We start from the raw sequence: 57,078 nt of genomic DNA, 5'->3' as shown, positions 1-57,078 counted from the left end.
GTTGTGAGCGAAGCGGCCGGGGCCGTCGTAATCGCGTTGCGAGGCGCTCTGGCACTCCTGGCCGGGCCAGCAGCGGCCGCAGCAGTCGTGACGGAAGATGGTCGGATCTACCTTCTTCGCACATCCCATGTGACTGCACACGAAGTAGCCGCCTGCATGGTTGGTCCACCGGCGGGTGATAAGTAGGTCGGTGTCCTCCTCCGCTTCCTCATCCGACGCGGAGGGCGCAGTCGCGCGGGGGGTAGAAAGGGCGATGAGGATGATTCCGGCCACTGCAACGGCCACGCCTCCGATCACAACACCTGCTTGGCGCACGTGCCCGAGGCTGTTCCATCTGCCGGCGATGCGCTGGCGCAGGGTCCGTTGGTCGTCGCTGCCGTCTGGCTGCGGGTCGGAGGGCCGAGGATCACCACTCTGGGATGTCGAATCGTCCGGCGCAGCCATCTGACGGGCCGTCCTCTCTGCTCTGGGAATCGGAAGTTTAGAGGCGTCCCAGGGACAGCGGCAGCCGATAGTTTCCGTTCGGATGTGCCCCGAGGGAAGGTGCCTTCCACGCCTCCGGGGCGCAGGGGGCTTCCCGGGCCATGCCAAGCAGCACTTGACTCATATGCCTGACACCAGGGCGTAGCGCCTGACCTGCGTAAAGTGCTTCCGCACCCTAGATAACCACGACCGCGGCCCAATCTGCGACGTCCGTTCTCGCAAGTGGACGTCGACTCTCATGAGAGTTCCGAACGGTGGAGAATGCCTCCACGCCGACCACGTGGCCGGGCTGCCCGGCGTGCTGCGGGGACGGGCCGTGGGAGCGATCCAGACGACCGGCTTGGAAGAGCCGGTGGGCCAGGCGGAGTTCGTCCACCGACAGGCGGCGGCGCGGGCGATCCCGGTCACCCATGCCCGGGCCGGTGAGCAACGGCGCACCGGGGACCTTTCCTGGCAGGTCCTGTGGCCGCCGGGACCGCTGTCGCCGGAGGAGGACCCGAACGACGCCAGCGTCGCGATGCTCGTACGGTCGGCGGGAGTGCGGATGCTGCTGCTCGGGGACCTCGAACCCCCGGCACAGCAGGCTCTCCTGCGGACCCCGGCGGCCGCGCTGGTCGGCGGCGTGGACGTGCTGAAGGTCGCTCATCACGGCTCCGCCCACCAGGACCCGGAGCTGATACGCCGGGCCGCGCCACGGGTGGCGCTGATCTCCTCGGGCGCGGACAACACGTACGGTCACCCGGCTCCCAGTACGGTCGCGGCACTGCGCGCCGGGGGCGCGACGGTGCTGCGGACGGATGTGGACGGGGCCATGGCGGTCGTGGGTGCGGGCGCCGGGTTGCGCGTGGCGCGAGACTGAGGGCATGAATTCCGCACAGGTCGACGCGTATCTCAGCCGCCTCGGGGTCCGGCAACCGGCATGGCCCACCATCGACGTCCTGCGTGAACTGCAGCTGCGCCATCTTCAGGTGGTTCCCTTCGAGAACCTGTCGGTCCACCTCGGCGAGGAGATCGTGCTGGAGGAGAAGCGGCTGCTGGACAAAGTGGTGGGGGCGCGCCGGGGCGGGTTCTGCTACGAACTGAACGGGGCCTTCGGGGCACTGCTCGCCGCGCTGGGCTACGACGTCTCGCTGCTGGCGGGGCGGGTCCACGGGGCGGGAGGGCGGCTCGGGATCCCCTACGACCACCTCGCGCTGCGGGTGCGGACGGTGGACGCGGGGGAGTGGCTCACCGACGTCGGGTTCGGCGCGCTCAGCCACTACCCGCTGGTCTTCGAGGAGGGGCGGGAACAGGAGGACCCCGGCGGCGCGTTCCGGATCGCCGGGGCGGGGCCGGACGCGGCGGGCGGGCGGGGCGCCGTCCCGGCCGCCGGCGGGACGGGGCCCTTCGACGTGGATCTGGTGAGGGACGGCAGGCCCGTGTACCGGCTGGAGACGCGGCAGCGGGTGCTGCGGGACTTCGTCGCCGGGGCCTGGTGGCACAGCACCTCTCCGGAGTCGCATTTCGTGCAGTCGCTGGTGTGCTCGCGCATGACCGAGGACGGTGGCCGGATCACGCTCAGCGGGCGGCAGCTGAAGGTGACGGCGCCGGACGGGACGAGGGACACCCGGGAGCTGGCGACGGACGAGGAGGTGCTGACGGTGTACCGGGAGCGGTTCGGGATCGCCCTGGACCGGGTGCCGGTGGTGAGGGGAAGTGAGGGTGGGGGAGGGGGAGGGGGGAGGTGACCTGGGCGCTCGTGGGGCGGGAAGGGCGACCTGTGTGGTCGCGTGTCCGGGCGGTGCCGGAGGATGGCCGGCGTGAGTGATGTGAGACATGTGCTGGTGCTGCCCGACCGTGATGCCGCGGAGGAGGCGGCGGAGGCGCTCGCGGAGCGGTTCGGGCTCAGGGAGGAGCCGCTGCTGGTGCGGGACGCGTTGGCCGGGGAGGACGACGCGGAGGACGCCCAGTGGCTGCTGGTGCTGCGGGACGAGGACGGGCGGCTGGACGCGGGCGAACTGGACGAGTTCGCGGCGGAGTGGGAGGGGTGGCGGGAGGAGCCGTAGGTCCTGGGTGCCGGTGGCGGGGCGAGTCGTGGGCTTGAGGGCTGGTGGCGGGGCGAGTCGTGGGCTTGAGGGCTGGTGGCGGGGCGAGTCGTGGGCTTGAGGGCTGGTGGCGGGAGGAGTCGTGCGTCACCGGTGCCGGCGTCGGGGGAGTCGTCGGTCCGAGGGGGGTGCGGGGTGCTCGCACCCGTGGTGGGGCCTGGTCCCGCCGCTGGTCCTGGCGGCTGACGGGGTCGTTGTCGGTGGCGCGTGGGATGCTGTGCGCGATGGCCAGGAAGACTGCTCAAGACGACCCTCTCGCCCCCGTGACGCTGGCCGTGGGCCAGGAGGACCTCCTGCTCGACCGTGCCGTGCAGGAGGTGGTGGCCGCCGCCAGGGCCGCCGACGCCGACACCGACGTGCGTGACCTGGCGCCGGACCAGCTCCAGCCGGGCACGCTCGCGGAGTTGACCAGCCCGTCGCTGTTCGCGGAGCGCAAGGTCGTCGTCGTGCGCAACGCGCAGGATCTGTCGGCCGACACGATCAAGGACGTGAAGGCGTATCTGGGAGCGCCCGCCGAGGAGATCACGCTCGTGCTGCTGCACGCCGGCGGAGCCAAGGGCAAGGGGCTGCTGGACGCCGCGCGCAAGGCGGGGGCGCGGGAGGTGGCCTGCCCGAAGATGACCAAGCCGGCGGACCGGCTGGCGTTCGTCCGGGGCGAGTTCCGCGCACTCGGGCGCTCTGCGACGCCGGAGGCGTGCCAGGCGCTCTGCGACTCCATCGGCAGCGATCTGCGGGAGCTGGCCTCGGCCGTGTCCCAGCTGTGCGCGGACGTGGAGGGCACGATCGACGAGGCGGTGGTCGGGCGGTACTACACGGGGCGGGCCGAGGCGTCGAGCTTCACGGTCGCCGACCGGGCGGTCGAGGGGCGGGCGGCGGAGGCGCTGGAGGCGCTGCGGTGGTCGCTGTCCACCGGCGTGGCGCCGTTGCTGATCACCAGCGCGCTCGCGCAGGGCGTGCGGGCGATCGGGAAGCTGTCGGCGGCCCGGGGCGGCCGTCCGGCCGATCTGGCGCGGGAGCTGGGGATGCCGCCCTGGAAGATCGACCGGGTGCGGCAGCAGATGCGGGGATGGACGCCCGACGGGGTGTCGGTGGCGCTGCGGGCGGTCGCCGAGGCCGACGCGGGCGTGAAGGGGGGCGGCGGTGATCCGGAGTACGTCCTGGAGAAGGCGGTCGTGACGATCGCACGGGCGGCGCGGTCGCGGGGGCGTGCCTAGTGCCGCGTCAGCCGAGGTCCGCCCCGTCGCGACGCCCGGCACGCCCTCTCGCCGCACCGGCCGAAAGCCCGAGTACGTCCAGTACGAGGGCTTCCGGCCGGCACGCCGAGAGAGCGCACCGGACGCCGCTCCTCACGGGCAAACCTTGACTGACGCGGCACTAGCTCGGTGTTCCCTCGTGCGGCGGGCCGAGGGCGGCTCGGTCCTCGACCCGCGCGGTGGAGTGCGGCCCGGCCCCTGTCCTGCGGGCCGTGCCGCGACGCGGGGCCGACGTGACGGCGTCCGTACGGCGTGGATGCAGGGCTGACGGCGTCCCGACGGAGGGGATGTGGGGCCGACGTCAGGGCGGCCTTCCCACGGCGAGGACGTGGTGCCGACGGTGAGCCCCGTGGTGGCGGGTGCATGACACCCGCGGTGGCGGGTGGCATGACGAAGACCCCGGTGGGTGCTCTGGGGAAGAGTCGGCGCCGGGGCCTTCGGTTCAAGCTGCTGGATCCGCGCCCGCGTGGCGAACGCAGGCCGCGCGCGGATCCGGGGGTGCCGGTCGGGGGCGGATGAGAGAGGGCCCGCCCTGGGTCCTTCCGGCGATCAGATCAGTGCAGGGTTCAGCCCTTGAGCGCGGTGACCTTGGAAGCAAGCGCCGACTTCTTGTTGGCGGCCTGGTTCTTGTGGATGACGCCCTTGGAGACGGCCTTGTCGAGCTGACGCGCGGCAGCGCGCTGGTACTCGGTGGCCTTCTCGACGTCACCCGCGGCAGCGGCCTCGCGGGCCTTGCGGACCGCGGTCTTCAGGGAGGACTTGACGGCCTTGTTGCGCAGCCGGGCCTTCTCGTTGGTCTTGATCCGCTTGATCTGGGACTTGATGTTCGCCACGAATGAGCCTTTTCAGGTTCAGGCGCGGGCCGGAAGGACTCCGGGACCCTCGCCAGGTGATTTCTTGGGATGCGCCTCGCGCTGAGAGGGCATGAGGCACAGCGACCCACGGTACCAGCGGCGCCCCCGGTGGCCCAAACCGGACCCCGGTCGCCGCCCATGGGACCATGGAGGCTACGTGACGATCCGACCCGAGGCACAAGGCGCCTCAAGAGACAGGACCCTGCGTGCCCGCGACCCCTAACAATGTGCCCGAGCCGAGCCGTACCGCCCCGGCTCTGATCCGCAATTTCTGCATCATCGCGCACATCGACCACGGCAAGTCCACGCTCGCCGACCGGATGCTCCAGCTGACCGGTGTGGTCGAGCAGCGGCAGATGCGTGCTCAGTACCTCGACCGGATGGACATCGAGCGTGAGCGCGGCATCACGATCAAGTCCCAGGCCGTGCGACTGCCCTGGGCGCCTTCCCAGGACCCGGGCAACACGCACATCCTCAACATGATCGACACCCCGGGGCACGTCGACTTCACCTACGAGGTCTCGCGCTCGCTCGCCGCCTGTGAGGGCACCGTCCTCCTCGTCGACGCCGCCCAGGGCATCGAGGCACAGACCCTCGCCAACCTGTACCTGGCGATGGAGAACGACCTCACCATCATCCCCGTGCTGAACAAGATCGACCTGCCGGCCGCGCAGCCGGAGAAGTTCGCCGAGGAGCTGGCGAACCTGGTCGGCTGTCAGCCGGACGACGTGCTGCGGGTCTCCGCCAAGACCGGTGTGGGCGTCGACGCGCTGCTCGACAGGGTGGTCCGGGAGGTCCCCGCGCCGGTCGGCGTCAAGGACGCCCCCGCGCGCGCCATGATCTTCGACTCGGTCTACGACTCCTACCGGGGCGTGGTCACCTATGTCAGGGTCATCGACGGCCAGCTCAACAAGCGCGAGCGCATCCGGATGATGTCCACGGGCGCCACGCACGAACTGCTGGAGATCGGCACCAACTCGCCCGAGATGCTGGGGGCCGACGGCCTCGGCGTCGGCGAGGTGGGCTATCTGATCACCGGTGTGAAGGACGTCCGTCAGTCCAAGGTCGGTGACACCGTCACCAGCCAGGCGAAGGGCGCGACCGAGGCCCTCGGCGGGTACAAGGACCCCAAGCCGATGGTCTTCTCCGGCCTGTATCCGCTGGACGGCTCCGACTACCCCGAGCTGCGCGAGGCCCTCGACAAGCTCCAGCTCAACGATGCCGCGCTGGTGTACGAGCCGGAGACCTCCGCGGCCCTCGGCTTCGGTTTCCGTGTCGGCTTCCTCGGGCTGCTCCACCTCGACGTGATCCGGGAGCGGCTGGAGCGCGAGTTCGGCCTGGACCTCATCGCCACCGCGCCGAACGTGGTCTACCGCGTGGTGATGGAGGACGGTACCGAGCACGTCGTCACCAACCCGAGCGAGTTCCCCGAAGGCAAGATCGGCGAGGTCTACGAGCCGATGGTCCGGGCGACCGTCCTGGCGCCGACCGAGTTCATCGGCTCGATCATGGAGCTGTGCCAGACCCGGCGCGGCACCCTGCTCGGCATGGACTACCTCTCCGAGGACCGCGTCGAGATCCGCTACACGCTGCCGCTCGCGGAGATCGTCTTCGACTTCTTCGACCAGCTGAAGTCCAAGACCCGCGGCTACGCCTCCCTCGACTACGAGCCCACCGGCGAGCAGACGTCCAGCCTGGTCAAGGTCGACATCCTGCTGCACGGCGACAAGGTCGACGCCTTCTCGGCGATCACCCACAAGGACGCCGCGTACGCCTACGGGGTGCGGCTCGTCGCCAAGCTGCGCGAGCTGATCCCGCGCCAGGCGTTCGAGGTGCCCATCCAGGCGGCCATCGGCTCCCGGGTGATCGCCCGCGAGACCATCCGCGCCATCCGCAAGGACGTCCTCGCCAAGTGCTACGGCGGTGACATCTCCCGTAAGCGGAAGCTGCTGGAGAAGCAGAAGGAGGGCAAGAAGCGGATGAAGATGGTCGGCTCCGTGGAGGTTCCGCAGGAAGCCTTCATCGCGGTGCTGTCCAGCGACGACAGCGCGGCCTCGGGCAAGGGCAAGAAGTGACCGGCGCCGACGAGGGGTGACCTCGCACAGCGCGCGAACAGGGGCCTGCCGTACGTGACGGCGGGCCCCTGTGGCGTGCGTACGACCGTCCTTCTGGAGGAAGTGACAAAGCGCGGGCTCTTACGTACCGGCCGGTGGGCATCTACCCTGATCCCTGCTCGATGGTTACTCGCGAGTTAAACAAGGGCTCGCGTGTGAAAACTGCCGTATCGAAGGCGCAAGACGCCCTGAGCCAGCCGCACTGTCGCGGGCCCCGGAGGATGTCGTGAGCGACTCACAGACTTTGATCGAGAACCGTCCCCCTTCCGTCGCGGGCCTCTTCCTGGAGCGCGTTTCGGCCACCCCGGAGGCCGAGGCATACCGCTACCCGGTCCCGAATGCCTCGGGTCAGGGACCGGACGAATGGAAGTCGCTCAATTGGGGGCAGTCCGCCGAGCGGGTGTACGCGATCGCGGCCGGACTGATCGAGCTGGGCGTCGAGCCCGAGCAGCGGGTCGCGCTCGCCTCCGCGACCCGGATCGAGTGGATCCTCGCCGACTTCGGCATCATGTGCGCGGGCGCCGCCACCACCACGATCTATCCGCAGACCAACGCCGAGGAGTCGGCGTACATCCTCGCCGACTCCGGCAGCCGGGTGCTGATCGCGGAGAACGCCGAGCAGGTGGCCAAGGCGCGGGAGAAGCGCGCCGAGCTGCCCGACCTCACGCATGTCGTCGTCATCGACGCGCAGGGCGTGGAGACCGGGGACTGGGTGCTCAGCCTCGCCGACCTGGAGGCGCGCGGCGCGGCCCGGCTGCAGAAGGAGCCCAGCCTGGTCAAGGAGCGGGTCGGCGCGATCACCAAGGACCAGCTGGCCACCCTGATCTACACGTCCGGCACCACCGGCCGGCCCAAGGGCGTCCGGCTCCCGCACGACAACTGGTCGTACATGGCGAAGGCGATCGCCGCGACCGGGCTGCTCGGGCCGGACGACGTGCAGTACCTGTGGCTGCCGCTCGCGCACGTCTTCGGCAAGGTGCTGACCTCCGGGCACATCGAGATCGGGCACATCACCGTCGTCGACGGGCGCGTGGACAAGATCATCGAGAATCTGCCGGTGGTGCGGCCGACGTACATGGCGGGCGTGCCGCGCATCTTCGAGAAGGTCTACAACGGCGTCGCCGCCAAGGCCCGTGCCGGCGGCCCGGCCAAGTACAAGATCTTCCAGTGGGCGGCGGGTGTCGCGCGCGAGTACGCGAAGGCGACGCAGGACAACTTCCGGCGCACCGGCACTGCCTCCGCGCCGTTCGCGCTGTCGGCGAAGCACAAGGTGGCCGACGCGCTCGTCTACTCCAAGCTGCGGGACGCGTTCGGCGGGCAGCTGCGGGCGTGCGTGTCGGGCTCGGTGGCGCTGGCCCCCGAGATCGGCTACTTCTTCTCCGGCGCCGGCATCCACATCCTGGAGGGGTACGGCCTGACCGAGTCGTCGGCGGCGTCCTTCGTGAACCCGGGAGAGGCGTACCGGATCGGCACGGTCGGCAAGCCGCTGCCCGGGACCGAGGTGCGGATCGCCGAGGACGGCGAGATCCTGCTGCGCGGCCCCGGGATCATGGAGGGCTACCACGGGCTCCCCGAGAAGACCGCGGAGGTGCTGGAGCCGGACGGCTGGTTCCACACCGGGGACATCGGTGAGCTGTCGCCCGACGGGTACCTGCGGATCACCGACCGGAAGAAGGACCTGTTCAAGACGTCGGGCGGCAAGTACATCGCGCCCACCGAGATCGAGGGCGCGTTCAAGTCGGTGTGCCCGTTCGTGTCCAACATCCTGGTGCACGGCGCCGACCGGAACTTCTGCACCGCGCTCATCGCGCTCGACGAGGCGTCGCTCATGCAGTGGGCCACGGAGAACGGCCTCGGGGGCAAGCCCTACGCCGAGGTCGTGGCCGCGCCGGCGACCGTGGCGATGGTCGAGGGGTACGTCCAGCAGCTGAACGCGGGGCTGCAGCGCTGGCAGACGGTCAAGAAGTTCCGGCTGCTGCCGCGGGACCTGGACGTCGAGCACGGGGAGATCACGCCGAGCCTGAAGCTCAAGCGGCCCGTGGTGGAGCGCGAGTACCAGCATCTGCTGGAGGAGATGTACGAGGGGACGCGCGAGGCGTAGGGGGCGCTGAGGGGCGCACGCGCGGTCGGCCGTTCCCGGGCCGGTCGCGCGTACGTCGCGTGGCGCGGGGCGGGTTGCATATGGACACAGCCCCGCGCCCCATCGGCTGGTTTACGCCTCCGCGGTAAGCACGACTGGCGTTTTCTGGTCGAGATTGGCCACTTCGGTGACTCCGTGCTGATGTGCGGAACCTGTCTGTCACCCTGTCGGACGTGATCGAGGCGTACTGGCCCGAGCCGCTCGGGCAGCCGTAGATGGGGGCCGTTCCGGCGCAGAGGGAGTCCGGGTCCCTCGCCGCCGTGCGCCCCGGCGCACAGGTGCGCGCCGCCCTGGGCGGAAGCCCGCTCGCGCCGGGGACCGCCCGTGGACTGCTCCGCGCCGCCTTCCAGGAGTGGACCGCCCTCGCGCTGCCCGGCGCGGAGCGGCTCACCGACCGGCTCGCCCATGACGCCATGGTCGTCCTCAGCGAGCTGGTCACCAACGCCGTCGTGCACGCCGGAACCGATGTCGAGCTGGTCTGCCGGCTGGAGCCGGACACCGGCGCCGTCGTCGTCGAGGTCTGCGACCACCACCCCTCCCGGCCGCCCCGTGACGGGGACGTCGGGGCGGCGTACGACACGCCGGAGTACGGACGCGGCCTGCGGCTGGTCGCCGCGCTCTGCGAGTCCTGGGGCGTGACGTACCGGCGGGGCGCCAAGTCGGTGTGGGCGCGGATGTCCGCCGAGATGTGCCCGGACGCCGAGGCGTACGACCCCGAGGACCCGGGTTTCCTCGGCGCCGAGCTGCTCGCGCCCCCGCCGCAGCGCGCCGAGCGCGACCGGGACTGGCTCGGGCGGGGCGCGCTGTCCTTCCTCGCCGAGGCGTCCGACCTGCTCGCCGGGCAGCTCGACGAGGACCTCGTCGCCGCGCTCACCGGCCAGCTGATCGTGCCCCGGCTCGCCGACTGGTGCGCGGTCTGGCTGGAGGACGAGGCGCTGGGCGGCGGCGCGGGCGGACCGCGCCTGGCCCGGGTGTGGCACGCGAGCGAGGAGCGGATCGAGGAACTCCGCAGGTGCCTGGAGAAGGAGCCACCGCGTGGCGGGGAGGGCCTGACGCCGTCGGGACCGGTGCCGTATCCCTGGCCGTCGGACGCGTGGGGCACGGACCACGGCACCGGCGCCGCTGCGTTCGGCACGGACCATGGCACCGGCGGCGCGTTCGGCGCGGACCACAGCACCGGCGCCGCTGCGTTCGGCGTCGGAGCAGTCGGAGCAGTCGGAGCAGTCGGAGCAGTCGGAGCAGTCGGAGCAGTCGGACCCCGGCCGCTCGCCCCCACCACCCACAAGGCTCCCGTCGGCGACCCCGCCCCGACCCCCACCGCACCCGGCGGCAGCGCCCTCTCCTACCGGCTCGTCGCCGGGGCGCGGCCACTCGGGACGCTGGTGATCGGGCGGGCCGGTGTCACCGCGTTCCCGGACGAGATCACCGGGCTCGTGGAGGACCTGAGCCGGCGGGTGGCGCTGGCCATCGGGGCGGCCCGGCAGTACGCCCGGCAGGCCACCATCAGCGCCGTGCTCCAGCGCGGGCTGCTGCCCGGCGCCGTCGCGCAGATCCCCGGCGTGCGCAGCGCCCTGGTGTACGAGCCCTGCGACAAGGGAGGCCCCAGCGGCGACTTCTACGACCTCTTCCCGGCCGGCGACGGGCGCTGGTGCTTCGCCATCGGGGACGTCCAGGGCAAGGGCCCCGAAGCGGCCGTCGTGATCGGGCTGGCCCGCCCCTGGCTGAGGCTGCTCGCCCGTGAGGGCTACCGCGTCGCCGACGTCCTCGACCGCCTCAACCAGCTCCTCCTCGACGACGCCACGGAGGCCGCCGACGCCGCCGCCCGCGCCCTGGTGGGCCCCGCAGGCCCGGGAGAGGGCCCGCAGACCCGCTTCCTCTCGCTTCTCTACGGCGAACTCGCCCCCTTCGACGGAGGCGTCCGCTGCACGGTCGCCTCCGCCGGGCATCCGCTGCCGCTGGTCCTCGGGCCGGGCGGTGACGTCCGTACGGCCGCACGGCCCCAGACCCTGCTCGGGGTCGTGGAGGACGAGACGTACATCAGCGAGAGCTTCGAGCTGCGGCCCGGAGACACCCTGCTGTGCGTCACCGACGGGGTGACCGAGCGGCGCAGCGGCTCGCGCCAGTTCGACGACGGGGACGGGCTGGCGGTGGCGCTCGCGGGGTGCGCGGGGATGGACGCCGAGCTGATCGCCGAGCGGATCAGGCACCTCGTGCACGAGTTCGGCGGACGGCCGCCGGAGGACGATCTGGCCCTGCTGGTGCTGCAGGCGGAGTGACGCCCGGCGTACGGGACAATGGAGGACATGCCTTCCGCACTTCCCGACGGCGAGCCCGTCCCGCACGACGGCGCGCTTCCCCCGGCCGCGCTCGCCGGGGCGGCGGACCGACCCCTCGGGTTCTATCTGCACGTCCCTTACTGCGCCACCCGCTGCGGCTACTGCGACTTCAACACCTACACCGCCACCGAGCTGCGCGGCACGGGCGGTGTGCTGGCCTCGCGCGACAACTACGCCGACACCCTGATCGACGAGGTCCGGCTGGCCCGCAAGGTGCTCGGCGACGACCCCCGTGAGGTCCGGACGGTCTTCGTCGGGGGCGGTACCCCGACGCTGCTGGCCGCGGACGACCTCGTCCGGATGCTGGGCGCGATCCGGGACGAGTTCGGGCTGGCGGCGGACGCCGAGATCACCACCGAGGCGAACCCGGAGTCGGTGGACCCGGCGTATCTCACGGCCCTGCGCGAGGGCGGCTTCAACCGGGTCTCCTTCGGCATGCAGAGCGCCAGGCAGCACGTGCTGAAGGTCCTGGACCGCACCCACACGCCCGGCCGCCCCGAGGCGTGCGTCGCGGAGGCCAGGGCCGCCGGGTTCGACCATGTGAACCTGGACCTGATCTACGGCACTCCGGGGGAGTCCGACGACGACTGGCGGGCCTCGCTGGACGCGGCGCTCGGCGCCGGCCCGGACCACATCAGCGCGTACGCGCTGATCGTCGAGGAGGGCACCCGGCTGGCCCGCCGCATCCGGCGGGGCGAGGTGCCGATGACGGACGACGACGTGCACGCCGACCGGTACCTGATCGCGGAGGAGCGGCTGTCGGCCGCCGGATTCGCGTGGTACGAGGTGTCCAACTGGGCCACGTCCGACGCCGCCCGCTGTCTGCACAACGAGCTGTACTGGCGGGGCGCCGACTGGTGGGGCGCGGGTCCCGGCGCGCACAGCCACGCCGGGGGCGTGCGCTGGTGGAACGTGAAGCACCCCGGCGCCTACGCCGCCGCGCTGGCGGAGGGCCGCTCCCCGGGCGCCGGGCGTGAGCTGCTCTCCGACGAGGACCGCCGTGTGGAGCGCGTCCTGCTGGAGCTGCGGTTGCGCGAGGGCGTGCCGCTGTCGCTGCTCCGGGAGCAGGGCCTCGCGGCCGCCGGGCGGGCCCTCGCGGACGGTCTCCTCCAGGAGGAGCCGTACGCCCGGGGGCGGGCCGTGCTGACGCTGCGGGGGCGCCTGCTGGCGGACGCGGTGGTGCGCGACCTCGTGGACTGACCCGAGGGCCGGTGGGCGCCTCGGGGAGGGACTGCGAGGGGGCCGGGGGCCTGAAGCGGGGACCCCGGGGGTTACGCGGGGCGCCGGGGGCCTACGCGGGGGCCGTGATGAAGTCGATCAGCTCTTCCACGCGGCCCAGCAGCTCCGGTTCCAGGTCCTTGTAGGACCCCACCTGCCGCAGGATCGCCTGCCACACCGCCCCGGTGTTCTCCGACGGCCAGCCCAGGGCCCGGCACACCCCCGTCTTCCAGTCCTGCCCCCGCGGCACCGCCGGCCACGCCGCGATCCCCAGCGCCGACGGCTTCACCGCCTCCCAGACGTCGATGTACGGGTGCCCCACCACCAGGGCGTGTTCGCTCGTCACCGACTGCGTGATCCGCCATTCCTTGGTGCCCGGCACCAGATGGTCCACCAGCACGCCCAGCCGGGCGTCCGGGCCCGGCGCGAAGGAGCGCACGATCGCCGGCAGGTCGTCCACGCCCTCCAGGTACTCCACGACGACGCCCTCGACGCGCAGGTCGTCGCCCCAGACCTTCTCCACGAGCTCGGCGTCGTGCCGGCCCTCGACGTAGATGCGGCCGGCGCGGGCCACGCGCGCGCGTGCGCCGGGGACGGCGACGGAGCCCGAGGCGGTGCGGGTGGGCCGTTCCGGCCCCGTCGCGGGCCTCACGAGGGTCACCACGCGGCCCTCCAGCAGAAAGCCCCGGGGCTCCAGGGGGAACACCCGGTGCTTGCCGAAGCGGTCCTCCAGGGTCACGGTGCCCGCCTCGCAGCGGATCACCGCGCCGCAGAAACCGGTGGCGGGTTCCTCGACGACCAGTCCGGGCTCCGCGGGGACCTCCGGCACGGGGCGGGGCTTCTTCCACGGCGGTGTCAGGTCCGGAGAGTACGGGCGCATTCGCATGACGATATGGACGGCCCGGAGCGTCACCCGAGCGACACGCCGAACCGCGCCGCCAGGTCGTCGCGCTGGCGCCGCACGAACGCGGCGTCCACCACCGCACCGTGACCGGGCACGTACAGCGCGTCCTCGCCGCCGAGGGCGAGCAGCCGGTCGAGGGCGGCGGGCCAGTGGGACGGCAGGGCGTCGGGACCCGCCTGCGGCTCGCCGGACTCCTCGACGAGATCGCCGCAGAAGACCACCGCGGGGTCGCCCGCGCGCTCCCCGGGGACCAGCACCGCCAGGTCGTACGCCGTGTGACCCGGGCCCACGTCGGCCAGCAGGACCCGGCGCCCGGCGCCCAGGTCGAGGGTCCGCTCACCGCTGACCGGGTGGCGGGGCGCGACCAGGGTGTCCGCCGCCTCCCGGGCGGACGCGGCGTCGAGGCCGTGGCGGACGGCGTCCGCGCGCAGTTCCTCCCGGCCCGGCCCGCCGCCGAGCACGGTCTCCGCGCCGGCCGCGCCGAAGGCCTCGGCCCCCGCGAACGCCGCCGCGCCGAGGACGTGGTCGAAGTGGGGGTGCGTGAGCGCGAGATGGGTCACACGGTGCCCGGCGAGCGCCTCCGCCCGAGCCCGCAGCGCCGCCCCCTCGGCGAGGCTCGACCCCGCGTCGATCAGCAGCGCCGCGCCCTCGCCGGCCACCAGCCCCACGGTGCAGTCCCACCGGGGCAGCCGGCATCGCCCGACTCCTGTCGTGAGCCTCTCCCAGCCCACCTCTTCCCAAGTCACGCCCATACGGCGACGCTAGGCCCTGTCGGGGCGTTCGCGCCTGCCCGCAGGGCGAAGCGTCCCGATTCGCGAGCATGAGGACAGGGCGGACCGGGCACGCCGCCCGCCCCGTCCGGCACGACGTGGCAGGACCGGCCTTGCCCGGGGTGTACCCGACGGCCGTACACTGGGCCGGTAAGGCTGGCACTCGCGTGCGAAGAGTGCCAGGGGGAGCGCCCAGGGACGACGTACTGGAGGTGCGCGCGGATGCTCAGTGAACGGCGGCTGCAGGTACTGCGCGCGATCGTCCAGGACTACGTCGGTACGGAGGAGCCGGTCGGCTCCAAGGCGCTCACCGAACGGCACAGCCTCGGCGTCTCCCCGGCGACGGTCCGCAACGACATGGCGGCGCTGGAGGACGAGGGGTTCATCGCCCAGCCGCACACCAGCGCCGGGCGCATCCCCACCGACAAGGGCTACCGGCTCTTCGTGGACAAGCTGGCCGAGGTCAAGCCGCTGACCGCGCCCGAGCGGCGCGCGATCCAGAACTTCCTCGACGGCGCCGTCGACCTGGACGACGTGGTGACCCGCACGGTGCGGCTGCTCGCGCAGCTCACACGGCAGGTCGCGGTCGTGCAGTACCCGTCGCTGACCCGCTCCACCGTGCGGCACGTGGAGCTGCTGTCGCTGGCACCCGCGCGCGTGATGCTGGTACTGATCACGGACACCGGGCGGGTCGAGCAGCGGATGGTCGACTGCCCGGCGCCGTTCGGCGAGGCATCGCTGGCGGATCTGCGGGCGCGGCTGAACAGCCGGGTCGCGGGCCGCCGTTTCACGGATGTGCCGCAACTGGTGCAGGATCTGCCCGAGGCGTTCGAGGCGGAGGACCGCGGCACGGTCCAGACGGTGCTCGCCACCCTGCTGGAGACGCTGGTCGAGGAGACGGAGGAGCGGCTGGTGATCGGCGGTACGGCCAATCTCACCCGCTTCGGACATGACTTCACCCTCACCATCCGGCCCGTGCTGGAGGCGCTCGAGGAGCAGGTGGTACTCCTCAAGTTGCTTGGCGAGGCGAAGGATTCGGGCATGACCGTGCGCATCGGGCACGAGAATGCCCATGAGGGACTCAACTCCACCTCGGTGGTGTCGGTGGGCTACGGTTCGGGCGGCGAGGCGGTTGCCAAGCTCGGCGTGGTCGGACCGACCCGCATGGATTACCCGGGAACGATGGGAGCGGTACGCGCAGTGGCACGGTACGTCGGACAGATCCTGGCGGAGTCCTGAGTGGCCACGGACTACTACGCCGTCCTCGGCGTACGCCGCGACGCGTCGCAGGAAGAGATCAAGAAGGCCTTCCGGCGACTCGCACGCGAGCTGCATCCGGACGTCAATCCGGATCCGAAGACCCAGGAGCGGTTCAAGGAGATCAACGCCGCCTACGAGGTGCTCTCGGACCCGCAGAAGAAGCAGGTCTACGACCTCGGCGGCGACCCCCTGTCCCAGGCGGGCGCGGCCGGCGCGGGCGGCTTCGGCGCGGGCGGCTTCGGCAACTTCTCGGACATCATGGACGCGTTCTTCGGCACGGCGTCGCAGCGCGGGCCGCGCTCGCGCACCCGCCGCGGCCAGGACGCGATGATCCGTATCGAGATCGAGCTGGACGAGGCGGCCTTCGGCACGACGAAGGACATCCAGGTCGACACGGCCGTCGTCTGCTCCACGTGCAGCGGCGAGGGCGCGGCGCCGGGTACGGCGGCGCAGACGTGCGACATGTGCCGCGGCCGCGGTGAGGTGTCGCAGGTCACGCGGTCCTTCCTGGGCCAGGTCATGACCTCGCGCCCCTGCCCGCAGTGTCAGGGCTTCGGCACGGTCGTGCCGAACCCGTGCCCGGAGTGCGCGGGCGACGGCCGTGTGCGCTCGCGCCGCACCCTGACGGTGAAGATCCCGGCCGGCGTCGACAACGGCACCCGTATCCAGCTTGCCGGCGAGGGCGAGGTCGGGCCCGGTGGCGGTCCCGCCGGTGACCTCTACGTCGAGATCCACGAGCTGCCGCACTCGACCTTCCAGCGCCGCGGCGACGATCTGCACTGCACGGTCACGATCCCGATGACGGCGGCGTCCCTCGGCACGAAGGTGCCGCTGGAGACGCTGGACGGCATGGAGGAGGTCGACATCCGCCCGGGCACCCAGTCCGGCCAGTCGATCCCGCTGCACGGCCGGGGCATCACGCACCTGCGCGGCGGCGGTCGCGGCGACCTCATCGTGCACGTCGAGGTCCAGACCCCGACCAAGCTGGACGTCGAGCAGGAGCGCCTCCTGCGCGAGCTGGCCAAGCTGCGCGGCGAGGAACGGCCCACCGGCCAGTTCCAGCCGGGGCAGCAGGGGCTGTTCTCGCGGTTGAAGGATGCGTTCAACGGGCGTTGACGGGTCGGGCGGCGCGGGTGTCGAGGCGGGCCGGGGGTCCGGGGGGGGTGTCCCCCGGGCCGGCACGGTCAGCCGGGGCAGCAGGGGCTGTTCTCGCGGTTGAAGGACGCGTTCAACGGGCGCTGACAGGCCGGGCGGCGCAGGCGCCGAGGCCCGGGGGTGTCCCCGGGGCCGGGCACGGTCAGCGCGGGCGGCAGGGGCTCTTTTCGCTGCCGAAGGACGCGTTCGACGGGCAGTAGAGGGCCTTGGCCCCGGGCCCGCCGTCGGCCGCTGCCGGGCGGCAGGCCCGATTCGGACTTGTTCGGAGGACGTGACAACATGCCGTCATGTCCTCCGCGCTGACCGATCTCGCCCCGCTTCCGATCGTGCAGGCCCCGATGGCGGGCGGTGTCTCCGTCCCGCAGCTCGCCGCGGCCGTGTCCGAGGCCGGCGGGCTGGGCTTCCTCGCGGCCGGCTACAAGACGGCCGACGGCATGTACCAGGAGATCAAGCAGTTGCGGGGGCTGACGGGGCGCCCCTTCGGCGTGAACCTGTTCATGCCGCAGTCCGAGTTCTCCGAGCCCGCCGCCGTGGACGTCTACGCCCACCAGCTGGCCGGCGAGGCCGCCTGGTACGAGACCGAGCTCGGCGACCCCGACAGCGGCCGGGACGACGGCTACGAGGCCAAGCTCGCGGTGCTGCTGGACAACCCGGTGCCGGTGGTCTCCTTCCACTTCGGCGTCCCCACCCGCGAGGTCCTCGACGCCCTGCGCCGGGCCGGAACGTTCACCCTGGTCACTGCCACCACCCCCGATGAGGCCCGGGCCGTCGAGCAGGCCGGCGCGGACGGCGTGATCGTGCAGGGCGCGGAGGCCGGCGGCCACCAGGGCACCCACCGGGACATCCCGGAGAACGACGGCTCGGCGATCGGTCTGCTGTCCCTGCTGGGACAGATCCGCGAGACGGTCGGCCTGCCGCTGATCGCCGCCGGCGGCATCATGCGCGGCAGCCAGATCGCCGCCGTGCTGGCGGCCGGTGCGAGCGCGGCACAGCTCGGTACGGCGTTCCTCGCCACCGCCGAGTCCGGGGCCAACGACGTGCACAAGCAGGCACTGACCAACCCGCTCTTCGTGCGGACGGCGCTCACCCGCGCCTTCACCGGCCGCCCCGCCCGCGGCCTGGTCAACCGCTTCCTGCGCGAGCACGGCCCGTACGCCCCCGCCGCCTACCCCGAGATCCACCACCTCACCTCCCCGCTGCGCAAGGCCGCCGCGAAGGCGGGCGACGCGCAGGGCATGGCGCTGTGGGCGGGCCAGGGGCACCGGATGGCGCGTGAGCTGCCCGCCGGGGAGCTGGTGGAGGTACTGGCGGCCGAGCTGGCCGAGGCCGGGACGGCCCCGTCGGACCGGGGCGGTGCCTGATGACCGCGCCGGTGTTCGTCGTCGACCACTTCGCCGCGGGCGGCGGCGGGCGGTACGTCCTGGACGGGCCCGAGGGCCGGCACGCGGTCTCCGTGAAGCGGCTGCGGGCCGGTGAGGACGTGGTCCTCACCGACGGGGCCGGGCGCTGGGCGGACTGCGTGGTCGTGGACACCGAGGGCAAGGACCGGCTGATCGTCCACATGGACTCGGTGAGCGAGGAGTCGGCGGCGCAGCCGCGCCTCACGGTCGTCCAGGCCCTGCCCAAGGGAGACCGGGGCGAGCTGGCCGTGGAGACCATGACCGAGGTCGGGGTCGACGCGATCGTGCCGTGGGCCGCGTCCCGCTGCGTCACGCAGTGGAAGGGCGACCGCGGCGCCAAGGCCCTGGCCAAGTGGCGGGCCACCGCGCGCGAGGCCGGCAAGCAGTCCCGGCGCGTGCGCTTTCCCGAGGTCGCGGACGCGGCGACGGGCAAGCAGGTCGCCGCGCTGCTGGCGAAGGCCGACTTCGCCGCCGTACTGCACGAGAGCGGCGAGGAGCCGCTGGCCGCGGCCGAACTGCCCGCCGAGGGCGAGATCGTGCTGGTCGTCGGCCCCGAAGGGGGCGTGTCCCCCGAGGAGTTGTCCCTGTTCGCCGAGGCCGGGGCACCCGCCTACCGCCTCGGCCCGTCCGTGTTGCGCACCTCGACGGCCGGTACCGCGGCGGCGGCCCTGCTGCTCGGCCGCACCGGTCGCTGGTCCTGATCCCCCGCGGGAGGACGTCATGGAACTGGCCCAGGTCAGGCTTCTGGTCAGCGACTTCGCCGGCTGCTACCGCTTCTATGCCGAGGTCCTCGGCCTCAAACCGCAGTCGGGCGCGGCCGAGGGTCCCTACGAGAAGTTCAGCCCCACGACCGGCTCGGCGGGCATCGCGCTGCAGGACCGCGCGACCATGGCCGATCTGCTCGGCGAGGTGAACGACACCGTCACGGGCCACCGCTCCCTCGTCGTCCTGCGCGTGGACGACCTCGACGCCTACTGCGACCGCGTCACGTCCCGCGGCGCCACCCTCCTCCACGGCCCGGCCCCCATGACCCCGCGTCTGCGCGTGGCCCACCTCAAGGACCCGGAGGGCAACCTGGTGGAACTCCAGGAGTGGCAACTCCTGCAGCTCTGACGACGCCCTGAGGGCACCGCTTCGGTGCCCGGTCACCGGTCGGCAGCAGCTGGACGTCCTCGCGGTGGACCGCGAAGGACTCCGGCGCGCGGCCGCCGTCGCGTTCCCGGACCACGCCTAAAGGCGAAGAGACCGGACGCGACAGGAACGCGGTGAACCAGAACGCCCCGGACCGCGCGAAGTGTTCGGCCGAGCACGCGCACCTCGTACTCGGTCTTCAGCGGCGGTACCGAGTGGCCGTATGCGCCCTTCCGTGGACGGCGAGACAGTGGGAGGCTGCCGTCCATGGGGGTGTTGCGGTGGATTTGTGGCCGTCCTCGTGCGTGGCGGGCGGCCGGTGCGGTGGTGGTGGTCGTGGCCGGCGCGGGTGGACTGGTGGCCTGCGAGCCGGGGGCGCTGAGTTCGGCGACCGTGGCCTGGACGACCGACGAACTGATGACGCGTGAGCTGGAGCGGCGCGAGGCCGAGGTGCAGTGGCTGACGTGCACCGCTCACTTCGGTGAGCGCGGCGGGGCGACGCCCTCGGCGAGCGTGCGCAACGTCGCCGACGTCGACTGCGAGGGGCGGACCACCGACGGCAGGGACATCACCGTCACCGGTGAGGTCACCCGGGCGGTCGGCGGCGCCTGTGTGCGCGGTGACCTCACCGCGAGGATCGACGGCAAGGAGTGGTTCCGGGTCACCGGACTCGGTGACTGCGACGCCACCTCCGCCCCGCCGGTGGGCGGCGACCCGCCGGGCGCCGGCCCGACCACCACGGTGACGGTCACCAAGACCGTCTACTGCCGCAGCGCACCCACATGCTGGCCCGAGGGCAAGTAGCGGGTGACGCAAGTGATCCAAACCCCTGTCCGTGGACCCGGTGCCTGCGTAGGGTGACCTGGTGACCCAGTCCGCAGTGCCCGCGTATCTCCGGTTTCCGCATGTCCAGGGCGAGTTGGTGACCTTCACCGCCGAGGACGACGTCTGGCTCGCGCCGCTCGACGGAGGGCGCGCCTGGCGGGTCAGCGCCGACAACATGCCGGTGACCCAGCCGCGCATCTCCCCCGACAGCACCACCGTCGCCTGGACCTCCACCCGCGACGGCGCCCCCGAGGTGCATGTCGCGCCCGTCGACGGCGGCCCCGCCAAGAGGCTCACCCACTGGGGCAGTGGGACGACCCGGGTGCGCGGCTGGACCCCCGACGGGCAGGTCCTCGCCCTCACCGCCCACGGTCAGGCCAGCCTCCGCCGCACCTGGGCGCACGCCGTCCCGCTCGACGGCGGACCGGCGCGGCGGCTGCCGTACGGCCCCGTCGGGCAGGTCGCCCACGGCCCGCACACCGTGCTGCTGTCCGCGACGATGGGCCGCGAGGCCGCCGCCTGGAAGCGCTACCGGGGCGGCACGGCGGGAAAGTTGTGGATCGACGCGGAGGACGACGGGGAGTTCGTGCGGCTGCACGCGGACCTCGACGGGAACATCGAGTACCCGGTCTGGGCCGGTGACCGGATCGCCTTCCTCTGCGACCACGAGGGCACCGGCGCGCTGTACTCCTCCCTGGCCGACGGCTCCGACCTGCGCCGGCACACTCCTCTCGCCGGCTTCTACGCCCGGCACGCGGCGGGCGACGGCACCCGCGTCGTGTACGCCTCGGCCGGCGAGCTGTGGCTGCTGGACGACCTCGACGGGGCCGAGCCGCGCCGCCTGGACATCCGCATCGGCGGGCAGCGCACCGACCGCCGGCCCTACCCGGTGAACGCCTCCCGCTGGTTCGGTTCGGCCTCCCCCGACCACACCGCGCGCGGCAGCGCGGTCGCCGTGCGCGGCGGCGTGCACTGGGTGACCCACCGCTCCGGGCCCGCCCGCGCCCTCGCCGCCGAACCCGGCGTCCGGGCCCGCCTGCCCCGCACCTTCCGCGCCGAGGGCGAGGAGTGGGTGGTGTGGGTGACGGACGCCGAGGGCGCGGACGCCCTGGAGTTCGCGCCGGCCACCGGAACGGCGCCGGGCGCGATCCCGCGCCGGCTCGCCGCGGGCCGGCTCGGCCGGGTCCTCGGGCTGGCCATGGCCCCCGACGGCAGCCGGGCCGCCGTCGCCTCGCACGACGGACGGCTGCTGCTCGTCGAACGCGAGTCCGGCGAGGTCCGCGAGGTCGACCGCAGCGACAACGGCGACGTGCGCGGCCTGGTCTTCTCGCCCGACTCGGCGTGGCTCGCCTGGTCCCACCCCGGCCCGCGCCCGCTGTGCCAGCTGAAGCTCGCCCACACCACCGATCTGTCGGTCACCGAGGCGACCCCGCTGCGCTTCCAGGACTACGCCCCGGCCTTCACCGCCGACGGCAAGCACCTCGCGTTCCTGTCCAACCGCGCCTTCGACCCGGTCTACGACGAGCACGTCTTCGACCTGGCGTTCGTCGTCGGCGACCGGCCGCACCTGATCACGCTGTCCGCGACCACGCCCTCGCCGTTCGGCCCGCAGCGGCACGGCCGGCCCTTCGAGACGCCGGACAAGGAGGAGACGCCCGACAGCGAGGGCACTCCGGCCACCCGGATCGACCTCGAAGGACTCGCCGACCGGATCGTGCCGTTCCCCGTCGAGGCGGGGCGCTACTCCGGCCTGCGCGCCGCGAAGGACGGCGTGCTGTGGCTGCGCCACCCCGTGCAGGGCGTCCTCGGCTCCGCCCGCGCCACCCCGGACGACCCCGATCCGAAGACCGAGCTGGAGCGCTACGACCTGGTCCAGCAGCGGCTGGAGCATCTCGCGGCCGACGCCGACCACTTCGCCGTCAGCGGCGACGGCAAGCGGGTGCTGTTGTGGACCGACGGCCGGCTGAAGGTCGTACCCAGCGACCGGCGCGCCTCGGGGGACGAAGACAGCGACACCAACATCACCGTCGACCTCACCCGGGTCCGCCAGACCGTCGAACCGGCGGCCGAGTGGCGGCAGATGTACGAAGAGACCGGCCGGGTCATGCGTGACCACTTCTGGCGGCCGGACATGAGCGGCGTCGACTGGGACGGCGTCCTGGACCGCTACCGGCCCGTGCTGGACCGGGTCTGCACCCACGACGACCTGGTGGACCTCCTGTGGGAGGTGCAGGGCGAACTGGGCACCTCGCACGCCTACGTCGTCCCGCCCGGCGGACACGGCGGCGACGCCCGGCAGGGCCTGCTCGGCGCGGACGTCTCCCGGCATCCGGACGGCAGTTGGCGCATCGACCGCGTCCTGCCCTCGGAGACCTCCGACCCGGAGGCCCGCTCCCCGCTGGCCGCCCCCGGCGTCGCGGTGCGCGCCGGGGACGCGATCGTGGCGGTGGCCGGACACACGGTCGATCCGGTGACCGGCCCGGGGCCGCTGCTCGTCGGAACGGCGGACAAGGCGGTCGAGCTGACCGTCTCGCCGTCCGGCGGGGGCGAGGTGCGGCACGTGGTCGTCGTGCCGGTCGCCGACGAGGAACCGCTGCGCTACCACGCCTGGGTCGAGGACCGGCGGGCGTACGTGCACGAGCGGTCCGGCGGGCGGCTGGGCTATCTCCACGTGCCGGACATGCAGGCGCCGGGCTGGGCGCAGATCCACCGGGACCTGCGGGTGGAGGTGGGCCGCGAGGGGCTCGTCGTGGACATCCGGGAGAACCGGGGCGGGCACACCTCCCAGCTGGTGGTGGAGAAGCTGGCCCGGCGGATCGTCGGCTGGGCGGTGCCGCGCGGCATGCGGCCCTACAGCTACCCGCAGGACGCGCCGCGCGGACCCGTCGTCGCCGTCGCCGACGAGTTCTCCGGTTCGGACGGAGACATCGTCAACGCCGCGATCAAGGCGCTCGGGCTCGGGCCGGTGGTCGGGGTGCGGACGTGGGGCGGCGTCATCGGCATCGACAGCCGCTACCGGCTGGTGGACGGCACGCTGATCACCCAGCCGAAGTACGCCTTCTGGCTGGAGGGTTACGAGTGGGGCGTCGAGAACCACGGAGTGGATCCCGACGTGGAGGTCGTGCAGCGCCCGCAGGACCACGCGGCGGGGCGGGACGTCCAACTCGACGAGGCCATGAGGCTGGCCCTGGAGGCGCTGGCGGACAGCCCCGCGAAGACCCCGCCGGACCTGCCCGCCTGACCTCTTCCCCTGCTTCCTTCCCCGCCCCGCGACATGGACGCAGGACGGGGAGGGAGCCGGGGCGGGCGTACGATGCCCCCACCCGATCAGCTCGCACAACCCCCGGAGGGACCATGGCAGGGGAGCCGCAGGACGACTGCCTGTTCTGCAAGATCGTCGAGGGGCGGATCCCGGCGACGATCGTCCGGGAGACCCCGACGACGGTCGCGTTCCGGGACATAAACCCCCAGGCGCCCACCCACGTCCTGGTGATCCCGAAGGTGCACCACCGGGACGCGGCGGCCCTCGCCGCCGCCGAACCGGAGATCGCCGCCGACGTCCTGCGCGAGACGCAGGCCGTCGCCGACGAGGAAAAGCTGGAGAGCTACCGCATCGTCTTCAACACCGGCACCGGCGCCGGCCAGACCGTCTGGCACGCGCACGCCCATGTCCTGGGCGGTCGCGGCATGGAATGGCCTCCGGGATAAGTCGTCGTGTCCGTCCGTGAAGTGGTCGTCCTCGGCACCGCCAGCCAGGTCCCGACCCGGCATCGCAACCACAACGGCTACCTGCTGCGCTGGGACGGCGAGGGCATCCTCTTCGACCCCGGCGAGGGCACCCAGCGCCAGATGCTGCGCGCCGGGGTCGCCGCCCACGACCTGAACCGGATCTGCGTCACGCACTTCCACGGGGACCACTCGCTGGGCCTCGCGGGCGTCGTCCAGCGCATCAACCTCGACCAGGTGCCGCACCCGGTCACCGCCCACTACCCCCGTTCCGGGCAGCGCTTCTTCGAACGGCTGCGGTACGCCACCGCCTACCGCGAGACCGTCGGGATCACCGAGGAACCGGTGGACGGCGACGGGGTGCTCGCCTCCTCGGCCTCCTACCGCCTGGAAGCCCGCAGGCTCTCCCACCCGGTCGAGGCGTACGGCTACCGGCTGGTCGAGCCCGACGGGCGCCGCATGCTGCCCGAGCGGCTCGCCGCGCACGGCATCACGGGTCCCGACGTGGGCCGCATCCAGCGCGAGGGGGCGCTCGACGGGGTGGCCCTCGACGAGGTCAGCGAGGTGCGGCGCGGTCAGCGGTTCGCGTTCGTCATGGACACCCGGCTGTGCGACGGCGTGTACGCCCTCGCCGAGGACTGCGACCTGCTGGTCATCGAGTCGACGTTCCTCGACGAGGACGAGCGACTGGCCGTGGAGCACGGCCATCTGACCGCCGGCCAGGCGGCGCGGGTGGCCGTGGAGAGCGGCGTACGCCATCTCGTGCTCACCCACTTCAGCCAGCGCTACACCGAGCCGGACCTGTTCGAGCGGCAGGCGCGCGCCGCCGGCTTCCAGGGGGAGCTGAGCGTGGCACACGATCTACTGCGAGTGCCGATGCCGAAGCGCAGGTGAATCGGTCGTACGATGAACTGATGCCCCTCCCCAAAGCCGAACTGCACCTTCATATCGAAGGCACTCTGGAGTCGGAGCTCGCTTTCGAGCTCGCGGCACGCAACGGCGTGCGGCTGCCTTACGCCGACACCGGCGAGCTGCGCGAGGCGTACCGGTTCGAGGATCTCCAGTCCTTCCTGAACCTGTACTACGAGCTCATGGCCGTGCTGCGCACCGAGCAGGACTTCGCGGACCTCGCGAACGCCTACCTCGCGCGGGCGGCGGCGCAGGGCGTGCGGCACGCGGAGATCTTCTTCGACCCGCAGGCGCACCTCGCCCGGGGGGTCGGCATGGGCACGGTCGTCGACGGCCTGTGGCGGGCGCTGGAGCACAGCGAGTCCGAGCACGGCGTCTCCACCCAGCTGATCATGTGCTTCCTGCGCGACGAGTCCGCCGGGTCGGCGATGGCCACGCTGGAGGCGGCGAAGCCGTATCTGCACCGCATCACCGGCGTCGGGCTGGACTCCGCCGAGGTCGGTCATCCGCCGGTGAAGTTCCGCGAGGTGTACGAGGCCGCCGCCGCGCTCGGGCTGCGCCGGGTCGCGCACGCCGGCGAGGAGGGACCGCCGCAGTACATCACCGAGGCCCTCGACGTGCTCGGCGTCGAGCGCGTCGACCACGGGCTGCGCTGCCTGGAGGATCCGGCGCTGGTGGAACGGCTGGTGCGGGAGCGGGTGCCGCTGACGCTGTGCCCGCTGTCCAACGTCCGGCTGCGCGCGGTCGGCGCCCTCGCCGACCACCCGCTGCCCGCCATGCTCGACGCGGGGCTGCTGTGCACCGTCAACTCCGACGACCCCGCCTACTTCGGCGGGTACGCGGGCGACAACTTCGACGCCGTGCGCGCGGCCCTCGGTCTGGGCGAGGAACGGCTGCGCGAGCTGGCCCGCAACTCGTTCCTCGCGTCCTTCCTGGAGCACGACGAGGAGCGGCGGGCGCGGTACCTCGCGGAGGTCGAGGCGTACGAGTTCCGGTAGTTCCGGTAGTCCTCAGGCGCTCGCGGATCCCGGTGCGGCCGTCGCCTGCCGGGGCCCCGCCGTGCCGTAGGCGTGCCGCTGGGCGGGCATGGCCGGGAGCGCGTCCACGGGGATCTCCAGTACGTCGACGACCTGAGTGGGCCGCCGGGACGCGTGCAGGGCCACCAGGGTCATCGGCACGGCGATCACCAGCAGCCCGGCGGCCAGGGCCGCGCCCATCGCCGGGAAACCCGCCTGCGCCGACAGCAGACTGCCGGTCAGCGGGCCCGCCGCCGTGCCCAGCGAGGACGCCGAGCCGACCAGTACCGCCCAGCGCCCGCGCGGGTCGAGGGAGGCGGCGAGGCCGATGACGTACGACAGGACGATCGGGTAGAGCGTGTTCCACGCGATCTCGCCCGCCGCGAAGGTCGTCAGCCCCGTCGCGGACGAGCTGACCAGGATGCAGCCCGCGATCAGGGCGGTGCCGACGCCGATGGGCGCGGCGTGCCCGAACCGGGGCCCGAGGGCTCCGGCGCCGACCACGCCCACCAGTCCCGCGCCGAGCGCGACGGCGAAGACCACGCCGACGGTCGCCTCGTCCAGGTGCGCCTGGGTGACGCCGATCCTGCCGCTGACACCCCAGAGGGCGTTCTGCGCCATCGACCAGCACGGCATCGCCGCGGCCAGCAGCAGACCGGGGCCCAGCCGGGGCAGGGGATCGCGGGTACGGCTCACGGAGAGCGCCGGCGTCCGGGCGTGCAGGCGGCCGGTCAGCGGCCAGACCGCGAGCGCGGTGAGGGCGATCGCGGCCAGCGGGAGGCCGTGGCCGGGGCCGAGGTGCGGGACCGTCAGATAGACCACTCCGGCGAGGGCGGAGACGCCGAGCAGGCCGAACGTGGTGATCCGGTGCGGGTCCTTCTGCGAGGCGATCCCGGTGGCGGCGACCGCGGTCGCCACTCCGGAGCCGAAGCCGCCGGTCATCGCGCCGGCGACGACCGCGGGGACGGCGGTGGTGAGGGCGGCGCCGCCGTAGCCGAGGACGGCGAGCGCCAGGCCCGCGCGGGCCAGGGTGCGCGGTCCGATCCGGTCGACCCGGGACGAGAGCAGGAACCCGGCGGCGGCCGAACTCAGCAGCAGGGCACTGCCGATGGCGCCCGCCTGGGTGGCGGAGACGGGGAGCCCGGAGTCCAGCCTGCCCACGACGGTCGGGAGGAGGTACGGGGCGAGGTACCCGGCCGTGAAAAGGGCGACGAGGGGCCAGGGCGAGGGGGTGCGGGGGGCGAGCACGGGCGTTCCCAGGGCATGCGAAAGGACGGCACAGGAAAGGGGATCGGGCGACGACCGTCGACGGACAGGAACGCGCGGGCAATTTGTATCAAGCGGGGGCAGTACGACGGGAGACCGGGGTGGGTGATCTGGATCACCTTCCGTTTGGGGTCGTTGAGGCCGGGTAGATGCGGCGCTTTCCCGTGGGCCTCCGCCCTGTTCGTACCGCCTGTCCGCGGCATGTCCCGATCGTCCGCGGGCCCCGCGCCCCGGTGTCCGCGGGCCCCCGCGCCCCGGTGTCCGCGGGCCCCGCGCCCCCGTGTCCGTGAGGCGCCGGCGGAACGCCCGTCGCGGCGCGCGGACCGTTGACGACCGCTGTCCGCCTGCCTAGTCTCCGTCTCCCTATATGGATGGTGTCCACATGGGGAGATGAGGCGCCGGTTCCCTCGGCGGCCGACCACGCCGACCTGAGGACGCCCCGCCCGTCACCGGACCCGACCTCGCAGGAGCCGCCCCGTGAACCTCACCGTCACCGACGTGCGACTGACCCCGATCCTGGTCGCCGACCCGCCCCTGCTCAACACACAGGGCGTCCACCAGCCCTACACGCCACGGCTGATCGTGGAGGTCGTGACGGCGGACGGTGTGACCGGCGTCGGGGAGACGTACGGCGACACCAAGTACCTGGAACTGGCACGGCCCTTCGCCGAGAAGCTGAAGGGACGGCAGGTCACCGATCTGAACGGGCTGTTCGCCGTCGCCGACGAGGTGTCCGTGGACGCCTCCCGGGTCTCCCACGCCGTGGACGTCGGCGGGCTGCGCGGGGTGCAGACCGCCGACAAGTTGCGGCTGTCCGTCGCCTCCGGCTTCGAGGTGGCCTGTCTGGACGCGCTCGGGAAATCGCTCGGGCTGCCCGTGCACGCACTCCTCGGCGGCAAGGTGCGCGACACGGTCGAGTACAGCGCGTACCTGTTCTACAAGTGGGCCGAGCACCCGGCGGGCGTCCCCGCCGAGCGGGACGACTGGGGCGCCGCGCTCGACCCCGCCGGGATCGTGGCGCAGGCGCGGAAGTTCACGCAGCGGTACGGGTTCTCCTCGTTCAAGCTCAAGGGAGGCGTCTTCCCGCCCGACGAGGAGATCGCGGCCGTGCGCGCGCTGGCGGAGGCGTTCCCCGGGCGGCCGCTGCGCCTCGACCCCAACGGTGCCTGGTCCGTCGAGACGGCCGTCAAGGTGGCCGGGGAACTCGGCGACGTCCTGGAGTACCTGGAGGACCCCGCGCTCGGCACCCCCGCCATGGCCGAGGTCGCCGCGCGCACGGGCGTACCCCTGGCCACCAACATGTGCGTGACGACGTTCGCCGAGATCGAGGAGGCGTTCACGCGCGGCGCGGTCCAGGTCGTCCTCTCCGACCACCACTACTGGGGCGGGCTGCGCAACACCCAGCAGCTCGCCGCGGTCTGCCGGACCTTCGGTGTCGGGGTGTCCATGCACTCCAACACCCACCTCGGGATCAGCCTCGCCGCGATGACCCATGCCGCGGCCACCGTCCCCGGCCTCCACCACGCCTGCGACTCCCACTACCCCTGGCAGACGGAGGACGTGCTCACCGAGCGGCCGGTCTTCGAGAACGGGTCCGTGAAGGTCCCGGACACCCCCGGCCTCGGCGTCGAGCTCGACCCGGACCGGCTCGCCCCGCTCCACAGGCGCTGGCTGGACGACGACGGCACACTGCGCGACCGCGACGACGCGGCGGCGATGCGGGTCACCGACCCGCAGTGGGTCACCCCCGCGATGCCCCGCTGGTAGCGCCGGGCCCCCGGGGCACGCCCGCGCGTGGGCGCGTGCCCCGCCGGGGGACCCCCGCACGCCTTCCGCCCGGGCCCGGCGCGGCGCCCCGCCCGGGCGCCAGGGAGTTGTCCGTGGTGTGGTGCACACTGGCCGGGTCAGTACCACGTCAGGGAGCACACTGTGATCGGGTCCGACGGAGAGGGACCGCTGCCCGCCACCAGGGCGATGCCGACCCTTCACGAGGGCCGGTACTGCCACGCCCACGTCGACCCCCTGGCCGCCCTGCGCGGGCCGGGAGAGCCACCCTGGGACGTGTACCTCACCGGCACCGTCTTCCTCGACATCATCTTCACCGGACTCGACTCCGCCCCGGTGCGCGGCACGGAGTCCTGGGCGCGAGGGATGGGATCGAGCCCCGGCGGCGTCGCCAACATGGCGACCGCGCTGTCCCGCCTCGGCCTGAAGACCTCCCTCGCGGCGGCCTTCGGCGACGACCACTACGGCGACTACTGCTGGGACGCCCTGGAGCAGGGCGAGGGCATCGACCTCACCCCCTCGCGCACGGTCCCCGGCTGGCACTCCTCGGTCACCGTCTCCATGGCCTACGAGGGCGAGCGCACGATGGTCTCCCACGGCCACGAGCCGCCCCCCGAGGAGACCGCCCCCGACCACCCGCCCCGCGCGCGTGCGGCCGTCGCCTCACTCACCCCGGGCGAACGCGCCCCCTGGATCGCGCAGGCCGCGAGCACCGGCACCCGCATCTTCGCCGACGTCGGCTGGGACGACACCGGCGCCTGGGACCTGGCGGGCCTCCCCGACCTCGCACACTGCGAGGCGTTCCTGCCCAACGCCGAGGAGGCGATGCGCTACACGGGCACCACCTGCCCCCGCGCCGCCGCGCACGCCCTCACCGCACACGTGCCGCTCGCCGTGGTCACCCTCGGTGCCGACGGCGCCTACGCCGTGGACCGCCGCACCGGCGAGAGCGCCGAGGTCCCGGCGATCGCCGTCGAGGCCCTGGACCCCACCGGCGCGGGAGACGTCTTCGTCGCCGGCTTCGTCACCGGCACCCTGGCCGGATGGCCCCTCGCCGACCGCGTCGCCTTCGCCGGCCTCGTCGCCGCCCTCTCCGTCCAGGAGTTCGGCGGCTCCCTGTCGGCCCCCGGCTGGTCCGAGATCGCGGCCTGGTTCCGCAAGGTGCAGTCCTACGACGACCAGGACCCCGCCGCCCTGCGCCGCTACTCCTTCCTGGAGGACCTGATCCCGGCCACCGCCCGGCCCTGGCCACTGCGCCGAGCGGTCCCCACGATCGGCTTCGGCCGGTCCGCCTGACCCCGCCCCGAGGGCCTCACGGGCCGGATGGGCCACGGAAAAGTCCTACAGCGATGTCAGCCGTCCGGCGTACTCTGGAAATCGCCAGGCCGCCCTCGTGGCAGGCGAGTCGTATCGAGGAGGACGAGCAGGCCTTCAGCGCCGGCCCATGACTCAGACACCGACAGCTCACACCCCCGCGCAGGGGCAGTCGAGAGCACAGTTCACCGTCCCCGCCCAGCACCCCATGGTCACCGTCCTGGGGTCCGGCGACTCCCTCCTGCGCGTGATCGAGAAGGCCTTCCCGGCGGCCGACATCCACGTCCGGGGCAACGAGATCAGCGCGGTCGGGCCCGCGGCGGAAGTCGCCCTCATCCAGCGCATGTTCGACGAGATGATGCTGGTGCTCCGCACCGGGCAGCCGATGACGGAGGACGCAGTGGAACGCTCGATCGCCATGCTCCGGGCGACGGAGAACGGCGAGGGCGCGGAAGAGACGCCGGCGCAGGTGCTCACCCAGAACATCCTGTCCTCGCGCGGCCGCACGATCCGCCCCAAGACCCTCAACCAGAAGCGGTACGTCGACGCGATCGACAAGCACACCATCGTCTTCGGCATCGGCCCCGCCGGCACCGGCAAGACCTACCTCGCCATGGCCAAGGCCGTGCAGGCCCTGCAGTCCAAGCAGGTCAACCGGATCATCCTGACCCGCCCCGCCGTCGAGGCCGGCGAGCGCCTCGGTTTCCTCCCGGGCACGCTCTACGAGAAGATCGACCCGTACCTGCGCCCGCTCTACGACGCGCTGCACGACATGCTCGACCCGGACTCGATCCCGCGCCTGATGGCAGCGGGCACGATCGAGGTCGCACCGCTGGCATATATGCGTGGCAGAGCGCAGCCGCGGTTCACCAACGTCCTGACACCGGAAGGCTGGCGCCCCATCGGGGACCTCCAGGTCGGTGACCTGGTCATCGGTTCCAACGGCGAGCCGACGCCGGTCCTCGGCGTCTACCCGCAGGGTGAGAAGGATGTTTACCGCGTCACTGCCCAGGACGGTTCCTGGACCCTGGCCTGCGGCGAGCACCTGTGGACGGTCAGGACGCGCGACGACAAGCGCCGCGACAAGCCGTGGCGGGTCCTGGAAACCCAGGAGATGATCGGCAACCTGCGGGCGGCGCACGCCCGCCGTTACGAGCTGCCGCTGCTCACCGCGCCGGTGTGTTTCCCGGAGCGCGAGGTTCCCATGGATCCGTACGCGCTGGGGCTGCTGTTGGGTGACGGCTGCCTCACGGGTTCCACGACTCCGTCCTTCGCGACGGAGGATCCGGAGCTGGCCGTGGCGCTGGAATCCGCGCTGCCCGGTGTCGCGCTGCGTCACAAGGGCGGACCCGACTACACCCTGAACCGGATCAAGTCCCCGGGCGACGTGGTCACCATCGAGAACCCCGTCACACGGGTCCTGCGAGAACTGGACCTGCTGCGCACTCGCTCGCACAGCAAGTTCGTCCCGGACGACTACCTGCACAACTCCGCCGAGGTCCGGCTGGCCGTGCTCCAGGGGCTGCTCGACTCCGACGGCGGGCCGGTCACCCAGGCCGATCGCACGTGCCGGATCCAGTACACGACGACGTCGATCCTGCTGCGTGATGACGTGATCTCCCTCGTGCGGTCGCTGGGCGGTGTCGCGTACACGCGTCGCCGTGCGGCCCAGGGCCGCAAGCCCGGTCTCGCGAACGGCAAGGAGATCGCCTACCGGTACGACGCCCACATCGTCGACATCCGCCTCCCCGAGGGCATCGAACCCTTCCGCCTGGCCCGCAAGCGCGACAAGTACCACGCGGCCGGAGGCGGCGGACGTCCGATGCGCTTCATCGACTCGATCGAGCCCGCGGGGCGGGAGGAGACCGTCTGCATCCAGGTGGCGGCCGAGGACTCCCTGTACGTCACGCAGGACTACCTGCTGACGCACAACACCCTCAATGACGCCTTCATCATTCTGGACGAGGCTCAGAACACGAGCCCCGAGCAGATGAAGATGTTCCTCACCCGTCTCGGCTTCGAGTCGAAGATCGTGATCACGGGTGACGTGACCCAGGTCGACCTGCCCGGCGGCACCAAGTCCGGTCTGCGCCAGGTGCAGGAGATCCTGGAGGGTGTCGAGGACGTCCACTTCTCGCGGCTGTCGTCCCAGGACGTCGTCCGGCACAAGCTCGTGGGCCGTATCGTCGACGCGTACGAGAAGTTCGACAGCCAGAACGGCACGGAGAACGGCACGCACAAGGGCCGTGGCAGGACCGGCGCCAAGGGCACCAAGGGGAAGTAGACCAGCACGACCATGTCGATCGACGTCAACAACGAGTCCGGAACCGAGGTCGACGAGCAGGCGATCCTCGACATCGCCCGCTACGCGCTCGCACGGATGCGCATCCACCCGCTCTCCGAGCTCTCGGTGATCGTCGTGGACGCCGACGCCATGGAGCAGCTGCACATCCAGTGGATGGACCTGCCGGGTCCGACCGACGTCATGTCCTTCCCGATGGACGAGCTGCGCCCGCCGGCCAAGGACGACGACGAGCCGCCCAGCGGCCTGCTCGGCGACATCGTGCTGTGCCCGGAGGTCGCCGCCAAGCAGGGGGCCGAGGCCCCGACGCAGCACTCCATGGACGAGGAGCTCCAGCTGCTCACCGTCCACGGAGTGCTGCACCTGCTGGGGTACGACCACGAGGAAGCGGACGAGAAGGCCGAGATGTTCGGTCTGCAGGCGGCCATCGTGGACGGCTGGCGTGCGGAGAAGGGTCTGACCGGCCCCTCCCCGGCCCCCACCGTGTCATGAGCCTCCCGCTGGTCACCGGCGCCGTCGCGCTGGTCGTCGTCGCCTGGCTCGCCGCCTGCGCGGAGGCGGGCCTCGCCCGTGTCTCCAGCTTCCGCGCCGAGGAGGCCGTACGCTCCGGCCGGCGCGGCAGCGCGAAGCTCGCCCAGGTCGCCGCCGACCCCACCCGCTATCTCAACGTGGCGCTGCTCGTCCGCGTCGCCTGCGAGATGGCCGCGGCCGCGCTCGTCACGTACGCCTGCCTGAACGAGTTCGCCAGCACCACCGAGGCGCTGCTGATCGCCATCGCGGTCATGGTCCTCGTCTCGTATGTCGCGGTCGGCGTCTCACCGCGCACCATCGGCCGTCAGCACCCGCTGAACACGGCCACCGCGGCGGCCTACGTGCTGGTCCCGCTGGCCCGGGTCATGGGACCGATCCCGCCCCTGCTGATCCTCATCGGCAACGCCCTCACCCCGGGCAAGGGCTTCCGGCGCGGCCCCTTCGCCTCCGAGGCGGAGCTGCGCGCCCTGGTGGACCTCGCCGAGGCGGAGTCCCTGATCGAGGACGACGAGCGCCGCATGGTGCACTCGGTCTTCGAGCTCGGCGACACCCTCGTGCGGGAGGTGATGGTCCCGCGCACCGATCTGGTGGTCATCGAGCGCTACAAGACGATCCGCCAGGCCCTGACGCTCGCCCTCAGGTCCGGCTTCTCGCGTATCCCGGTCACCGGGGAGAACGAGGACGACATCGTCGGGATCGTGTATCTGAAGGACCTGGTCCGCAAGACGCACATCAGCCGGGAGGCCGAGTCCGAGCTGGTGTCGACGGCCATGCGGCCCGCCTTCTTCGTGCCGGACACCAAGAACGCCGGTGACCTGCTGCGGGAGATGCAGAAGGAGCGCAACCACGTGGCCGTCGTCATCGACGAGTACGGCGGCACGGCCGGGATCGTGACCATCGAGGACATCCTGGAGGAGATCGTCGGCGAGATCACCGACGAGTACGACCGTGAGCTGCCGCCCGTGGAGCCCCTCGGAGAGGACCGCCACCGGGTCACCGCCCGCCTCGACATCGGCGACCTCGGTGAGCTGTACGGGCTGGAGGCGTACGACGACGAGGACGTGGAGACGGTCGGCGGGCTGCTGGCCAAGGCGCTGGGCCGGGTCCCGATCGCCGGTGCCACGGCCGTGGTCGACCTGCCGGACGGCCGGCGGCTGCGGCTGACCGCCGAGGCCGCCGCCGGGCGCCGGAACAAGGTCGTGACGGTGCTCGTGGAGCCGGTGGCCGACGCCGACCCGCCGCGGGAGGAGACGAAGCCGGCGTGAGGCCCCAGGAGCTGCGTTCCCTGTGCCTGTCCTTCGAGGCGGCCGTCGAGGAGTTCCCGTTCGGGCCCGGGACGTCGGTGTTCAAGGTGCTGGGCAAGATGTTCGCCCTGACCTCCCTGGACGCCCGCCCGCTCACGGTCAACCTCAAGTGCGACCCGGAGGACGCGGTGCGCCTGCGCGCCGGCCACCCCGGTCTGATCGTCCCTGGATGGCACATGAACAAGCGGCACTGGAACACGGTCACGGTGGACGGCTCGCTGCCCGGCCGCCTGGTCCGCGAGCAGATCGAGGACTCCTACGACCTGGTGGTGGCCGGGCTGCCGCGGGCCGAGCGGCTGCGCCTGGACCGCCCCTGAGGCCGTCCGCCGTCGTCCGTATGCTCGGGGCATGACCGACAGCAGCGCGCTCGACCCCGAGGACCGCAAGATCGTCACCCTGGCCCGTTCGGCCCGGGCCCGCAACGGTGTGCCCGAGGGGGCCGCCGTACGGGACGAGACGGGGCGTACGTATGCCGCCGGGACCGTCGACCTGGACTCGCTGAAGCTCAGCGCCCTGCGCACCGCCGTGGCCATGGCGGTGGCGTCGGGCGCGAGGTCGCTGGAGGCGGCGGCCCTCGTCACGGAGGCCGAGGCCGCGTCCGCGGAGGATCTGGCGGCCGTACGGGATCTGGGCGGGCCGCGGACGCCGGTGCTCGTCGCCGGGCCCGACGGGGCCGTACGGCTGACGGTCTCCGCGGGCTGAGGGGCCGCTCGCCCGGGGCCTCTCCGGCGGACCCGGGCGGGGCCGGTACGCGAAGGCCGGAAATACGCCTTGCCGCCGTGCGTCACTCGCGTGTCAATGGAATCGTTGGTTCCGACGGACCGTCAGATGTCGAGCCCGTGCCGCGCGCCCGCACCCCGCGGCGGGGGTGGTCCGTCGGTGTTCCTCCCGTCCATTCCCCACATGGCATTCCCCACACGGGAAGGGAGTCCCCCATGAGAGGCAAGCGCATCGCGTCCGGTGCGGCACTGACGATCGGCGCCCTCGCGGTGACCGGTGTCCTGCTCGCACCCGCGGCCCTGGCCGTCACGCCGGAATCGGCGGCCCTCACCGCCGACTGCGGCGGCTTCGGCGGTGGCGAGGCCACGCTCACCGCCACCCAGGACGGCACCACGGCCACCATGACCCTCACCTCCACCGCGATCACCGCCCCCATCGGTCTCGGGGCGGACTCGATCTCCTCCAGGCTCACGCTGGTCAAGGGCAGTGGCGGCACCACCGCCTTCACCGGCAGGAAGAACCCGGCGATGGCGGCCGGTGCCCCGGTCACCGTGGGCCCGCTGACCGGCACCGTCGCCTCCGGGGACAGCCTGGAGGCCTTCGGCGGCTCGCTCAGGATGACCGTCTTCGGCATCACCATCACCTGCACGGCGACGGGCCCGCAGTCGCCGGGACCGTTCGTGTTCGACTGATCCGTCCACGGTCGTGACCCCGGCCCACCGGTACCGGGGTCACACTGTGCGCCACGGCTTCGGCGATCAGGGACAATGGGCGCCATGAGCGTTCGTACCCCGTCATCCGAGCAGCCGGCCGAGACTGACCATCGGGCGGGCTTCGCCTGCTTCGTGGGCCGTCCCAACGCGGGCAAGTCCACCCTCACGAACGCACTGGTCGGGCAGAAGGTCGCGATCACCGCGAACCAGCCGCAGACCACCCGGCACACGGTGCGGGGCATCGTGCACCGCCCCGACGCGCAGCTGATCCTGGTGGACACCCCCGGGCTCCACAAGCCGCGCACCCTGCTCGGCGAGCGGCTCAACGACGTCGTGCGCACCACCTGGGCCGAGGTCGACGTGATCGGCTTCTGCCTCCCGGCGAACGAGAAGATCGGCCCCGGCGACCGCTTCATCGCCAAGGAGCTCGCGGGGATCAAGAAGTCGCCGAAGGTCGCGATCGTCACGAAGACGGACCTGGTCGACAGCAAGACGCTGGCCGAGCAGCTGATCGCGATCGACCAGCTCGGCAAGGAGCTGGGCTTCGAGTGGGCCGAGATCGTGCCGGTGTCGGCGGTCGGGGACAAGCAGGTGAAGCTGCTGGCGGACCTCCTCGTCCCGCTGCTCCCCGAGGGCCCCGCCCTCTACCCCGAGGGCGACCTGACCGACGAGCCCGAGCAGGTCATGATCGCGGAACTGATCCGTGAGGCCGCGCTGGAGGGCGTACGCGACGAGCTGCCGCACTCCATCGCCGTGGTCGTCGAGGAGATGCTCCCGCGCGAGGACCGCCCGGCGGACAAGCCGCTTCTGGACATCCACGCGAACGTCTACATCGAGCGCCCCAGCCAGAAGGGCATCATCATCGGCCCCAAGGGCAAGCGCCTGAAGGAGGTCGGCATCAAGTCACGCCGCCAGATCGAGGCGCTGCTCGGCACCCCCGTCTTCCTGGACCTGCATGTGAAGGTGGCCAAGGACTGGCAGCGCGACCCGAAGCAGCTGCGCAAGCTGGGCTTCTGAGCCCTCGGTGACCGGGCGCGCGCCTCAGCGCCGGGCGCGGAGCATCTCCCGGTACCAGTGGTACGAGGCTTTCGGGGTGCGCTCCAGCGTCTCGTAGTCCACGTGCACCAGCCCGAACCGGCGCGCGTACCCCTCGGCCCACTCGAAGTTGTCCAGCAGCGACCACACGAAGTACCCGCGTACGTCGACGCCCGCCGTCAGCGCCGTGTGCAGCGCCCGCACATGGCCGTCGAGGTAGGCGATCCGCGCCTGGTCGTCGAGCCCCTCGTAGGAGCACCCGTTCTCGGTGATCACCACCGGCGGCAGCCTGTCGCCGTACCGGTCCCGGAATCCGGTGAGCAGTTCGGTCAGCCCCTCGGGCACCACCGGCCAGCCGAAGTCCGTCAGCGGCACGTCCTCGATCTCCCGCACCGAGAAGGGAAGTTCGGCCGGCATCCGGACGCCGCCGAACTCGATCTCCGCGCCCTGTGGTGCCCCCACCCGTGTCGGCGCGTAGTAGTTGATCCCGTACCAGTCGACCGGCTCGGCGATGACCTTCAGGTCGGACGCCACGTCTCCCGGCATCAACTCGCCGAGGCCCGCGGGGTATTCGCCCAGCAGTAGCGGGTCGGCGAACAGCCGGTTCAGCAGAACGTCGTAGAAGTCCGCCGCCTCCACGTCCGCGGGCTGTTCCGACGCGGGCCAGGTCGGTCCGTGCGAGTTGGCGATCCCGACGTCGGCGGCGCCGGCCGCGCGCAGGGCCTGTACGGCCAGCCCGTGCGCCAGGAGCTGGTGGTGGGCGACCGGCAGCGCGTCGAACAGCAGCTGCCGGCCGGGGGCGTGGACGCCGAGCGCGTGGCCCAGCAGCGTGTGCTCGGCGGGTTCGTTCAGGGTGATCCACTTCGCGACCCGGTCGCCGAGCCGCTCCGCGACCACCGCCGCGTAGTCCGCGAACCGCGCCGCCGTGTCCCGCTCCAGCCAGTCGAGCCCCACCGGCAGGTCCCAGTGGAAGAGCGTCGGGACCGGCCGTACGCCCGCCGCGCACAGCTCGTCCACCAGCCGGTCGTAGAAGCCGAGGCCTTCGGACGAGCGCACCCGCGGCCAGGAGATCGAGAAGCGGTACGCGTCGACCCCGAGGTCCGCGAGGAGCGCCACGTCCTCGCGGTAGCGGTGGTAGTGGTCGCAGGCCACCGTCGCGGTGGAACCGTCCTTCACCCGTCCCGGCTCGGCCGTGAAGGCGTCCCACACGGACTGCTCGCGCAGCTGCGTCGCGCCCTCGATCTGGTGCGCGGACGTCGAGACGCCCCACAGGAAGCCGGCCGGGAACTGGGGTACGGGGTTCGTCGCCATGCGCGGATCATCGGCACCGCCGGTGAGCGAAGTCAACGCCCCTGTGGGAAAACGGAGTTAAGCGCCCTCCTTCAGTACCCGGGTGACCAGCCCGCGCTGTTCCTCGGTCAGCCGGGGGTCCGCGCAGTACACCGTCCTGCCGTCCACCGTGATCCGGTAGCTGAAGCCGTCCGGCACCCCGGCGGGCGGGGTGTTCCCGCCCGCCGTGAGGGCCCGCTCGGCCAGGGCGTGCCATTCGTGGGCGTCGGGCCGCCCCGAGGTGTCCACCTCGGCGTGCCGCTCGATGCCCGCGAACCCGCCTGTGCGCCGCACCTGAATACGCATGGGTCCCTGTCTAGTACGAACCTGCCCGGCGGGAAACGGCGGGGGTCTCAAGCGTCCGCACGCCGACCTGCTCCCACGCCTTGGACACCGCTTGCGACTCGTCGCCGCCGGCGCCGAACCGCGCCCTGGCGGCGGCGACGGTGAGCGTGGCGAACTCGTCGAACGTCGCGTCCTCCTTCAGCTCGCCGCCGGTCAGCACGTCGTACCAGACCTGTCCGGCCCGCTCCCAGGCGTGCCCGCCGAGGGCGGTGGCGGCCAGGTAGAAGGCGTGGTTGGGGATGCCCGAGTTGATGTGGACGCCGCCGTTGTCGCGGCCGGTGCGGACGTAGTCGTCCATCGTCGCCGGCTGCGGGTCCTTGCCGAGCACGTCGTCGTCGTAGGCAGTGCCCGGGGCCTTCATCGAGCGCAGGGCCACCCCGCTCACGCGCGGGGCGAGCAGCCCGGCGCCGATCAGCCAGTCGGCCTCTGCGGCGGTCTGGCCGAGCGTGTACTGCTTGATCAGTGCGCCGAAGACGTCGGAGACGGACTCGTTGAGCGCGCCGGGCTGGCCGAAGTAGGTGAGGTTCGCCGCGTACTGGGTCACGCCGTGGGCGAGCTCGTGGCCGATGACGTCGACGGGGAGGGTGAAGTCGAGGAAGATCTCGCCGTCCCCGTCGCCGAAGACCATCTGCTCGCCGTTCCAGAAGGCGTTGTTGTAGTCCTCGTCGTAGTGCACGGTCGCGTCGAGCGGGAGACCGGCGCCGTCGATCGAGTCGCGGCCGTAGGCCCCCAGGAACAGCTCGAAGGTGGCGCCGAGGCCCGCGTAGGCGCGGTTGACCGTGGCGTCCGTGCCGGGCTCGCCGCCCTCGACGCGCACCTTGGTGCCCGGCAGGCTCGTGCCGTGCCGGGCGTCGTGGATCGTGCGATGCGGCTTGCCCTCCGAGGCCGCGGGCGGCGTGGCGACCGCGGGGGCGCCCAGAACCGTGGTGAGGCGGCGGTGGGTGCGCTCGTAGGCGTCGCGCTGGAGGGTCCGGCGGGCCGGACCGGCGAGGGCGGGGTCCTCGGACCGGGCGAGCGTGTCGAGGACGTGCGGCGGGACGATGGTGCAGAAGGTCGCGGTCATGCCCGCACCCTCGCACTGAGTCAGGTTCCTGTCACCATCCGCGACCTTGATCGGTGAAATGTGGGGATGTGCGGGCCGCGGATGGTCGCGCTGTGTTATTCCGTGCTCCGGTGTGGCGGTTCTCGCGCGGTCGCCCGCACCCCTTTCCGGTACGCGTTCCGCATACTGATACAGGACCGCGCGTTTCGGGACGGCTCGGCTAGCATGCTGTGCATCATGCGTTTCGGGCTGCTTCTTCTTAGCTGCCGCGGCGAGGGCCTGTAGTCGAGGCCGACCCCCTCCCCGCGGAGCTTGGCGTTGTGTCGTCGGCCGTCCTTCCGGACACCGGATTCCACCGGATCTCTCGAGGAGCCCACGCCCCCATGGCAAACCGCCAGCAGCCCAGTTCCCTGCCGATCCACAAGTACGGCCGGTACGAGCAGGTCGACATCCCCGACCGCACCTGGCCGCAGAACCGGATCGCCACCGCCCCCCGCTGGCTCTCCACCGACCTGCGCGACGGCAACCAGTCCCTGATCGACCCGATGTCGCCGGCGCGCAAGCGTGCGATGTTCGACCTGCTGGTCAGGATGGGCTACAAGGAGATCGAGGTCGGCTTCCCCGCCTCCGGTCAGACCGACTTCGACTTCGTCCGCTCGATCATCGAGGACGAGGACGCGATCCCGGACGACGTCACGATCTCGGTGCTGACACAGGCCCGCGAGGACCTGATCGAGCGGACCGTGGAGTCCCTCAAGGGCGCCAGGCGCGCCACCGTCCACCTGTACAACGCCACCGCGCCGGTCTTCCGCCGGGTGGTCTTCCGGGGTTCCAAGGAAGAGATCAAGCAGATCGCCGTCGACGGCACCCGGCTGGTGATGGAGTACGCGGAGAAGCTGCTCGGCCCCGAGACCGAGTTCGGCTACCAGTACAGCCCGGAGATCTTCACCGACACCGAGCTGGACTTCGCACTGGAGGTCTGCGAGGCGGTGATGGACGTCTGGCAGCCCGGCCCGGGCCGCGAGATCATCCTCAACCTGCCGGCGACCGTCGAGCGCTCCACGCCCTCCACGCACGCCGACCGCTTCGAGTGGATGGGCCGCCGGCTCTCCCGCCGCGAGCACGTCTGCCTGTCGATCCACCCGCACAACGACCGCGGCACCGCCGTCGCGGCGGCCGAACTGGCGCTGATGGCCGGCGCCGACCGCGTCGAGGGCTGCCTGTTCGGGCAGGGCGAGCGCACCGGCAACGTCGACCTGGTCACCCTGGGCATGAACCTGTTCTCGCAGGGCGTCGACCCGCAGATCGACTTCTCCGACATCGACGAGATCCGTCGCACGTGGGAGTACTGCAACCAGATGGAGGTCCACCCGCGCCACCCGTACGTGGGCGACCTGGTCTACACGTCCTTCTCCGGCTCCCACCAGGACGCCATCAAGAAGGGCTTCGACGCGATGGAGGCCGACGCCAGGGCCAAGGGCGTCACCGTCGACGACATCGAGTGGGCGGTCCCGTACCTGCCGATCGACCCCAAGGACGTCGGCCGCTCCTACGAGGCGGTCATCCGCGTGAACTCGCAGTCCGGCAAGGGCGGCGTGGCGTACGTGCTCAAGAACGAGCACAAGCTGGACCTGCCGCGCCGGATGCAGATCGAGTTCTCGAAGATCATCCAGGCGAAGACGGACGCCGACGGCGGCGAGGTCACCCCGAAGGACATCTGGACGATCTTCGAGGACGAGTACCTGCCGAACCCGGAGAACCCGTGGGGCCGGATCCAGGTCAGGACCGGCCAGTCGACCACCGACACGGACGGCGTGGACAAGCTGACCGTGGATGCCACCGTCGACGGCGAGGACACCGTCCTGTCCGGCACCGGCAACGGCCCGATCTCGGCGTTCTTCGACGCCCTGCAGTCGGTCGGCGTCGACGTACGGCTGCTCGACTACCAGGAGCACACGATGAGCGAGGGTGCCTCCGCGCAGGCCGCCTCGTACATCGAATGCGCGATCGAGGACAAGATCCTCTGGGGGATCGGCATCGATGCGAACACGACACGTGCGTCGCTGAAGGCGGTCGTCTCGGCCGTCAACAGGGCGACTCGCTGACCCCTCTGACCGGGCGTTTCGGGTCCCGTCCGCCGACTTCCGGCGGGCGGGACCCCGATGTTTACCGGCCAGGTCACGCACAGGTCTCGTCCTGGGTGCTGACTCGACCTCACGAATGTGGCTAACATCACGCCAGCGCGGCGATGTTGCCGTGGGGTTACGGAGGTGCGACGTGCTGCCAGTCCGAGGGCGAAACGGCCGTGCCGCCAGGCGTGCGCGCGTACTGGGCACCCGCACCGCGTGGACGGCCGTCGGGGACGGGGAGTTCTTCTGCCCCGGCTGCGGAGGCGACCGCAACTACCAGCGGCTGACGGGGCGTCGCCGCTTCACGCTGCTCGGCCTGCCCGTGCTGCCGCGCGGCGACACGGGGCCCGTCGTGGAGTGCGCGGCCTGCCGCCGGCACTTCGGCACCGACGTCCTGGACCACCCCACCACGACCCGCTTCTCCGCGATGCTCCGCGACGCCGTGCACACGGTCGCCCTCGCGGTGCTCGCCGCGGGCGGCACCCGCGCCCGCCCGTCGCTCACCGCGGCCGCCGGCACGGTCCGCGCGGCCGGGTTCGAGGACTGCACCGAGGAACAGCTGAACGCCCTCGTCGAGGCGCTGGCCGCGGACACCGGCCGGGTCTTCGGCGCGCCCTGCGGTCCGGGGCTCGCCATAGAGCTGCACGAGGCCCTCGACCCGCTCGCCCCGCACCTGGCCGCGCCCGGCCGGGAGTCGATCCTCCTCCAGGGCGCCCGTATCGCCCTGGCCGACGGCCCCTACACGGCCGCCGAACGCGAGGTCCTCGCCACCGTCGGCGCCGCGCTCACGATCACCTCGGACGAGGTGACCCGCCTCCTGGCGACGGTGCGCACGCCCAGCTGACGCCGGAACAGGACATCGTGGCGTAACCAGGGCGAACTCCAGCCTTTGGGGACGATGTGACGGACACTCAGTCACCGATCCCGAGGGGCCCGCCCGATGAGACCTCCCCGACGTGCCTTCCTGACCGCCGCCGCCGTGCTCGTACCGTTCGTGCTCAGCCCGTTCACCGTCCCCCTGGCGGCCGCCGCCGCCCGCTGCACCTCCTCGGTGCCCTACAGCGCCGGGACGGGCGGCTACACGGCCTACCGCATCCCCGCGGCCGTCATCACCGGCGAGGGCACGGTCCTGGCCTTCGCCGAGGGCCGGCGGGGCGGTTCCGGCGACTCCGGCGACATCGACGTCCTCGTGCGCCGCTCCCTCGACGGCGGCTGCACCTGGGGCCCGCTCACGGTCGTCGCCGCCGGGAAGGGCGACACCCGCGGCAACCCGGCACCCGTCGTCGACCCGCGCACCGGTGCCGTCGTCCTGCTCACCTCCTACAACAGCGGCGCCGTGACGGAGGGGCAGATCATGCGGGGCGAGGTGACACCGGCGCGCAGCCGCCGGGTGTTCGTGCAGCGCAGCACGGACGACGGGCGCACCTTCAGCGCGCCCCGGGAGATCACCCGCTCGGTGAAGCGGCCCGGCTGGCGCTGGTACGCCACCGGCCCCGGGCACGCCGTCGCCCTCACCCGCGGCCCGCACGCCGGCCGCCTGGTGGTCCCGGCCAACCACTCCGTCGCCCCGCCCGCCGGTTCGCCCGACACCGGTGAGGAACCCCGGTACTACGGCGCCCACGCCCTCTACAGCGACGACGGCGGCACCTCCTGGCGGCTGGGCTTCGTGGACGACTCCTACGACGGCCTGGACAACGCCAATGAGAGCACGGCCGCCGAACTCCCCGACGGCACGCTCTACTTCTCCGCCCGCGACCAGCACGGCTCCCACGCCGGCCACCGGCTCGACAGCCGCTCCAGCGACGGCGGCCGCACCCTAGACCGGCCCTACACCGCCCAGCGCACCCTGGGTGATGTGCCCATGGTCCAGGCGAGTGTCCTCCAGCCCGACGCCGAGGGCGCGCCGCTGTTCTTCTCCGGCCCGTCCGTCCCCACCGCCCGCCAGGCCATGGCGCTGTGGCGCAGCACGGACGCCGGCGCGACGTTCACCAAGGCGCTGACGCTGTCCGCGCGGCCGGCGGCCTACTCCGACCTGGTGCAGGTCGGCCCGGACATGCTCGGCGTGCTGTACGAGACGGGGGCGCGGGGGACGTACGAGCGCATCGAGTTCCGGACGGTCCCGCTCGCCGACCTGGCCGGGGCCTGAGCCCCGGCGTCAGAGCAGTCCCGCCGCCGCGAGGAACTTGCCCACCCGCTCCACCTCCTCCGGCGACAGCGGCACCTGGGGTTCCGCCGTCGCCGGGCAGTCGATGATCCCGCGCAGGTGCAGCGCCGCCTTGAACGCGCCGAGCCCCGAGGAGCTCCCGCCCATCCGGGCGGGGGCACCGGCACCGACGAGGCCGAACAGGGCGCACAGCCGGTCCTGCTCGGCACGGGCGCGCTGCCAGTCGCCGGCGCGGCACAGCCGGTAGAGCCGGACGTAGCCGTGCGGGTCGACGTTGGCGAGCCCCGGGACGGCCCCGTCCGCGCCCATCGCGAGGGCCGCGTCCACCACGGTCTCGGAGCCCGTCAGGACGCTGAAGCCGGAGGCGCCCGCGTGGGCCTGGAGGCCGGTGAGGATCTGGCGGAAGCCGGTCAGGTCCCCGCTGGAGTCCTTGAGCCCGGCCAGCACCCCGTCGGCGGCCAGCTCCAGGACCAGCTCGGCGGGGAGCTTGGTGTGGACGGCGACCGGGATGTCGTACGCCAGGACGGGGACCGGGCAGGCGGCGGCGACCAGCCGGTAGTGGCGGGCGATCTCCGCCGGGTGGGTGCGCGTGTAGAAGGGCGCCGTGACGACGACCGCGTCCGCGCCCGCCACCGTGACGGCCCGGACGTGGTCCAGGACGCGCGGGGTCGTCATGTCGATGGCGCCGGCCAGCAGCGGGAGCCGTCCGCCGAGGTGCCCGGCGACGGCCTCCACGACGAGGGCGCGCTGCCGGTCGGTGAGGTAGGCGGCCTCGGAGCTGGAGCCGAGGACGAACAGCCCGTGCACGCCACCGGCCACCAGATGGTCGACCAGCCTCAGCAGCGAGCGGACGTCCACCTCGCGCTCCGGCGTCAGGGGCGTGCAGACGGGCGGGACGACACCGGTGAGCGGGGAGGGGAAGGTCATACGGGTTCCTTGGGTGCCTGGGCCTGGCCCACGAGTTCGCGGGTCGACTCTTCCTCTCCCACCGGATGGTGGCAGCGGAAACGATGCGTCGGAGTGGCGGCGGCGGTGAAGCCGGGCATCGACCCGGCGCACACCGCGTCGGCCTTCCAGCAGCGGGTGCGGAACGGGCAGCCGCTCGGCGGCCGGGTCGCCGACGGCACCGGGCCCGCCAGCGGGATCGGGTCGACCGGGTCGAGCAGCCCGGGGGTCGCCGAGAACAGGGCCCGGGTGTACGGGTGCCGGGCGCGGTCCGTGACCCGGCCGGCCGGGGCCACCTCCACGATCCGGCCGAGATACATGGTGATCACCCGGTCGCTCATCCGCCGTACCGTCTGGATGTCGTGCGAGACGAACACCAGCGCCAGCCCCAGCCGCTCCTTGAGGTCGAGCAGCAGGTTGAGGATCTGGGCGCGCACCGACACGTCCAGCGCGCTCGTCGGTTCGTCGGCGACGACCAGCCCGGGTTCGAGGGCGAGCGCGCGGGCGATGGCGACGCGCTGGCGCTGACCGCCGGAGAGCTGGCCGGGCAGCCCGTCCGCCAGCGCCTTCGGCAGTCCGACCAGCGCCATCAGCTCGCGGACCCGCTCCTCGCGCCCGGCCGCCGTGCCGCGCCCGTGCACGTCCAGCGGGTCGCGCAGGATCCGCCGCACCGTCAGCCGCCGGTTCAGGGCGGTCGAGGGGTCCTGGAAGATCATGCCGGTGTGGCTGCCGACGGCCGTGCGGCGCTCGCCGGGTGCCATGGCCCACAGGTCGCGGCCCTGGAAGGACACCGTCCCGGACGTCGGCGGCTGCACACCCACCAGCACCTTCGCCAGCGTCGACTTGCCGCAGCCGGACTCGCCGACCACGCCGACCGTCTCGCCGGGCGCTACCGTCAGGTCGGCGCCGGTCAGGGCGTACACCTTGTCGCGGGCGAGCAGCCCGCCGCCGCGGGCCTTGTGCACGACGTGCACATCGGCGAGCTCCACCAGTGCGTTCACGTCACGACCTCGTTCTCCGCCTCGCCGGTGTTCATCAGCAGGATCGCCGGATGGTGGCAGGCGGCCGTGTGGGTCCGGGTCCCCACGAGAGCGGGCGCGGTGGTCCGGCAGACCTCGCTCGCCATCGGGCAGCGGTCCGCGAACCGGCAGCCCGCCGGGAAGTCCGCCGGGGAGGGCACGACGCCCTTGATCTGCGTCATCCGCTCGGCCGCCCCCTCCAGCGACAGCACGCTGCCGAGCAGTCCGCGGGTGTAGTGGTGGGCCGGCGCCTCGACCAGGTCGGCGGTCACGCCGCTCTCCACGATCTGCCCGCCGTACATCACCACCACCCGGTCCGTGACGGCCGCGACCAGCGCCAGGTCGTGCGAGACCAGGATCAGCGCGAAGCCCAGCTCCTCGCGCAGCCCCAGCAGCAGCTCCATGATCTGCGCCTGCACGGTCACGTCGAGCGCGGTGGTCGGCTCGTCGGCGACGATCAGCTTCGGGTCGCGGGACAGGGCCATGGCGATCAGGACGCGCTGGCGCTGCCCGCCGGACAGCTCGTGCGGATAGCTGCGCAGGGTGCGGTCCGGGTCGAGGCCGACCAGGGTGAGCAGTTCGGCCGGGCTACGCCGGCCCCCGCGCCGTACGACCTGCTTCAGCTGGGCGCGGATGGTCATCGCCGGGTTCAGCGAGGACAGCGCGTCCTGGTAGACCATCGCCATCTCGTGGCCGAGCAGCCTGCGGCGCACCCGCATCGGCTCGCCGAGCAGGGGCCGCTGGTTGAAGCGGACCTCGCCGCGCACCCGGGCGCCCTTCGGCTGCAGGCCCATGACGGTCAGCGCGGTCAGCGACTTGCCGCAGCCCGACTCGCCGACCAGGCCGAGCACCTCCCCGGCGCGGACCTCGAAGCTGATGCCGTCGACGATGTCCACGCCCTGGTGCCGGCCGGGGAAGCCGATGGCGAGGTTCTCGACGGAGAGCACCGGACCGCCGCCGGGCAGCGGGCGGGCGCGGGAGCGGAGCCGCAGCGCGGCCTCGGCGAGGCCGGGGAGCGGGGTGACCTCGCCGCTGCCGGGCTCGGGGGCCTCCAGGTCGTCCCGGGGGGTCTCGACCTCGCGCGGGGCGGGAGCCGCCCAGGCGTCCGACACGCCCTCGGACAGGATGTTCAGCGAGAGCACGGTCACCAGCATCAGCAGGCCGGGGAACACGGTCGCCCACCAGCCGCCGGTCAGCACCATGTTCTTGCCGTCCGCGATGACGCTGCCCCACGAGGGGTCCGGCGGCCGCACGCCGGCGCCGATGAAGGACAGCGACGCCTCGAAGACGACCGCCTCGGCGACCTGCACCGTGCAGAACACCAGGACGGGCGCGGCGCAGTTGACGGCCACGTGCCTGAGGACGATGTGCGGGGTGCGGGCGCCGATGACCCGCTCGGCCGTCACATAGTCCTCGCCGTACTGGTCGAGGATGTTCGCCCGGACGACGCGGGCCACCGGCGGGGTGAACAGGAACGCGATCGCACAGGTCAGCACCACGATCCCGCCGCCGAACACGGCGACCAGGACGGCGGCCAGCGCGATCCCCGGGAACGCCATCACCACGTCCAGGCAGCGCATCATCGTCTCGTCCACCGCCTTGCGGGAGGTCGCCGCGACCGCCCCGATCAGCGAGCCCGCCAGCAGCGCGAGCGCGGTGGCGCCGAGCCCGATGGCGAGGGACCAGCGGGCGCCGTGGATCAGCCTGCTCAGGATGTCCCGGCCGAGGCTGTCCTGGCCCATCCAGTGGGCGGCGGAGGGATGCCCGGTGCCGTCGACGGGCGGCAGCTGCTCCAGCGGGTCGTAGGGCGCGACCAGCGGCGCGAACACCGCCACCAGCACCACCAGCGCCAGGAAGCACACGGCGGCCTTCGAGAGCAGCGGCAGCCGGCGCCGGCCGCGCAGCCGGACGCCGGGGCGGGAGAGCGCCTCGGTGAGGCGCTTGCGCGAGAACATCAGGCGGCGTCCCTCAGTCGCGGGTTGACCAGCAGGTAGAGGATGTCGATGACGAGGTTGACGACCACGAAGCCGATCGCCGTGGTCAGGACGACGCCCTGGACGACGGCCGGATCGCCGTTCTTCACCGCGTCGATCATCAGCTTGCCCATGCCGGGCAGCGAGAAGATCGTCTCGATGACGACCGCGCCGCCGAGCAGATAGCCGACGCGCAGCCCGAGCACGGTCAGCGGGTTGATGAGGGCGTTGCGCAGCACGTTCCGGCCGACCACCACCCGCGGCGGCAGCCCGCTGCCGATCGCGGTGCGGACGTAGTCCTTGTCCAGCTCCTCGACGACGGCGGTCCGCACGATCCGGGTCAGCTGCGCGGCGACCGGCAGGGACAGCGCGAGGGCGGGCAGCGTCATGGTCTCCAGCCAGCCGGTGACGGAGTCCCGCGGGTTGATGTAGCCGCCGGTCGGGAACCAGCCCAGGTCGACCGCCAGGTACTGGATCATCAGCAGCGCCAGCCAGAAGCCGGGCGCGGCGACACCGGTCAGGGACACCACCCGGATGATCTGGTCGGGCAGCCGGTCCCGGTAGATGGCGGCGGTCACCCCGCCGAGCAGCGACAGCACCACCGCGATGCCGAGGCCCAGGAAGGTGAGCTGCAGGGTGAGCGGCAGCGCGGTCATCACCTGGTCGACGACGTCGCTCCGGGTCAGCGCGCTGGTGCCCAGGTCTCCGTGGAGCAGATCGCCGAGGAAGGCGACGTAGCGCACCGGCAGCGGGTCGAGCAGGCCGTGCTCCGCGCGGAAGTCGTGCAGTTGCCGGGCCGTGGGGTTCGCGCCCTGGAAGAACGCCGACGCCGGGTCGACGTCCGAGAACCGCATCACCAGGAACACGAACAGCACGATGCCGAGCATCAGCGGGACGAGCAGCAGGACACGACGGGCCAGGATCCTGACGACGGCGGCCACCGGCTAGGCCCACCTGGCCTGGAGGACGTTGATCCCGGGGTACGGCTGTGCCCTTATCCCGGCGAGGTCGCCCGCGTCCCAGGCGGTCATCAGCTCGTTGTGGACGACCGGGTAGAGCACCGCCTGCTCGGCGACGACGTCTACGTAGTCCTGGATCATCGCCTTCCTGCGGGCCGCGTCCGGCTCCCTGGTGGCCAGGTCCATGTCCCTGAACAGCCGCCGGGCGACCGGGTCGCCGGTCCAGCGGGCGTACCGCATCCAGAGGTTCTCGGGCCCGTGGTTGTAACGCATGATCAGGTCGGCGTCGAGGCCGAACTGGTTGGGGTTCGACGCGGCGGCCACCACCTGGTAGTCCCGCTTCTGGTCCATCTTGGTGAAGACGGCCGTGGTCTCCTGCGGCGACAGCGTCGTGCTCACTCCGATCGCGTCCCACGACGACTTGATCGTCGGCAGGCAGTCGACGATCCAGCTGACGTTCACGGCGAGGATCTCGATCCGCAGCCCGCTGACCCCGGCCGCCTTCAGCAGGGCCCGCGCCTTGCCGGGGTCGTGGTCGTAGACGGTCCTCGCGCGCCGGTACGACGGATTGGCCTCGTCGAGGAACGACGACGACGGCTTGCCGTGCCCCTTGAGGGCGACCTCGACCAGCTGCTCGGTGTCGATGGCGTAGTGCAGCGCCTGCCGGACCCGTACGTCGTCGAAGGGCTCGCGCGCGGTGTTGAACATCAGGAACAGGTTGTTCATCCCGAATCCGCCGGCCACCGTCATGCCGCCGCTCTCCAGCACACCGATGTTCGCGTACGGGATGTTGTCCGCGATCTGCGCGCCCGCGCTGCCTCCGGAGATCTTGGCGACGCGGGGCGCGGCGTCGACGATCGTCAGCCAGTTCATCTTCTTGAAGGCGGGCGGACGCGGCCCGTTGTAGCCGGCGTACGCCTCGAAGACGGTGTTGGACTTCGGGTGGTGCGCGGTCTGCCGGTAGGGCCCCGAACCCACCGCCAGCCCCGCGATGGCGTCGTTCCATGCGCCGGGCCGGGAGAAGACGTGCTTGGGCATGATCTTCGCCAGGGTGAGCCGCGAGGCACCGTCCGGGAAGGGGAACTTCAGCACCAGCTCGACGTCGCGCTCGCCGGTCTTCCGTACGTCCTTCAGCCAGGGCTCGAAGAACCCCTTGGCCAGGGTCTGGGTGTCCGGGTCGAGGATGCGGTCGAAGACGAAGACCACGTCGTCGGCGGTGACCGGACTGCCGTCGTGGAACGTGGCGCCCTGGCGCAGGGTGAACTTCCACGAGGTGGCGCCGAGGTCCGCGGGCACCCGGGTCGCCAGCGCGGGGTAGGGCTCCCGGGAGATCGGGTCGGTGTCGAGCAGCCCCTCGTAGACATGGTTGTTGGCCGCCATGCAGAACGCCGACGCCGTCTGCGTCGGATCCCAGGTCCCGTCGTTCCCGTAGCCGATGACCGCCGTCAGCGTCCGGTTCGGGCCCGAGCCCCCGTCACCGGTGTCGTTCGTGGACTCGGGGCCCGCCGAACAGGCCGCCAGCGACGCCGGGAGGGCGCCGGCCGCGCCCAGGGCGCCGGTGTGCTTCAGGAACGACCGGCGGTGCGGCGCCGGCACGTCGGGGGTCACGTCGCGCACGGGTCCTCCGAAGAGTGTGGGGGGAGGCGTTCGGGTGGGTCCGCGCCACTGGGATGCAGGGTCCGACGACGAGTCGGATGATGAGGAGATGCGACGTCCTACGTCCTGCGGTGTGCGCGACGATAGGAGCGGCCGTGGGAGCGGTCAAGGGAGCACATACGAACGGCGTATGCGCCCCGGGTCGCAGCCATGACACCGCGAAGTGCGGGGGAGTTGACGCGGCGACGCCCGCACCGCGACCGGACCGCCCGGCGTCCGTGGCCGCCCGGACGGACCGCCCCCGCACTCACCGTTCGCCGTCATCGCGCCATCATCACCGCGCCGCGCGCCCCCGGCGTGGAGGGCGCGCAGCGCGTGACGGCGGTTCACTTTCGTGGCTCAGAGGGACGACGGGGCCCGGCCGCGGTCACGGCGGCGTCCGTACCCGGGCGGAATCGGTTGTCCGGACGCGGTGAGGGGGCTAGCAGCTGTTGCGTGATTCATCAGTAAATCTCAGTATTTCTCATCTGTTATCTTGATCGTGTGAAGCTTTCGGAGTGGGCGGCGCGCAACGGCGTGCACTACCAGACCGCGTGGGCGTGGGCGAAAGAAGGCCGTATGCCGGTCCCGGTGCGCCAGACGCCATCTGGCACGTGGTTGGTCGATGAGCCGGCCCCGGAGGCTTCCGGCCGCGTTGTGGCGTACTGCCGGGTCTTGTCGGCGGACCAGAAGTCGGACCTTGACCGGCAGGTGGCCCGCGTGGTCCAGGGGGCCACTGGTCTGGGCCTGCCGGTTGCGGAGGTCGTGACGGAGGTCGGTTCGGGGCTGAACGGGCGTCGGCGCAAGTTGCACCGGCTGTTGTCCGACCCGTCCGCGACGGTGATCGTGGTCGAACACCGTGACCGGCTGGCCCGGTTCGGTGTCGAACACCTCGAAGCCGCACTGTCCGCGTCCGGGCGGCGCCTAGTCGTCCTCGACCCCACCGAGACCACCGATGACCTGGTGCGCGACATCACCGAGGTACTGACGTCGATGTGCGCGCGCCTGTACGGGCGGCGGGCGGCGAAGAACCGCGCCGCCCGCGCGGTGGCCGTGGCGACCGGCGAGGCCGCCGAGTGAAGACGTTCCGGCCGCAGCCCGGGTTCGTGGTGCAGGCGTACCGCTTCGCTCTCGACCCGAACGCCGGCCAGGAGCGCGCGCTGCGCTCGCACTGCGGTGCGGCGCGCGCGGCGTACAACTGGGCTGTCGGCTGGGTGACCGCCTCGTGGTGGCAGCGGCGGGCGGAGGAGTCGTACGGCATTGGTGAGGACGGCCTCACACCGTGGCGGCCGTGGTCGCTGCCGTCGCTGCGGAAGGCGTTCAACGAGGCCAAGCACACCGACCCCAGGTTCGCGGACTGGTGGGCGGAGAACTCCAAGGAGGCGTACTCCACCGGGCTGGCGAACGCGTCGGCCGCGTTCGACAACTACGCCAAGTCCAAGAACGGCAAGCGGCGCGGCAAGCGGATGGGTGCGCCGCGGTTCAAGTCGAAGCGCACAGCGCGCCTGGCCTGCCGGTTCACCACTGGCACGATCCGCGTCGATGACGACGGCCGGCATGTGACGCTGCCCCGGCTGGGCACGATCCGCACCCACGAGCCCACCATCAAGCTCCTGGCCTGTGTCCAGGCCGGGACGGCACGGATCCTGTCCGCGACCGTCCGGCACGAACGCGGACGTGGTTCGCCTTGTTCCAGGTCGAGGTCAAGCGGGACCTCGTGCGCGTGGAACACCCGGACGTGGCGGTAGGCATTGACCTCGGCGTGAAGACCCTCGCGGTGATGGCCGACAGCACGGGCGAGATCCGCACCGTCGCCAACCCGGGGCACTACCGGGCGCGGGGGCAGCTGCGCCGCGCCTCCCGCGTCGTCTCCCGACGCCAGGGCCCCGACCGGCGCACCGGACAGCAGCCGTCCCGCCGGTGGGAGAAGGCCAACGCCGCCCGCAACAAGGTCCACCATCGCGTGGCGAACCTCCGCGAAGACGCCCTGCACAAGCTCACCACGAGCGTTGCCGCCGAGTACGGCACCGTCGTGGTGGAAGACCTGAACGTCGCCGGGATGCTCCGCAACCGGCGCCTGGCCCGACGCATCGCGGATGCCGGGTTCGGCGAGATCCGCCGCCGGCTCGACTACAAGACCCGCCGGCACCACGCCACCCGCATGATCGTGGCGAGCCGCTGGTACCCGTCCTCGAAGACCTGTTCCGGGTGCAAGACAGTGAAAGCCAAGCTGCCGCTGCACGTGAGGACGTACACATGCGACGCCTGCGGCCTGGTCATCGACCGGGACGACAACGCCGCGCTCAACCTCGCCGCCCTCGCGGCATCCGTAGTAACTGGTACCGGAGTGGCCGGAGACCAGGACACCCCACAGGTGGTGTCGAAGCCTCGTGGAGCCGACCGTAAGACCCGCGCCACCCGCCCCCGCCGCAAGGCGGAGGCGGGGCGGGCAGGTGGCGCAACCCTGCCGCACCAGCGGCAGACAGAAACGAGAGACCGTACTCACACCGAAGCCCTCACGCTTTGGTGATGTGACGGACCTTCCGGGCAGAAACGCCCGGAATGCTGAGAGTCGCTGAGGCTCTGAGTAACGGTGACCATGGGCGAGGAGGTGCGCGCATGGAGTGGACGCTCGAGGTGATCGTCGTGCCGGTCACCGACCTGGACCGGGCCAAGGCCTTCTACCAGGACGGGTGCGGATTCCTCGCCGACATCGACGCGTCGTGGTGCGAGGGCGTCGGCCGCTTCGTCCAGCTCACGCCGCCCGGCTCCCGCTGCTCCATCGTGCTGGAGCGCGGGACGCCGGACTCTCCGGGGCGGTCCCGGACGGCCCCGGGAGACCTGCAGGGGCTCCAGCTGTGTGTGCCCGACATCGAGGCGGCCCGGGCCGAGCTGTCCGCACACGGGGTCGAGGTGACCCCGGTCCTGCATGTGACGGACACCGGCTGGGAGGCCGGCCGGGGCGAGGAGAAGGGGAACGCCTTCGTGTTCTTCCAGGACCCCGACGGCAACGGCTGGGCGGTCCGGGAGGCCCGGGAGCCGCTGGTCCTTCGCTGACCTGGGGGCGGTGCCGGTCCCGGCGGGAGCCTGGCGAGTGTAGAGGCAGGGCGTGGCCGGGGAGTCGCGAAGAGTGAAACCCGGAGGGGTCGGGGAACCACAGGGAGATGCAATTGCACACCGCACGGGAAAAGGCCGGATGCCGATGAAGTCGAAGAAGCCGCCGCAGCCGCCGATCGGCTCGTACGTCATGGACACCCACAGCGGGAAGGTGGGGATCGTCATGGGGCACGAGGGGCCGTACGTGCAGCTGAGAGCCGTGGGCGGCGGGAAGGAGTGGGACTGCGAGCCGGGTGCCCTGCGCACCGCCACGGCGGCGGAGCGGCTCAGTGCGGCGACGGCGTACGCGAACGCCCGCAGCCGGGGCGAGGTCCCTTGAAGGAGGCCCCGCCGCCGTAGGGGACAATGTCGGCATGAGCCTGTTCCGCGACGACGGCATCGTGCTGCGCACCCAGAAACTGGGTGAGGCCGACCGGATCATCACGTTGCTCACGCGGGGGCACGGGCGGGTGCGGGCCGTGGCGCGGGGCGTACGGCGCACCAAGTCCAAGTTCGGTGCCCGGCTGGAACCCTTCTCCCACGTCGACGTGCAGTTCTTCGCGCGGGGCGGCGAGCTGGTCGGGCGGGGGCTGCCCCTGTGCACCCAGAGCGAGACCATCGCTCCGTACGGCGGCGGCATCGTGACCGACTACACGCGGTACACCGCCGGCACGGCGATGCTGGAGACGGCGGAGCGGTTCACCGACCACGAGGGCGAGCCGGCCGTGCAGCAGTACCTGCTGCTGGTCGGTGCCCTGCGCACCCTCGCCCGCGGCGAGCACGCCCCCCACCTCGTCCTCGACGCCTTCCTGCTGCGCTCCCTCGCCGTCAACGGCTACGCCCCCAGCTTCGGCGACTGCGCCAGGTGCGGAATGCCCGGTCCCAACCGGTTCTTCTCGGTGGCGTCCGGCGGCTCGGTCTGCGTCGACTGCCGGGTCCCCGGCAGCGTCGTACCCTCGCCGCAGACCCTGGATCTCCTCGGCGCACTGCTTACGGGAGACTGGGAGACCGCGGACGCGTGCGAGCCGCGGCATGTGCGGGAGGGCAGCGGGCTGGTGTCCGCCTATCTGCACTGGCATCTGGAGCGCGGGCTGCGCTCCCTTCGGTACGTGGAAAAGTAAGAACTGAGGGAGACGAGAAGCACATGGCCGTACGCGGGTTCCTGGGGCGCCAGCGGCGCGAGTACCTGACGCCCGAGCCGCATCCGTCCGGTGCCCGCGCGCCGAGGCTGCCGGGCGAGCTGATCCCCCGCCATGTCGCGATCGTCATGGACGGCAACGGCCGCTGGGCCAAGGAGCGCGGGCTGCCGCGCACCGAGGGGCACAAGGTCGGCGCCGAGCGGGTGCTGGACGTGCTCCAGGGCGGGATCGAGATGGGCGTCGGCGCGATCTCGTTGTACGCCTTCTCCACCGAGAACTGGAAGCGCTCGCCGGACGAGGTGCGCTTCCTCATGAACTTCAACCGCGACTTCATCCGCAAGACCCGCGACCAGCTCGACGGGCTCGGCGTCCGGGTGCGCTGGGCGGGGCGGATGCCCAAGCTGTGGAAGTCCGTCGCCAAGGAGCTTCAGATCGCCCAGGAGCAGACGAAGGACAACGACCGTCTGACGCTGTACTTCTGCATGAACTACGGCGGCCGGGCCGAGGTCGCCGACGCGGCGAAGGCGATCGCCGAGGAGGTGAAGGCCGGTCGGCTCGACCCGTCCAAGGTCACCGAGAAGACCGTCGCCAAGTACCTCTACTACCCGGACATGCCGGACGTCGACCTCTTCCTGCGTCCCAGCGGCGAGCAGCGCACGTCCAACTTCCTGCTCTGGCAGAGCGCCTACGCGGAGATGGTCTTCCAGGACGTGCTGTGGCCGGACTTCGACCGCCGCGACCTGTGGCGGGCCTGCGTGGAGTTCGCGTCCCGGGACCGCCGCTTCGGCGGCGCGATCCCGAACGAGGAACTGCTGGCCATGGAGGGCAGGCAGCCGTAGAGCGGCCCGCGACGGGACCGGTGGCGCCCGGCGCTTCCGGTCCCGGTTCCGCTCGGCGCTCTACGGTCTCAGTTCCGCTCGGCGCTTTGCGGTCTCAGTTCCGCTCGGCCGTCGCGCACTTCCTCGCGCAGTCCGCGCAGGTGCCGAAGATCTCCACCGTGTGCGCCACGTTGACATAGCCGTGCTCGGCGGCGATGGCCTCCGCCCAGGTCTCCACCGCGGGCCCCTCGACCTCGACGGCCTTTCCGCAGCCGCGGCAGACCAGATGGTGGTGGTGCTCTCCGCTGGAGCAACGGCGGTAGACGGACTCGCCGTCGGAGGTGCGCAGGACGTCCACCTCGCCGGCGTCGGCGAGGGACTGCAGGGTGCGGTAGACGGTGGTGAGGCCGACCGCGTCGCCCTTGTGCTTGAGCATGTCGTGGAGTTCCTGAGCGCTGCGGAACTCCTCGGCCTCTTCCAGGGCAGCCGCCACAGCGGCGCGCTGCCGGGTGGCGCGGCCCTTCACGGGCGGTCCAGCGGTGGTCACCGGTTGCCTCCTTGCCTCTGTGTCTGCCGGGCCATTGTGCCAGCCTGCACCCCGCCCGGTCAGACGCCGATCCCGTCCCCGGCCCCGCGGGTGGCCGGAATCGCGCACTCCGCCGGATCGCCGGCCGGCTGCGCCGCGGCCAGTGCCCGCGCCCGCCGCCGGGCCAGCGGAGCCGCCAGCACGGTCAGCACGACGAACGCGCCGATGGTCAGCAGCACGATGGTCGCGCCGGGCGGTACGTCCTGGTAGTACGAGGTGACCGTGCCCCCGAGAGTGACGGTCACACCGAGGGCGACCGCGATTGCGAAGGTCGCCGCGAAACTGCGGGTGAGCTGCTGGGCGGCGGCCACCGGGACCACCATCAGCGCCGACACCAGCAGCAGGCCGACCACCCGCATCGCCACGGTGACCGTCACCGCCGCGGTGATCGCCGTCAGCAGGTTCAGGGCCCGCACCGGAAGCCCCGTCACCCGGGCGAACTCCTCGTCCTGGCTGACCGCGAAGAGCTGCCTGCGCAGACCGATCGTGACCAGGACCACGAAGGCCGCGAGGAGACAGATCGCGGTGACGTCCGACTCGCTGACCGTCGACAGGGAGCCGAACAGATACGAGGTGAGGTTCGCGTTGGAGCCGTTCGGCGCGAGGTTGATGAACATCACGCCGCCGGCCATACCGCCGTAGAAGAGCATGGCGAGGGCGATGTCGCCGCGGGTGCGGCCGTACCAGCGGATCAGCTCCATGAGCACCGCGCCGAGCACGGACACCACGGTGGCCATCCACACCGGCGACCAGGAGAGCAGGAAGCCCAGGCCGACGCCGGTCATGGCGACATGGCCGATGCCGTCGCCCATCAGGGCCTGGCGGCGCTGCACCAGGTAGATGCCGATCGCCGGGGCCGTGACGCCCACGAGGACCGCGGCGAGCAGGGCCCGTTGCATGAAGGCGTAGTCGAGGAGATCCATCAGCTCAGCAGTCCCGTGCGGATCGGTCCGGCGTCGTGCGCCGCGTGCGGGTGGACGTGGTCGTGGCCCGGCAGCGCGTGCTGGCCGAGGGCCTTCGGAGGCGGGCCGTCATGGGTCACACAGCCGTCGCGCAGGACGACCGCCCGGTCGATCAGCGGTTCCAGCGGACCCAGTTCATGCAGGACGAGAAGGACCGTCGCACCGCCGGCGACCTGCTTGCGCAGGGTCCGTGCGAGCACCTCCTGGCTGGCCAGGTCCACGCCCGCCATCGGCTCGTCCATGATCAGAAGTTCGGGTTCGGAGGCGAGGGCACGGGCGATCAGCACCCGCTGGTGCTGGCCCCCGGAGAGGGCGCCCACCGAGTCCTTGCCCCGGTCGGCCATGCCGACGAGCTCCAGGGCCCCGCGCACGGCCTCGTGGTCCGCCCT

At 72.1% G+C, this 57,078-nt stretch carries 52 protein-coding genes and 1 pseudogene (2 of these 53 only partly in view); 37 read left to right on the top strand and 16 right to left on the bottom strand.

Going from position 1 to position 57,078, the window contains the following annotated elements:
• A protein-coding gene (locus tag ACWCPM_RS00495) for a hypothetical protein (RefSeq protein ID WP_450973905.1) crosses the window boundary here: on the bottom strand, positions 1-444 show its 5' portion. 114 nt of this gene lie to the left of the window's left edge; 444 of the gene's 558 nt are visible here — the first part of the coding sequence; it begins with the start codon at positions 442-444; its stop codon lies beyond the left edge, outside the window.
• Positions 445-751: 307 nt separating this feature from the next.
• On the opposite strand from ACWCPM_RS00495, the pseudogene ACWCPM_RS00490 reads away from it, so the two are divergent.
• The 4 genes and pseudogenes from ACWCPM_RS00490 to holA form a co-directional block, all read left to right on the top strand.
• Positions 752-1,342: pseudogene (locus tag ACWCPM_RS00490) on the top strand (ComEC/Rec2 family competence protein); the annotation flags it as partial.
• A 4-nt stretch (positions 1,343-1,346) separates the two neighbouring features.
• Positions 1,347-2,210, top strand: a complete 864-nt coding sequence (locus ACWCPM_RS00485) for an arylamine N-acetyltransferase family protein (RefSeq protein ID WP_450973904.1) — start codon at positions 1,347-1,349, stop codon at positions 2,208-2,210.
• Positions 2,211-2,282: 72 nt separating this feature from the next.
• The gene (locus ACWCPM_RS00480; RefSeq protein WP_450973903.1) at positions 2,283-2,528 is read left to right on the top strand and encodes a hypothetical protein; all 246 of its coding nucleotides are present in this window, start codon (positions 2,283-2,285) and stop codon (positions 2,526-2,528) included.
• Between the two features lie 263 nt (positions 2,529-2,791).
• Positions 2,792-3,781 carry a DNA polymerase III subunit delta gene (holA, locus tag ACWCPM_RS00475; protein WP_450973902.1) on the top strand — a complete coding sequence of 330 codons (990 nt, stop codon included), beginning with the start codon at positions 2,792-2,794 and terminating at the stop codon, positions 3,779-3,781.
• 605 nt (positions 3,782-4,386) lie between these two features.
• On the opposite strand, the gene rpsT is transcribed toward holA, so the two are convergent.
• The gene (gene rpsT, locus ACWCPM_RS00470) at positions 4,387-4,653 is read right to left on the bottom strand and encodes a 30S ribosomal protein S20 (protein WP_450973901.1); all 267 of its coding nucleotides are present in this window, start codon (positions 4,651-4,653) and stop codon (positions 4,387-4,389) included.
• A 227-nt stretch (positions 4,654-4,880) separates the two neighbouring features.
• Between rpsT and lepA the strand changes: the two genes are divergently transcribed.
• The 4 genes from lepA (at position 4,881) to hemW (ending at position 12,464) form a co-directional block, all read left to right on the top strand.
• A complete protein-coding gene (lepA, locus tag ACWCPM_RS00465; RefSeq protein ID WP_450973900.1) occupies positions 4,881-6,749 on the top strand; it encodes a translation elongation factor 4 in 1,869 nt (622 codons plus the stop codon).
• 265 nt (positions 6,750-7,014) lie between these two features.
• Positions 7,015-8,889 carry an AMP-dependent synthetase/ligase gene (locus ACWCPM_RS00460; RefSeq protein ID WP_450973899.1) on the top strand — a complete coding sequence of 625 codons (1,875 nt, stop codon included), beginning with the start codon at positions 7,015-7,017 and terminating at the stop codon, positions 8,887-8,889.
• A 254-nt stretch (positions 8,890-9,143) separates the two neighbouring features.
• Positions 9,144-11,204 carry a SpoIIE family protein phosphatase gene (locus ACWCPM_RS00455; protein WP_450973898.1) on the top strand — a complete coding sequence of 687 codons (2,061 nt, stop codon included), beginning with the start codon at positions 9,144-9,146 and terminating at the stop codon, positions 11,202-11,204.
• Positions 11,205-11,231: 27 nt separating this feature from the next.
• Positions 11,232-12,464: a radical SAM family heme chaperone HemW gene (hemW, locus tag ACWCPM_RS00450; RefSeq protein ID WP_450973897.1), complete on the top strand. Its 1,233-nt coding sequence runs from the start codon at positions 11,232-11,234 to the stop codon at positions 12,462-12,464.
• 91 nt (positions 12,465-12,555) lie between these two features.
• On the opposite strand, the gene ACWCPM_RS00445 is transcribed toward hemW, so the two are convergent.
• Complete coding sequence (locus ACWCPM_RS00445; protein WP_450973896.1) at positions 12,556-13,362, bottom strand: DUF3097 domain-containing protein; 807 nt, start codon at positions 13,360-13,362, stop codon at positions 12,556-12,558.
• Between the two features lie 29 nt (positions 13,363-13,391).
• Positions 13,392-14,138, bottom strand: coding sequence for an MBL fold metallo-hydrolase (locus ACWCPM_RS00440; RefSeq protein ID WP_450973895.1), 747 nt, complete (start codon positions 14,136-14,138; stop codon positions 13,392-13,394).
• 240 nt (positions 14,139-14,378) lie between these two features.
• Between ACWCPM_RS00440 and hrcA the strand changes: the two genes are divergently transcribed.
• The 10 genes from hrcA (at position 14,379) to ACWCPM_RS00390 (ending at position 25,560) form a co-directional block, all read left to right on the top strand.
• Complete coding sequence (gene hrcA, locus ACWCPM_RS00435; protein ID WP_450973894.1) at positions 14,379-15,395, top strand: heat-inducible transcriptional repressor HrcA; 1,017 nt, start codon at positions 14,379-14,381, stop codon at positions 15,393-15,395.
• Positions 15,396-16,532, top strand: a complete 1,137-nt coding sequence (gene dnaJ, locus ACWCPM_RS00430; RefSeq protein ID WP_450973893.1) for a molecular chaperone DnaJ — start codon at positions 15,396-15,398, stop codon at positions 16,530-16,532.
• 326 nt (positions 16,533-16,858) lie between these two features.
• A complete protein-coding gene (locus ACWCPM_RS00425; protein ID WP_450973892.1) occupies positions 16,859-17,932 on the top strand; it encodes a nitronate monooxygenase in 1,074 nt (357 codons plus the stop codon).
• Positions 17,932-18,672: a 16S rRNA (uracil(1498)-N(3))-methyltransferase gene (locus ACWCPM_RS00420; RefSeq protein ID WP_450973891.1), complete on the top strand. Its 741-nt coding sequence runs from the start codon at positions 17,932-17,934 to the stop codon at positions 18,670-18,672. The genes ACWCPM_RS00425 and ACWCPM_RS00420 overlap by 1 nt, the downstream gene beginning before the upstream one ends.
• Positions 18,673-18,691: 19 nt before the next feature.
• A complete protein-coding gene (locus ACWCPM_RS00415) occupies positions 18,692-19,084 on the top strand; it encodes a VOC family protein (RefSeq protein ID WP_450973890.1) in 393 nt (130 codons plus the stop codon).
• 285 nt (positions 19,085-19,369) lie between these two features.
• Positions 19,370-19,906: a hypothetical protein gene (locus tag ACWCPM_RS00410; protein WP_450973889.1), complete on the top strand. Its 537-nt coding sequence runs from the start codon at positions 19,370-19,372 to the stop codon at positions 19,904-19,906.
• Positions 19,907-19,967: 61 nt separating this feature from the next.
• The gene (locus tag ACWCPM_RS00405; RefSeq protein WP_450973888.1) at positions 19,968-23,168 is read left to right on the top strand and encodes a S41 family peptidase; all 3,201 of its coding nucleotides are present in this window, start codon (positions 19,968-19,970) and stop codon (positions 23,166-23,168) included.
• 113 nt (positions 23,169-23,281) lie between these two features.
• On the top strand, positions 23,282-23,635 hold the full coding sequence (locus ACWCPM_RS00400) for an HIT domain-containing protein (protein ID WP_450973887.1): 354 nt from the start codon (positions 23,282-23,284) through the stop codon (positions 23,633-23,635).
• 6 nt (positions 23,636-23,641) lie between these two features.
• Complete coding sequence (locus ACWCPM_RS00395) at positions 23,642-24,547, top strand: ribonuclease Z (protein WP_450973886.1); 906 nt, start codon at positions 23,642-23,644, stop codon at positions 24,545-24,547.
• 20 nt (positions 24,548-24,567) lie between these two features.
• Positions 24,568-25,560: an adenosine deaminase gene (locus ACWCPM_RS00390; RefSeq protein ID WP_450973885.1), complete on the top strand. Its 993-nt coding sequence runs from the start codon at positions 24,568-24,570 to the stop codon at positions 25,558-25,560.
• Between the two features lie 12 nt (positions 25,561-25,572).
• On the opposite strand, the gene ACWCPM_RS00385 is transcribed toward ACWCPM_RS00390, so the two are convergent.
• Complete coding sequence (locus ACWCPM_RS00385; protein ID WP_450973884.1) at positions 25,573-26,826, bottom strand: MFS transporter; 1,254 nt, start codon at positions 26,824-26,826, stop codon at positions 25,573-25,575.
• Between the two features lie 495 nt (positions 26,827-27,321).
• On the opposite strand from ACWCPM_RS00385, the gene ACWCPM_RS00380 reads away from it, so the two are divergent.
• From ACWCPM_RS00380 to era, 9 genes are all read left to right on the top strand, one after another.
• Complete coding sequence (locus tag ACWCPM_RS00380) at positions 27,322-28,611, top strand: glucarate dehydratase family protein (protein WP_450973883.1); 1,290 nt, start codon at positions 27,322-27,324, stop codon at positions 28,609-28,611.
• Positions 28,612-28,818: 207 nt separating this feature from the next.
• A complete protein-coding gene (locus ACWCPM_RS00375; RefSeq protein WP_450974082.1) occupies positions 28,819-29,925 on the top strand; it encodes a carbohydrate kinase family protein in 1,107 nt (368 codons plus the stop codon).
• Positions 29,926-30,073: 148 nt separating this feature from the next.
• Positions 30,074-32,227, top strand: coding sequence for a PhoH family protein (locus tag ACWCPM_RS00370; protein WP_450973882.1), 2,154 nt, complete (start codon positions 30,074-30,076; stop codon positions 32,225-32,227).
• Positions 32,228-32,239: 12 nt separating this feature from the next.
• On the top strand, positions 32,240-32,737 hold the full coding sequence (gene ybeY, locus ACWCPM_RS00365) for an rRNA maturation RNase YbeY (RefSeq protein WP_450973881.1): 498 nt from the start codon (positions 32,240-32,242) through the stop codon (positions 32,735-32,737).
• A complete protein-coding gene (locus tag ACWCPM_RS00360) occupies positions 32,734-34,041 on the top strand; it encodes a hemolysin family protein (protein WP_450973880.1) in 1,308 nt (435 codons plus the stop codon). Before ybeY ends, ACWCPM_RS00360 begins: the two co-directional genes overlap by 4 nt.
• Complete coding sequence (locus ACWCPM_RS00355; RefSeq protein WP_450973879.1) at positions 34,038-34,397, top strand: MmcQ/YjbR family DNA-binding protein; 360 nt, start codon at positions 34,038-34,040, stop codon at positions 34,395-34,397. The genes ACWCPM_RS00360 and ACWCPM_RS00355 overlap by 4 nt, the downstream gene beginning before the upstream one ends.
• Before the next feature lie 31 nt (positions 34,398-34,428).
• The gene (locus tag ACWCPM_RS00350; protein WP_450973878.1) at positions 34,429-34,782 is read left to right on the top strand and encodes a cytidine deaminase; all 354 of its coding nucleotides are present in this window, start codon (positions 34,429-34,431) and stop codon (positions 34,780-34,782) included.
• Between the two features lie 233 nt (positions 34,783-35,015).
• Complete coding sequence (locus tag ACWCPM_RS00345; RefSeq protein WP_450973877.1) at positions 35,016-35,492, top strand: hypothetical protein; 477 nt, start codon at positions 35,016-35,018, stop codon at positions 35,490-35,492.
• Between the two features lie 84 nt (positions 35,493-35,576).
• The gene (gene era, locus ACWCPM_RS00340) at positions 35,577-36,530 is read left to right on the top strand and encodes a GTPase Era (RefSeq protein WP_450973876.1); all 954 of its coding nucleotides are present in this window, start codon (positions 35,577-35,579) and stop codon (positions 36,528-36,530) included.
• Between the two features lie 24 nt (positions 36,531-36,554).
• Here era and ACWCPM_RS00335 read toward each other — a convergent pair whose 3' ends face one another.
• The 3 genes from ACWCPM_RS00335 to ACWCPM_RS00325 are packed head-to-tail and all read right to left on the bottom strand — an operon-like array spanning position 36,555 to position 39,285.
• A complete protein-coding gene (locus tag ACWCPM_RS00335) occupies positions 36,555-37,859 on the bottom strand; it encodes a GH1 family beta-glucosidase (RefSeq protein WP_450973875.1) in 1,305 nt (434 codons plus the stop codon).
• Positions 37,860-37,916: 57 nt separating this feature from the next.
• Positions 37,917-38,183 (bottom strand): protealysin inhibitor emfourin, encoded by a 267-nt coding sequence (locus ACWCPM_RS00330; RefSeq protein WP_450973874.1) that lies wholly within the window; start codon positions 38,181-38,183, stop codon positions 37,917-37,919.
• A gap of 10 nt (positions 38,184-38,193) precedes the next feature.
• Entirely contained in the window at positions 38,194-39,285 is a 1,092-nt protein-coding gene (locus ACWCPM_RS00325; RefSeq protein ID WP_450973873.1) for a M4 family metallopeptidase, read from the bottom strand.
• Positions 39,286-39,647: 362 nt separating this feature from the next.
• Here ACWCPM_RS00325 and leuA point away from each other — a divergent pair, with 362 nt between their 5' ends.
• The 3 genes from leuA to ACWCPM_RS00310 all read left to right on the top strand — a co-directional run bounded on the left by leuA (position 39,648) and on the right by ACWCPM_RS00310 (position 43,539).
• The gene (gene leuA, locus ACWCPM_RS00320) at positions 39,648-41,369 is read left to right on the top strand and encodes a 2-isopropylmalate synthase (protein WP_450973872.1); all 1,722 of its coding nucleotides are present in this window, start codon (positions 39,648-39,650) and stop codon (positions 41,367-41,369) included.
• Between the two features lie 172 nt (positions 41,370-41,541).
• The gene (locus tag ACWCPM_RS00315; RefSeq protein ID WP_450973871.1) at positions 41,542-42,237 is read left to right on the top strand and encodes a TerB family tellurite resistance protein; all 696 of its coding nucleotides are present in this window, start codon (positions 41,542-41,544) and stop codon (positions 42,235-42,237) included.
• Positions 42,238-42,333: 96 nt separating this feature from the next.
• Positions 42,334-43,539, top strand: coding sequence for a sialidase family protein (locus ACWCPM_RS00310; RefSeq protein ID WP_450973870.1), 1,206 nt, complete (start codon positions 42,334-42,336; stop codon positions 43,537-43,539).
• Between the two features lie 9 nt (positions 43,540-43,548).
• Here the strand turns inward: ACWCPM_RS00310 and ACWCPM_RS00305 are convergent, their stop codons facing one another.
• The 5 genes from ACWCPM_RS00305 to ACWCPM_RS00285 are packed head-to-tail and all read right to left on the bottom strand — an operon-like array spanning position 43,549 to position 50,070.
• Positions 43,549-44,484, bottom strand: a complete 936-nt coding sequence (locus ACWCPM_RS00305; RefSeq protein ID WP_450973869.1) for a dihydrodipicolinate synthase family protein — start codon at positions 44,482-44,484, stop codon at positions 43,549-43,551.
• Positions 44,481-45,503: an oligopeptide/dipeptide ABC transporter ATP-binding protein gene (locus tag ACWCPM_RS00300; protein ID WP_450973868.1), complete on the bottom strand. Its 1,023-nt coding sequence runs from the start codon at positions 45,501-45,503 to the stop codon at positions 44,481-44,483. Before ACWCPM_RS00300 ends, ACWCPM_RS00305 begins: the two co-directional genes overlap by 4 nt.
• A complete protein-coding gene (locus ACWCPM_RS00295; protein ID WP_450973867.1) occupies positions 45,500-47,476 on the bottom strand; it encodes a dipeptide/oligopeptide/nickel ABC transporter permease/ATP-binding protein in 1,977 nt (658 codons plus the stop codon). Before ACWCPM_RS00295 ends, ACWCPM_RS00300 begins: the two co-directional genes overlap by 4 nt.
• Complete coding sequence (locus ACWCPM_RS00290; RefSeq protein WP_450973866.1) at positions 47,476-48,435, bottom strand: ABC transporter permease; 960 nt, start codon at positions 48,433-48,435, stop codon at positions 47,476-47,478. The genes ACWCPM_RS00295 and ACWCPM_RS00290 overlap by 1 nt, the downstream gene beginning before the upstream one ends.
• 3 nt (positions 48,436-48,438) lie before the next feature.
• Positions 48,439-50,070, bottom strand: a complete 1,632-nt coding sequence (locus ACWCPM_RS00285) for an ABC transporter substrate-binding protein (RefSeq protein WP_450973865.1) — start codon at positions 50,068-50,070, stop codon at positions 48,439-48,441.
• Positions 50,071-50,592: 522 nt separating this feature from the next.
• Here ACWCPM_RS00285 and ACWCPM_RS00280 point away from each other — a divergent pair.
• The 7 genes from ACWCPM_RS00280 (at position 50,593) to ACWCPM_RS00250 (ending at position 55,162) form a co-directional block, all read left to right on the top strand.
• The gene (locus tag ACWCPM_RS00280) at positions 50,593-51,168 is read left to right on the top strand and encodes an IS607 family transposase (RefSeq protein ID WP_450973864.1); all 576 of its coding nucleotides are present in this window, start codon (positions 50,593-50,595) and stop codon (positions 51,166-51,168) included.
• Complete coding sequence (locus ACWCPM_RS00275; protein WP_450973863.1) at positions 51,165-51,836, top strand: helix-turn-helix domain-containing protein; 672 nt, start codon at positions 51,165-51,167, stop codon at positions 51,834-51,836. Before ACWCPM_RS00280 ends, ACWCPM_RS00275 begins: the two co-directional genes overlap by 4 nt.
• Complete coding sequence (locus ACWCPM_RS00270) at positions 51,806-52,618, top strand: RNA-guided endonuclease TnpB family protein (protein WP_450974081.1); 813 nt, start codon at positions 51,806-51,808, stop codon at positions 52,616-52,618. Before ACWCPM_RS00275 ends, ACWCPM_RS00270 begins: the two co-directional genes overlap by 31 nt.
• 89 nt (positions 52,619-52,707) lie before the next feature.
• Positions 52,708-53,145, top strand: a complete 438-nt coding sequence (locus ACWCPM_RS00265; protein WP_450973862.1) for a VOC family protein — start codon at positions 52,708-52,710, stop codon at positions 53,143-53,145.
• 139 nt (positions 53,146-53,284) lie between these two features.
• Positions 53,285-53,524, top strand: a complete 240-nt coding sequence (locus ACWCPM_RS00260; protein ID WP_450973861.1) for a hypothetical protein — start codon at positions 53,285-53,287, stop codon at positions 53,522-53,524.
• A gap of 34 nt (positions 53,525-53,558) precedes the next feature.
• The gene (gene recO / locus ACWCPM_RS00255; protein ID WP_450973860.1) at positions 53,559-54,305 is read left to right on the top strand and encodes a DNA repair protein RecO; all 747 of its coding nucleotides are present in this window, start codon (positions 53,559-53,561) and stop codon (positions 54,303-54,305) included.
• A 23-nt stretch (positions 54,306-54,328) separates the two neighbouring features.
• Positions 54,329-55,162 (top strand): isoprenyl transferase, encoded by an 834-nt coding sequence (locus ACWCPM_RS00250; RefSeq protein ID WP_450973859.1) that lies wholly within the window; start codon positions 54,329-54,331, stop codon positions 55,160-55,162.
• Between the two features lie 94 nt (positions 55,163-55,256).
• On the opposite strand, the gene ACWCPM_RS00245 is transcribed toward ACWCPM_RS00250, so the two are convergent.
• The 3 genes in view from ACWCPM_RS00245 to ACWCPM_RS00235 are tightly spaced (at most 59 nt apart) and all read right to left on the bottom strand, a layout consistent with a single transcriptional unit that may run on beyond the window.
• Entirely contained in the window at positions 55,257-55,688 is a 432-nt protein-coding gene (locus ACWCPM_RS00245) for a Fur family transcriptional regulator (RefSeq protein WP_450973858.1), read from the bottom strand.
• Between the two features lie 59 nt (positions 55,689-55,747).
• The gene (locus tag ACWCPM_RS00240; RefSeq protein WP_450973857.1) at positions 55,748-56,650 is read right to left on the bottom strand and encodes a metal ABC transporter permease; all 903 of its coding nucleotides are present in this window, start codon (positions 56,648-56,650) and stop codon (positions 55,748-55,750) included.
• Positions 56,650-57,078, bottom strand: the 3' portion of a protein-coding gene (locus ACWCPM_RS00235) for a metal ABC transporter ATP-binding protein (RefSeq protein ID WP_450973856.1). 339 nt of this gene lie beyond the right edge of the window; only the last 429 of its 768 coding nucleotides appear in the window; the start codon falls outside the window, past its right edge — the gene reads right to left on this strand; its stop codon occupies positions 56,650-56,652. The genes ACWCPM_RS00240 and ACWCPM_RS00235 overlap by 1 nt, the downstream gene beginning before the upstream one ends.

Source organism: Streptomyces sp. NPDC002309 (genome assembly GCF_053593375.1).
Note: the sequence above shows the minus strand (reverse complement) of the source record. Positions and strands in the feature narration are given on the sequence as shown.

Coding starts and splice junctions, on each gene's coding strand:
- ACWCPM_RS00325 (WP_450973873.1), bottom strand. CDS start 39,285: ATGACCGCGACCTTCTGCACCATCGTCCCGCCGCACGTCCTCGACACG.
- ACWCPM_RS00485 (WP_450973904.1), top strand. CDS start 1,347: ATGAATTCCGCACAGGTCGACGCGTATCTCAGCCGCCTCGGGGTCCGG.
- ACWCPM_RS00410 (WP_450973889.1), top strand. CDS start 19,370: ATGGGGGTGTTGCGGTGGATTTGTGGCCGTCCTCGTGCGTGGCGGGCG.
- ACWCPM_RS00425 (WP_450973892.1), top strand. CDS start 16,859: ATGTCCTCCGCGCTGACCGATCTCGCCCCGCTTCCGATCGTGCAGGCC.
- era (WP_450973876.1), top strand. CDS start 35,577: ATGAGCGTTCGTACCCCGTCATCCGAGCAGCCGGCCGAGACTGACCAT.
- holA (WP_450973902.1), top strand. CDS start 2,792: ATGGCCAGGAAGACTGCTCAAGACGACCCTCTCGCCCCCGTGACGCTG.
- ACWCPM_RS00455 (WP_450973898.1), top strand. CDS start 9,144: ATGGGGGCCGTTCCGGCGCAGAGGGAGTCCGGGTCCCTCGCCGCCGTG.
- ACWCPM_RS00415 (WP_450973890.1), top strand. CDS start 18,692: ATGGAACTGGCCCAGGTCAGGCTTCTGGTCAGCGACTTCGCCGGCTGC.
- ACWCPM_RS00240 (WP_450973857.1), bottom strand. CDS start 56,650: ATGGATCTCCTCGACTACGCCTTCATGCAACGGGCCCTGCTCGCCGCG.
- ACWCPM_RS00250 (WP_450973859.1), top strand. CDS start 54,329: ATGGCCGTACGCGGGTTCCTGGGGCGCCAGCGGCGCGAGTACCTGACG.
- ACWCPM_RS00445 (WP_450973896.1), bottom strand. CDS start 13,362: ATGCGCCCGTACTCTCCGGACCTGACACCGCCGTGGAAGAAGCCCCGC.
- ACWCPM_RS00420 (WP_450973891.1), top strand. CDS start 17,932: ATGACCGCGCCGGTGTTCGTCGTCGACCACTTCGCCGCGGGCGGCGGC.
- ACWCPM_RS00310 (WP_450973870.1), top strand. CDS start 42,334: ATGAGACCTCCCCGACGTGCCTTCCTGACCGCCGCCGCCGTGCTCGTA.
- ACWCPM_RS00360 (WP_450973880.1), top strand. CDS start 32,734: ATGAGCCTCCCGCTGGTCACCGGCGCCGTCGCGCTGGTCGTCGTCGCC.
- hemW (WP_450973897.1), top strand. CDS start 11,232: ATGCCTTCCGCACTTCCCGACGGCGAGCCCGTCCCGCACGACGGCGCG.
- ACWCPM_RS00260 (WP_450973861.1), top strand. CDS start 53,285: ATGCCGATGAAGTCGAAGAAGCCGCCGCAGCCGCCGATCGGCTCGTAC.
- ACWCPM_RS00330 (WP_450973874.1), bottom strand. CDS start 38,183: ATGCGTATTCAGGTGCGGCGCACAGGCGGGTTCGCGGGCATCGAGCGG.
- ybeY (WP_450973881.1), top strand. CDS start 32,240: ATGTCGATCGACGTCAACAACGAGTCCGGAACCGAGGTCGACGAGCAG.
- ACWCPM_RS00335 (WP_450973875.1), bottom strand. CDS start 37,859: ATGGCGACGAACCCCGTACCCCAGTTCCCGGCCGGCTTCCTGTGGGGC.
- recO (WP_450973860.1), top strand. CDS start 53,559: ATGAGCCTGTTCCGCGACGACGGCATCGTGCTGCGCACCCAGAAACTG.
- ACWCPM_RS00295 (WP_450973867.1), bottom strand. CDS start 47,476: ATGTTCTCGCGCAAGCGCCTCACCGAGGCGCTCTCCCGCCCCGGCGTC.
- ACWCPM_RS00400 (WP_450973887.1), top strand. CDS start 23,282: ATGGCAGGGGAGCCGCAGGACGACTGCCTGTTCTGCAAGATCGTCGAG.
- leuA (WP_450973872.1), top strand. CDS start 39,648: ATGGCAAACCGCCAGCAGCCCAGTTCCCTGCCGATCCACAAGTACGGC.
- ACWCPM_RS00350 (WP_450973878.1), top strand. CDS start 34,429: ATGACCGACAGCAGCGCGCTCGACCCCGAGGACCGCAAGATCGTCACC.
- ACWCPM_RS00265 (WP_450973862.1), top strand. CDS start 52,708: ATGGAGTGGACGCTCGAGGTGATCGTCGTGCCGGTCACCGACCTGGAC.
- ACWCPM_RS00345 (WP_450973877.1), top strand. CDS start 35,016: ATGAGAGGCAAGCGCATCGCGTCCGGTGCGGCACTGACGATCGGCGCC.
- hrcA (WP_450973894.1), top strand. CDS start 14,379: ATGCTCAGTGAACGGCGGCTGCAGGTACTGCGCGCGATCGTCCAGGAC.
- ACWCPM_RS00375 (WP_450974082.1), top strand. CDS start 28,819: ATGCCGACCCTTCACGAGGGCCGGTACTGCCACGCCCACGTCGACCCC.
- ACWCPM_RS00440 (WP_450973895.1), bottom strand. CDS start 14,138: ATGGGCGTGACTTGGGAAGAGGTGGGCTGGGAGAGGCTCACGACAGGA.
- ACWCPM_RS00390 (WP_450973885.1), top strand. CDS start 24,568: ATGCCCCTCCCCAAAGCCGAACTGCACCTTCATATCGAAGGCACTCTG.
- ACWCPM_RS00305 (WP_450973869.1), bottom strand. CDS start 44,484: ATGACCTTCCCCTCCCCGCTCACCGGTGTCGTCCCGCCCGTCTGCACG.
- ACWCPM_RS00370 (WP_450973882.1), top strand. CDS start 30,074: ATGACTCAGACACCGACAGCTCACACCCCCGCGCAGGGGCAGTCGAGA.